Below are 57,671 nucleotides of genomic sequence, written 5' to 3' on the forward strand. Positions count from 1 at the left end.
CGCGGCGGCGGCCAGGTCCGGATCAGGGCCGGTGGCGTTGTGGGTGATCATGACGAGCGGGTCGGCGTGCGGCTTTTGCAGGCGGTCGAGTGCGGCCGCGACCAACTGCCGGGTGCGCTCCGGAGGCGTTCCGGTCGCCCCGATGGTGCGGGTGTCGAACACCTCGCCCGCAGGCACCGCAGGCGCACGTGGGACCGGGACCCAGTCGATCCGGTGCAGCGCGCGAGCGGCGACGGCTACGGCGTGGGCACGACCGTCGAGGCGTCTCGTCACCAGCGACTCGATCGTCGCGACCGGCCTGTCCGCCGGGTCGGTGAGCCGGACCCGGACGTCGTCCGGACCGTTGCGGGTGATCCGCACGCGCGCCGCCACCGCGTCGGTCCGGTGCAGCTCGACACCGGTGAACGCGAACGGAATCCGCACCGCGTCCTGTTCCTCCGGGGCCGCGGCCAGCAACGAGGCGTGCAGGGCGGCGTCCAGCAGGCACGGGTGCAGAGCATGCGCGGCAACGGCTTGAGCCTCACCGCGAGGCAGGTCCACGTCGGCGAACACCTCGTCGCCCCGCCTCCACAGCGCGGTGACGGCCCGGAACGCGGGACCGTAGCGGTGCCCGCGCACGGCCAGTTTGCCGTAGCTGATGGGCACCCGTTGTGCGCCAGGTGGCGGCCACGCTCCGGGCGATTCCTCAGGCGACATCGCGGGCCCGACGGTCGCGGTGGCGTGCCGCGTCCACTCACCGTCCGAAGCCGCCCAGATCGCAACCTCGAGCCCGGTTGCGACGACCTGGATTCGTGCCTCGCCCTCCAGCAGCAACGGCTGGTGGACGACCAGCTCGTCCAGCCGCGCCGAACCGGTCGCCTGGAACACCATGTCCACGAAGGCGGTCGCGGGCACGACCACGTCGTCGTTGACCCGGTGATCGGCGAGCCACGGCTGCCCGGCGGTCGACAAAACGCTGGTGTACCGGACTTCCGGACCGTCGGCGTCGGGTTGTGGCTCGCCCAGCAACGGCGCGCGGACCTGGGCCACCGGCGTGTGGTCGAGCCAGTAGCGCTCGCGCTGGAACGGATAAGTCGGGAGATCGCAGCGGCGGGCGCCGCTGCCCGCGTACACCGCGGGCCAGTCCACGGGTACTCCGTGGACGTGCAGGGTGGCCAGCGCGTCGAGCAGCGCAGCCGGCTCGTTCCCAGCAGACCGGGACGTCGGCACGGCACCGTCCACGAGCACGGTGAGCGCGGTGGCCGGGCCGACCTCGGTGAAGATCGCGGCGCCTGCCTCCGTCAGCCAGTCGACGGCGTCGGCGAAACGAACCGGTTCCCTGGTCTGCCGCACCCAGTACCCGGCCTCGGTGAGCGCCTCGGACTCCGGGCGACCGGTCAGCGTCGACACCACCGGCACCACCGGCAGGCGGTAGGTGACCGACTCGGCGACCGTGCGGAACTCGGCGAGGACCGGGTCCAGGAGCGGCGAGTGGAACGCGTAACCGCCCCGCAGCACCTTGTGCGGCCTCCCGATCCGCGCGACCGCCGCGTCCACTGCCGTCGCGGTTCCGGAGAGCACCACGGCACCGGGCCCGTTGACCGCGGCGATGGCGACAGCACCGTCGAGGTGTTGCGCCGCATGCGCCTCGGTCGTCTGCACCGAGACCATCACACCCGGCCGCATCGCGGCCATCGCCCGGCCTCGCGCCGCGACGAGCCGGACCGCGTCGGGCAGGGACATCACGCCGGCGACGTGCGCCGCGGCCAGTTCGCCGATCGAGTGACCGACGACGTGCCCCGGCCGGACACCCTGCGCGTCGAGCAACGCGCACATCGCCACTTCGAACGCGAACAGTGCGGGCTGCGTGTAGTCCGTGCGGTCCACCAGATCCGCGGGCAGGTCTGCCAGTGAGATGCCGAACGACGCGAACTCGGCGAAGACCGAGTGGTAAGCCTCCCCGAAGGCGGGGAACGCCGCGGCCAGTTCCCGTCCCATGCCCGGCCGTTGTGCGCCCTGACCGGTGAACAGGAACACCGGCCGCGGGTCGTGTTGTGCAATCGCCCTGCGCACCAAGGGGTTTTCGGCGCCACGGGCCAGATCGCGCACACCGGCCAGCATGTCCGCGCGCTCGCCGGTGAGCACGGCGGCCCGGTGGCGCAGCGGGGCTCTGGTCGTCGCGAGCGAACACCCGATGTCCACAACGGACTCGTCGGACAGCGCCGCGGCGATTCTGGCCGCGTTGGCCCGCAATCCGGCCTCGTCGGCGCCGCCGATCACCCACGGCGCCGTGACCACCGTCAGCGGGGGCCGGGTGTCCGGTGCGGGCGGTTCCTCGATGATGACGTGCGCGTTGGTGCCGCCGATGCCGAACGACGAGACCGCGCCACGCCGGGGCCGCTCCCCCTTCGGCCACGAGGTGTGCTCGGCCACCAGCCGCACCGCACCGGCCGACCAGTCGACGTGGGGCGAGGGGATGTCCGCGTACAACGACTTCGGCAGCTCGTCGTGGCGCAGCGCCCAGATGAGCTTGATCAGTCCGGCCACCCCGGCCGCGGCTTGCGTGTGCCCGAGGTTCGACTTGACCGACCCGAGCAGCAGTGGGCGGTCCTCAGCGCGGCTCCTGCCGTACGTCGCCAGGAGCGCGGCGACCTCGACGGGATCACCGAGTCTGGTCGCCGTGCCGTGCCCCTCGACGACGTCCACATCGGACTCGTCGAGGCGCGCGTCCCCGAGTGCGAGGCGGATGACTTCCTGCTGCGCCACCGTGCTGGGCGCGGTGAGCCCGTTGGAAGCACCGTCGGAGTTCACCGCGGACCCGCGCAGCACGGCGAGCACCGGATGGCCGTTGCGGTGCGCGTCCGCCAGCCGTTCCAGCACGACCACGCCCGCGCCCTCGGCCCACCCGGTGCCGTCCGCGCCTGCCGAGTACGAGCGGCACCGGCCGTCCGGGGACAGGGCCCGCTGCTGGCTGAACGCGATGAAGGACCGCGGGGTGGCCATCACCGTGGCGCCACCGGCCAGTGCCAGCGAGCACTCCCCCGCGCGCAGTGCCCTGGCTGCCAGGTGCAGGGCGACCAGAGAGGACGAGCAGGCCGTGTCGATCGTCATCGACGGACCGCGCAGGCCGAGCACGTAGGAGATCCGTCCGGAAGCAACGCTGCCCGCCGAGCCGAGCACCAGGTGGGACTCCATGTCGGGCAGGTCGAGCCGGGACTCGTAGCCACCGTGCATCAGTCCGACGAAGACGCCGGTGTCCGTGCCGCGCAACGACGACGGCGCGACACCGGAGCGTTCGAGGGCCTCCCAGGCGACCTCCAGGAGCAGCCGCTGCTGGGGGTCCATCGCCAGCGCTTCCCGCGGTGAGATCCCGAAGAACGACGGGTCGAAGTCCGCCACGTCGAGCAGGAACCCGCCCCGGCGGGTGTAGCTGGTCCCGGCCCGCTCGGAGTCCGGGTCGTACACCGAGTCCAGGTCCCAGCCCCGGTCGGCGGGGAAGTCGCCGGTCGCGTCGGCACCGTCGCGCACCAGCCGCCACAGGTCCTCGGGTGAGCCCACGCCACCGGGATACCGGCAACCGATCCCGACGATCGCCACCGGCTCTGCGGGGTCGAGGCGACGAGTCACCCGCTCGGTGACCTCGACGGAACCGCCACCCAGCAGTTTCGTGAGGTGCGCCGCCAGTGCTTCGGGAGTCGGGTACTCCCAGACCAGGGTGGCCGCCAGCCGCAGCCCGGTCCTGGCGGTGAGGCGCTGCCACAACGTCGTCGCCTGCAGCGACGTGACGCCGAAGTCGGCGAACGCGGTGCGCGGATCGGGCCGGGTGCCGTTGATGGCGGCGAGCTCGTCCAGCACCAGTTCGAGCACCCCGGCGAGGCGTTCGCCGGGTGGCCGCGCGGCAAGCGACTCGGCGACGTCCGTGCGCGCCTGCACCAGTGAGTCGCGGAGCACCCGGCGTCGCGGCTTGCCGGACCCCGTGCGCGGAACCGCCGGGAGGAACAGGACCTCCTCCGGGACCTTGTGTGCGGAGAGGACCTCGGCGCAGGCACCGAGCAGCGCGGCCGGGTCGACCGGATCACCCGCGGGCACGACGAACGCCACCGGCGCCTCGCCCGTGAGCGGGTGTGGTCGCGCGACCACGGCCACGTCGTGGACACCCGGCAGACCGAGCAGCACCCGTTCGACCTCGGCCGGGTCGATCTTGTGCCCACCCCGCACGATGCGATCGCTCACCCGCCCGGTGACGGCGAGGTGCCCGTGCGCGTCCAGACGCCCCTGGTCGCCGGTGCGGTACCACCCGTCCGGCATCGCCTCGGCGGTCAGTTCCGGTGCGTTGTGGTAACCGGAGATCAGACCGGGGCCACGCACCCAGATCTCGTCGTCGGGACCGGTCAGCCGGACCTCGACACCGGGGATCGGCGGGCCGCTCGTGCCGGGCACGCGTGGCGCGCCCGCCGGTTCGACGGCGATCATGCCGCACGTCTCGGTGCTGCCGTAGCAGTCGTGCAGCGGTGCGCCGAGCGCCGCTTCGACCTCCGTGCGCAGCACCGCCTCGCTGGGAGCGCCCGCCGTCAGGCAGATCCGCAGCGACGGCGCCTGCACCAGGCCGGTGGCGAGCAGCTGACGGTAGGTCGCGGGCACGCCGGCCAGCACTGTCGGTTCGAAGGTCGTGATCAGGCCCGCCACGACGGCCGGATCCCGGCGGGTGCACACTCGCGCGGTCGCGCCGGCCACCACGATCCCCAGCAGGCACAGGGAATGGGCGAAGCTGTGCGACATCGGCAGCGGCCACAGCAGCCGGTCCCGCGCGTTCAGCCCCAGCACCGGCCCGTAGCAGTGCGCAGGTGACCACAGGGCAGCGCGCTGCGTGGAGACCGCCGCTTTCGGCGTGCCGCCGGTGCCGGAGGTGTAGATCAACCATGCCGGCTCGTCGAGTCCGAGATCGTCGCGCGGTCGTTCCGCCGTCTCGGTGGCGACGTCGTCCCCCAGGACGAGGATCCGCTCGTGGCCGAACGCCCGCACTCGCGGCAACCGGTCCCGATCGGTCACGACCAGGGCCGGCGCGCAGTCGGCGAACAGGCCCGCCAGTTCCGCGTCCGTGCTGTGTGGACTGATCAGCACGCCGACCGCCGCCGCTCTGGTCACCGCGAGCAACGCCTCGACGATCGGCACACCGTCACCGAGCAGAACGGCGACTCGGTCGCCGCGACCGACCCCGAGTCCAGCCGCGAGCCGTGCGGTCCTGGCCTCCAGGTCGCGCCAGGTCACGGCCCGGGAATCGTCCTCGTACGCCACCTTGTCCCCGTGCACGCGAGCGTTGTCTTTCAACAGCTCAGGAAGAGGACGAACGAGCACACGAACCCCCGACGAGTTTCTTCGGCTGCTGACACCGCCAATCCCATGGTGCCCGAATCTCGCTAACGTGAGACGAAACCGATCAACTTCAGGGGGAACGTCGATGGCATACGACGTGATCGTCGTCGGTGGCGGCCCGGCGGGCTCGACCGCGGCGACAGTGGTCGCGATGCGGGGACACCGGGTGCTGCTGCTGGAGAAGGAGACCTTTCCCAGGTACCAGATCGGCGAGTCCCTGCTGCCGTCCACGGTGCACGGTCTGTGCGGCTTGCTCGGCGTGGCGGACGAGGTGGAACGCGCGGGCTTCACGCTCAAGCGCGGAGGCACCTTCCGCTGGGGGAGCAACCCCGAACCGTGGCAGTTCAGCTTCGCCATGTCGCCTCGTGTGCCCGAACCGCAGTCGACGGCGTTCCAGGTGGAACGGTCGCGGTTCGACGAGATCCTGATGCGCAACGCCGCCGCGAACGGCGTGGAGGTGCGGGAGAACTGCGCGGTGCGCGAGGTTCTCGAGGACGGTGACCGCTGCACCGGAGTCCGCTACGTCGACGCCGACGGCACGACGCACACCGCACGCGCGCGCCACGTCGTGGACGCGTCCGGGAACACCAGCCGCATCCACCGCACGCTCGGCGACCGGATCCACTCCGACTTCTTCCGCAACCTCGCCGTCTTCGGCTACTTCGCCGGTGGCGCGCGACTCCCGGAACCCCAGCGCGGCAACATCTTCTGCGCCGCGTTCGACGCGGGCTGGCTCTGGTACATCCCACTGCGCGACAACCTGACCAGCGTGGGCGCCGTCGTGTCACCGGAGCTGAGGTCGCTGGTGCAGGGAGATCCGCGCGAGGCCTGGACGAACCTGATCGCCGCCTGCCCCGAGGTCGCCGCGAAGCTGGAGGGCGTGCCCACCTCGACCGAACCTCCGTACGACCAGGTCCGGGTGCGCAAGGACTACTCGTACTGGAAGGAGAAGTTCTGGGCCCCCGGCATGGTGCTCGTCGGTGACGCGGCCTGCTTCGTGGACCCGGTGCTCTCCTCGGGCGTGCACCTCGCCACCTACGGTGCGCTGCTGGCCGCCCGTTCGATCAACAGCTGCCTCGACGGCGAGCTGGCGGAGGAGACCGCGTTCGCCGAGTTCGAGAGCCGCTACCGCCACGAGTACTCGTTGTTCTACAAGTTCCTCATCTCCTTCTACGACATGCACCGCGACGAGGGGTCCTACTTCTGGTCCGCGAAGAAGCTGACCGAGGTGGACGCCGCGGAGACCGCGGCGTTCGCCGAGCTCGTGGGCGGGCTGGCTTCCGGTGACATGCTCGCCGAGCTCAGGACCGCAGCCGCCGACCTCGGCCGGAGCGTTGAGGAACTGGCGGTCGCGACCGACGGGACCAACCCGCTGTACTCCTCGCGCGTCGTCGGCGAGACGTTCCAGGAGGGCAGGAACCTCCAGGACGAGGCCCTGCACGGACCTGCGGCCGACCACCGCGGGAGCGGTCTCGTGGTGAGCAAGGACGGATTGAGCTGGGAGAGAAGTTGACTTCTCCCTGCCCTGAAGGACAGGGATTCCCACCCGCCGTGTGGGGGGTAGCGCTTACGCGCTGTGCCTCGCGGCGCGGGTTTCCTGTTTCACTGCCGATCGCGGAAGGGAGGGCCCTTGCCGTCTGACATCAGCTCCGCAGGCATCACCCGAGACAGTGCTCCCGGCTACGGCTCGACCAGCCGCAAGGATGTTCTTCGCCGCGTTGAGGTCCCGGTCGTGCCGGGTGCGGCAGCCCGGACACGTCCAGTGCCGGGCGGACAAAGCAAGCTCGGCGAGCACGTGCCCGCAGGCCGAACACGTCTTGCTGGAGGGGAACCAGCGGTCGATCACGACCAGCGTGCGACCGGCGCGGTCGCATTTGTACTCCAGCTGCCGCCGCAACTCGCCCCAGCCCGCGTCGGAGATGGCACGGGCGAGGTGGCGGTTGCGCACCATGCCCTTGACGTTGAGGTCCTCGATCGCGATCACGTCGGCCGAGCGCACCAGAGCTGTGGTGGTGCGGTGCAGGAAGTCCTGCCGGGCGTTGCGGACCTTGCGATGCGCGCGGGCGACCTTGGCCTTGGCTTTGCGGCGGTTGCCGCTGCCTCGCTGGCAACGGGCCATCCGTCTTTGGTAGCGGGCCAGGTTCCGCGCCTTGCGGACCAGATGCCGCGGGTTCGCGATCCGCTCACCGTCACTGGTCACCAGCAAGTCCGTGAGACCGAGGTCGACCCCAATGGCGTGCCCGGCAGACTCAGCCGGAGCAGGTGGTTCGGTGTCGACAGCGAACGTCACGTACCAGCGGCCGTCCGGCTCACGCGACACCACCACCATCGTCGGGTCCAGCGCGGCCAGATCCACGTCGCCGAAGGACCAGACGAACCGCAGCGGCGTGCTGGTCTTGGCCAGCGTCAGCACACCCTCGCGCATACGGAACGCCGAGCGGGTGTAGTGCGCGCTCTGCCGCCCGGTACGGGACTTGAACCTCGGCGCGCGGGCGCGCCCGGCGAAGAAGTTGCCGAACGCGGTGTGCTGGTGGCGCAGCGTCTGCTGCAACGGCACACAGGACACCTCCGACAGAAACGCGAACTCCTCGGTGCGTTTCCACTCGGTCAGCGCGGCATCAGTCTCCCGATACGACGTGCGGACACCCTCGGCGCGGTAGCGGCAGTTCCGCTCGGCGAGCGTTTTGTTCCACACCAGACGCACACACCCGAACGTGCGGTTCACCACCGCAGCCTGCTCGAGGGTCGGGTAAGCCCGGCACCTGTACGCCGTCCGCACGAACCACAACCTACCGGGAGCACCACGACGACCACGACGCCGGCCTGCATGCCTGCCCACCGCGTGCTTGGACCGCCCCGGCTGCGCCGGGACGCTCCTGGCGGAGTCCGGATTCGTCCCCGGTCTGAAGGCCAGGGCTTCCACCGGAGGCCATGGTGACCTGGTCCTCCTTCCAGACGGGACCTTTCTCCAGCTCTGCCGTGCTCGGCGCGGTGGTCTACGGTCCCCGCTGCCGGAACCCACACCTGGACCGCGGTTTCCCCGAGCTGACCGTGCACGCGGTGGCGGACTCCGCAGACGCCTTCACCGAGGTCTGGCACACCGATCGGCCGATCGAGCGCGGCGCGCTCGACGGTGTGGTGCACGCACACGACGGTGAGAGCCTTTTCTGCGCGGCCAGGATCGACTCTTCGGACGACTGCACGGAGGCGGTCCGGGCCGCCTACCTGACCGCCCTCGGCCTGACCAGGACGCTGGACTACCAGCGGATCTTCCGGATGTGGAACTTCGTCGAGAACATCAACGGCACGAACAGCGAGGGCCTGGAGGTCTACCGCGACTTCTGCCGGGGTCGGGCGCGGGCGTTCCACGAGTTCGGGTTCGCGGAGGAACAACTGCCTGCGGCCACCGGTGTGGGGGCACTCGGCGGTGGCATCGGTTTCTGCCTGCTGGCCGGCCGTTCCGCGCACCGCGTCACCATCGAGAACAGCCGCCAGCTGCCCGCCTACCGCTACCCGGAACGCTACGGCCCCTCCTCCCCCAGCTTCGCCCGCGCCACCCACGTGGCAGCGGCGGGCGGCGGGGCGTTCATCTACGTGTCCGGCACCGCCAGCGTGGTCGGACACGAGACCCTGCACCGCGGACAGATCACCGAGCAGTGCGGCGAGACGCTCGCCAACCTCGAACACCTGCTGAGCGCGGACAACCTGGCCCGGCACGGGCTGCGGCCGGGCAGGCGGCTCGAAGATCTGCGCAACATCAAGGTGTACGTCCGCCACCAGCAGGATCTCCTGACCGTGCGGGAGATCTGCGCGAAGGCGTTCAGCCCGGCCGCCGACATCGCGTTCCTCAACGTGGACCTCTGCCGCTCCGATCTGCTGGTCGAGATCGAGGGGATCGTCTTTCCGGGTGTGGCCTGATGAGATCACGCGCGTTCGGAGCCGGGTCAGCGCGGCGAGGTGTCCTTCGTCCGGCCAGGGCCGCGGTAGCGACCGGCGCTTCGAACAGACGGTGGGCCCCGGTCAGATCCATCGTCAGTTCCTGGACGGGTGGGGACCTCCGCTTGGCTCCCCGCCCATGCCGAGGATCAGCGCGACCGCGTCCTGCGAGCACGCGCCCGGCGTCAGCACCTCCTGCAGCAGCAGGCCGCGGATTGCGGCGATGACGACGGTGGCCCTGGTCAGCGCTTCCCCGGCGCTGAGCCCTTCGCGCTCCGCCAGCGAGGCCAGCATCCTGGTGAGGTCGTCCAGCGACGAGATGAACTCGCCGAAGTCGTCCGGTCTGTACGCGGCCAGCCCCACGACGTGGAAGAACCCGCGGGTGCGCGACAGCTGCTCCGGGCGGGTGTAGGCCCGCCAGATCGCCAGGACGAGGTCGTCGAAGGTCCCCTGCTCAGCGGTCCTGAACAGCGCCTCGTTGTCGCGGGCCCGCTGTGCCCCGAGCATGGCCGCCAGGACGCCCGTGAGCGACCCGAAGTGGTACCGCAGGAGCGCGTGGCTGGTCTCGGTCCGGGCCGCGATCTCGCGGAGTGAGGTCTCCGGTGGCGGAAGGCCGTCCTCGAAGACGTCGAGGAGACGCGCCAGGAGGCGCTCGCGTGCATCGCCGTTGCGTGCAGTGCTTGACAGGGCCACTCCCGTAGTTTATCCATTGGAAAGCGGATTTATCCATTGGAAAACTTGTGGGACGTGTTGTGAAGGACCTCCGATGAGCACCATGTGGCACGGCTGCCTCGCCGACACCGACTACTTCGAGCTGCGTTCCAGCGGTGGGCACGACTACGGCGTATGGGTCACCTCGCCGCCGCGCTACGACCCCACCACAGCGCAGGTGCCCGTCGTGTACGTGCTCGACGGCAACTGGGCGGTGGGCCTGACGGCCCCGCTCATCGTCACCCAGCAGGACCCCATGCAGAAGATCAAGCCGTACGTCCAGGTCAGCGTCGGCTACGCGGGCGAGGAAGCGGAGCACTGGGCGAGACTGCGCAACAGGGACCTCGTGCCACCCGGCGAGCCCGTCGCCCAGGAGTTCCTCGACGCCGTGGAGATGGGAGTGCGGGCGGGCGCGATGACCCGCGAGCAAGCCGACGCCTATCTCGACGAACTGCGTGACACCCGGGGCGACGCGTTCCTGAGCTTCCTCACCGACGAACTGCACCCCCGGATCGAACGCGACTACGGCACTGCCACGAGTGGTCACGGCCTTTTCGGCTACTCCTACGGCGGACTCTTCAGCCTCTACGCCTGGCTCACCGGCACCACGCTCTTCGACAGCATCGGAGCAGGCAGCCCCGGTGTCACCAGCGAGGGCAGCCGGATCTTCGCTCAGATCCAGGAACTGGGCGACCAGCCCGCCAAGCTCCACCTGACCTTCAACGACCGGGAGATCCTCGGGACCGTGCCCGTCTACCAGAACCTCACGAAGAACGCGGCCACCGTCCTGCACCGCCTCACCTCCCGCGGCGCGGCCGTCACCAGCGAGGTGCTGCGCGAAACGCACGTGACCGGCCTGCAGGCCTCGTTCCTCAGCTACCTCAGGACCTGCCGCGCCCTGTGACCGCGCAGCTCGGCCTCCCGCACCGGGTGGACCGCCCACATCGCTTTCCGCGAAGGACTGCTGTCCGTCATGCCCGTCGGGTTCTCCCTGTTCGACCAAGAATCCCGACTCGACAGCACTGTCCACTTGAGCCACTGCACGCCTCCGGCGCGGTCGCGCAAATTGACGAAATGCCGAGTGAACCACCCGCAGCAGACAGTGCCACCAGTTGGTCGCAATTTCCCTTGCCCCGCAACTGTTCCTGTTTGTCCGTGCGAGCCGGCGGAAACCCGGCCGTCGCAGCGGATCACCTTCCGCCAGATCCGCGGCATTCCGTCCAGTAGCGAGCAGAGAGGTACATCTGTTGCGAGCCAACAAGTCCTTCAGGCATCTCGCCCTCGCAGGTGCCATGGCCGCGTTGACGGGGTCACTCGTCGCGCACCCACCGGCATCGGCGGCTGAGACCGCCGCCGCACCCTGTGTGCAGAAGGTGGCCGTGGTGAACAACGCGGGCTTCGTCTTGTCGTTCCGCGTCACGACCCGCTCCGGAGGGCTCTCGCCCGAGACCGACAACTACCCGATCAACCAATGGCGAGTCGTCGACCTCACCGCGACCGAACTGCCAGAAGGCTCCGACGTGCGTCCCCTCGTACAGGCCGTCGGCGGAACCAGCCAGACCGGCAACACATTCGTCTCGTACTGCCGCAACGGCCAGACGGCAACCTACACCGCTAGCGGTGCCACCCTGGACTACACCGTCGTTCTCATCAACTGACCACTGCAGCAACGAAGTGCGCCGACGAACTGAGGACTCGAGTGGTCCGCTGTAGCGGGGAGTCGGATCCGAAGTCGGCGATCCGCCGGCTGGGAGTTCGCCGCGACCCTGCGGCGGTCGTGAAGCTCGTGGTACAGCTTCACGACCGCTTCGGGGTCGATGCGCGGGGCGAAGGACCACTGGTGCAGGTAGCGGGTCGGGTCGTTGACCAACCGGAACGACGACCAGCTCGGGTTGGCCAACCCCCGCTTCCCTGGTGAAGGTGGCGTCGGCGGCGAACCCGGCGGGACAATCCCAGGCGCAGGCGCCACTGCGAGTCCTGCCTCGGAACAGCCGCGCGAAGTCGACGTCACGAAATGAGCCCGCTTATCCACGTGCTGAAACGACATTTGAGCGCATGTTTTCCAGCTTTGACTCCTCGTTCTATGGATTGCCCCGCTCGTCCGATGCGTCTGTACCCTCTTTGACAGATGCAAAGTCGTACTCATGACGAGGAGTCCCTCGGTGGACGCTGATGCCGCTTACGCACCGCCCACCTCCTACCGTCCGGGCTACGAGCTGGTGGCGGAGCGGATCCTGCAGCTCATCGCGGAGCTGGAGCTGCGTCCCGGCGATCGCATGCCGACCGAGAACGAGCTCGCGGGGCGGATGGGGACCAGCCGGACCGTGGTGCGGGAGGCGGTGAAGATCCTCTCCGCGCTCGGCAGGATGCGCGCGCACAAGGGGCGCGGGCTTTACGTGGCCGACGACGAGGGCATGCTGGGTTCCTCCCGGTGGGGTGGCTTCTTCATGCCCACCGACCTCGACCACGTCTACATGCTCTTCGAGTTCCGCCGGGTCCAGGAGACCGCGGCCGCCAGGATCGCGGCCACCCGCGCGACTCCGGCCGAGTTGCGCGCCATCGAGGTTGCCGCCGAGCTGTGCCGGGAAGGGCACGTCACCGGGCAGGCGGCGTTGTTCGACCGCGGCGACGACGACTTCCACCTGGGCATCGCGGCCGCCTCGCACAACCAGTTCCTCCTCGCGGCGGTACGCGAGGCGCGCCGCTTGCAGCGCCAGTCCAACGTCATCGGGCTGAACGGCGCGGTCGGCAGTCACACCGCGGAGGCGGTGGAGGAGCACGCCGCGATCTACCGGGCCATCCGGGACGGGGACGAGGACGCTGCTGCCGCAGCCGCCGCCGTGCACGTCGACAGGACCCTCGAGGACTACCGGCAGGAGATCCAGCGCCGCGTGTTCGGCTGACCGTCCATTCAGGACTGTCTGGGTGACGGCAGCCTGCAACGGGACGTCAGCCGCGCCTCGTTCACCCCGGACCGAGCCACTCCAGCTCGGCGGCGAGCACGCCGAGCTGGAACCGCGACTGAACGCCGAGCAGCAACTGCAGGCGGGCGACGCGCCGGTGCAGGGTGCGCAGGCTGACACCGAGCTCGCGGGCGATCGCGCGGTCGGTCGCGCCCGTTTGCATGAGCCTCAGCAGGCGCTGGGTTGCCGCCGTGGGTTCCTTGCCCACGACCGCGGAGTAATCGCAATTCGGGTGCACCATGGTGACCTCGGTCAAGGGACTGGTCATCGGCTGAGCTCCACCGCGGGAATCCCCTGCAGTTCGAGCAGGAGAGTGCGGACTTCGGTCGCGGTGATCCGGCCGGTGCGCTCGACCGACCGCGGTACCACCGGATCCGAGCACAAGAGCACCGGCCCGTCCGCCGCCCGGTCGGGCAGCCTGCCGTGCGTGCCGCGCACGCACGACGGGTCCAGCGGCACGACGTTCATCGTGTATCTCAGCCCGAGCTTCTTGCGGGCCAGGTTCAACCCGGCTCTGGCCTTGACGAGCGGGTCGGCCGGGTCGAAGAACAGCTCGGCGGGGTCGTAGCCGGGTTTGCGGTGGATGTCCACACCACGCGCGAAGTCCGGCGCGCGGTGGTCGTCGGTCCAGTAGTAGTAGGTGAACCATGCGTCCGGCTCGGCCACCGCCACCAGTTCACCCGACCGCTCGTGATCCAGCCCGACGGACGCCTGCGCGTCCCGGCCGTACAGCACGTCGACGCCCGGAAGGTCCGCGAGGACCGCTCTCGTCCTCGGGAGATCGGCCGGATCGGCGACGTACACGTGCGCGATCTGGTGGTCGGCCACCGCGAACGCCCGTGACGTCCACGGATCCAGGTACTCCATGCCCGCCTGTGCGTAGACCTCGAGCAGGCCTGCGGCTCGCAACGCCCGGTTGATGTCGACCGGGCGGCGTGCGTCGGTGATGCCGTACTCCGACAACGCCACGATGGTGGCGTCCGACGCGTCGGCCAGCAGAGGCGCCAGCGCCCGGTCCACGTCCGCCGCCGCCTTGACCGCCTGCGGTGAGGACGGTCCGAACCGCTGCAGGTCGTAGTCCAGATGTGGCACGTAGACCAGCAACAGGTCAGGCCGCCTTTCGGCGAGGACCTTCCGCGCGGCACCGATGATCCACTCGCTCGACGCCAGTGCCGCCGTGGGGCCCCAGTACTGGAAGAGCGGGAACTCGCCCAGAGCTCCGACGAGTTCGTCGTGCAGGCCGGGTGGGCGGACGTAGCAGTCCGGCGACTTGCGCCCGTCCGCGTGGTAGATCGGCCGAGGGGTCACGGTGATGTCGGTCGAGGCTCCCATCGCGTACCACCAGCAGATGTTGGCGGCGGTGTAGCCGGGATGGGCGCGACGCGCCGTCTCCCAGAGCTTCTCCCCACCGACGAGGCGGTTGTGCTGACGCCACAGGTGAATCTCGCCCAGGTCGCGGAAGTACCAGCCGTTGCCCACGATCCCGTGCTGTGCCGGGGTGAGGCCGGTGAGCAGCGTGGCCTGCGCGCTGCACGTCACGGCGGGCAGCACCGTGCCGAGCTCCGCCTGCCAGCCCAGCCGCGAGAGATTGGGCATGTGTTCGAGGAGCGCCGGGGTCATGCCCACGACGTTGAGGACCACCAACGGTTTCACGCCACCACCCCCGTCCGCAGGTGCTGCGTCGCCCAGCGCAGTTCCGCCGCGATGCCGTCGGCGAGATCGCCCGCACCCGGCAGCACGGTCCAGGTGTAGGTCTCCACTTCGACGTGGGTGCCGGGGTCCACCGCCGCCACCGCGGCCACGAGCACGTCGGTGGTCGACGTGAGCGGTGCGGGCGGAACAGCGTGCAGCGGCACGTGGAAGTGCACGCGCCACGGGTGCTCGGCGGGCAGGGTCTCGAACGCCTCCGGCAGGTCGTCCGCCGCCAGGACACCGCCTGGGGCGTTCTCCCGGACCTGGTGCAGGTAGCGGGGCTCGCTGTACTCCGCTACCGCTCGCCTGCCCTCAGGTGTACCGGGTTCTGCTACCTCCAGTGCCGCCGACGCCTGCACCTTGACCACGTCCAGGCCCGCCCGGCGGATTGACGCGACCGTCTCGGCCGGATCGGCGAACGACACCGCGAGGTGGCAGGTGTCCAGGCAGATCCCGATGTGGTCGGGATCGACCCGGCCGGCCAGCCACTCGACCGCGTCGGAGACGGTGTCCAGCACACAACCCGGCTCCGGCTCCACGGCCAGCCTGATCGGTCTGCCGTGCCGGCGGGTCTCGGCGCGCAGGGACAGGGTCAGCTCGGTGAGAGCCTCCGCGGCACGGTCGTCGTCGCGGCCGGTCCACGGCTCCCGCCAGGCCAGCGGCAGGGTCGAGATGCTGCCGTAGGACGCGGAATCGGGCAGCAGATCAGCCAGCACGGCCGCACAGTCCACTGTGTACTGGAGGCGGCGGGGATCGGTCCACGTCGGGAAGTACACCGCGTGCTTGACCACCTCGTCGTGGAAGTCGCCGTACGGGAACGCGTTGAGCGTCGAGACGGTGAGCCCTCTGCTCGCCAGCTCCGCGCGGAAGTGCTGCCGTGCGGTGCCGTCCTCCGCGAGTCCTCGTGCGACCAGCGCGGGCAGCCACAGTCCCAGTGCAAGCGTGTCCGCCTCCAGCGCCTCCCGCACCCGGACCGCGTACCGGTCGAGCTGGGCCAGGATGCCCGCGAGGTCGGGAGCGGGGTGGACGTTGGTGCAGTAGGCGATCACCGTTCACCCCGCAGCACCGAGCTGCCGGTGGCCGCGTCGACCGCGCCCGCCGCCACCGGTTCGAGCGCCAGCCTGCCGCTCTGGCCGTAGAACTCGACCGGGTTGCGCCACAACACGGTGTCCACTTCGGACTCACCGAACCCGGCGTCCAGCATCGCCAACCCGGTCTTGCGGGTCTTCAGCGGATCGGACCGGCCCCAGTCTGCGGCGGAGTTGACCAGCATCCGCTCGGTGCCGTACTCGGCGAGCAGCGCCACCATCCGCGCCTCGTCCATCTTGGTGTCCGGGTAGACGGAGAACCCCATCCAGCAGCCCGCGTCCGCCACCATCGCGACGGTGGTCTCGTTGAGGTGGTCGACCAGGACGCGGTGCGGCGCCAGGCCCGACTCGCGGACCACGTCCAGCGTTCGCTTCGTGCCCTCCTGCTTGTCCCGGTGCGGTGTGTGCACGAGGACCGGCAGGTCGTGCCGCAGCGCGAGTTCCAGCTGGCGCGCGAACGCGTCGTCCTCCTCCGGCGTCATCGAGTCGTACCCGACCTCGCCGACCGCGACCACACCGTCCTTGGCCAGGTAGCGCGGCAGGACGTCCAGCACCTCGGCGCACCGGGGGTCGTTGGCCTCCTTGGGGTTCAGGGCGAGCGCGCAGTGGTGGGCGATGCCGAACTGGGCGGCGCGGAACCGCTCCCATCCGAGCAGGCTGTCGAAGTAGTCGACGAACGACCCGACGTTCGTCCGGGGCTGGCCGAGCCAGAACGCGGGCTCGACCAGCGCTCGCACGCCGGCGTCGCGCATGGCCTCGTAGTCGTCGGTCGTGCGGGACGTCATGTGGATGTGCGGGTCGAAGATGCGCATCAAGAAGCCTTTCCGAGCAGGGCGAGAGCGTCGGCGGGAACCGGACGGCCGGCCGCGCGGCGTTCGTCGGCGAACGCGGCCACCATGCGCAGCAGCTCCGCGTCGGAGTGCCGGTCGAGACCGTCGACCACGGTCAGCGGGATGCCCATGAACAGGCACTTGAGCACACCGTGCCGCCACGCGTGCCTGCCGAGGTGCCGGGTGGCGAACGGGCCGAGCGCCGCCGCGACCAGGTCGGTCTCGTTGCTGCGCAAGGCGTCCTCGACCAACGCGACCCCGGCTGCCGGAGCACGGTCCCCCATCTCGGCCAGCCCGCGCAGGACACCTCGCCGTTCCGCGGAGGTGCCGTACCGGTAGAGCCTCGTGAAGCCGTCGACCGGATCGTCGGACACGTCGGCGAACGCGGTGAGCAGGCGGACCCGTGCGGCGTCCTGTCCTGCTCCCACCGCCCTTCCCGCCGCGGGGAAGAGGGTGTCGATCACGCCGGGGTCGGCGCGGACCGCCCGTTCCGCGTCGGCCAGCCACTGCGCCGCGCGCAGCGCTCGCAGTGCCCGCGCCGCCACGTCCGGTGCGGCGTGGCTGTGCCGGGGCAGCTCCACCGCGGCGACGCCGGTGTAGCCGATGCCGGTCAGTGCGGCGAGCGTGGCGGGCAGGTCCAGCTGTCCCTCACCGAACTCCAGGTGTTCGTGCACGCCCGGCAGCATGTCGTCGAGCTGCACGTTGACGAGCAGCTCGCCCGCCTGCCTGATGCACGCCGCCGCGTCCTGCGGTTCGACCGCGACGCAGTGCCCGACGTCGAGGGTGATCCTCAGCTCCTCCGGGTTCCCGAGCTCGGTCCGCAGCCGCAGTGCCTGGTCGAGCCACTGCACGACCATGCCCGGCTCCGGCTCCAGTCCCAGCGGGACTCCCGGCCCGCTCTCCAGCACCTCGGCGACACCCGACCTCAGGTGGTCCCAGTCGTCCGCCGATCCCACTCCGGACCAGAACGACACGCAGTCCGCGCCGAGGTCCAGCGCGATCTGCTTGGCGCGCACCAGGAAATCGACCCGCACCGCCTGGTCCTCACTCACCAGCGTGGGGTGGTGCTTGCGACGCGGATCGAGCAGGTACCGCGCGCCGGTCTCCACGACGACGCGCAGTCCCAGTTCGTGCAGGCGCGCGGCAACCCGCTCGGTCTGCTTGACGACGTCGTCGGCGAACGGGTCCAGGTGGTGGTGATCGAGGGTGAGCGCCACCGCCGTGTAGCCGAGATCGGCGATCAGGGCGAGCGCGTCGTCGAGCCGGTGGTTGGCGAACCCGTTGGTGCCGTAGCCGAGGTGGAACGTCATGTGGGACTCACCTTCCTGCTCAGCGCCTGGGCGAGCGGCAGCACCAGCGGCAGCGCGGCACCGTGCTCGGCCAGCGCGGATTGGAGCAGCACCATGCCGTGGACGCCCTCCTTCGTCGCGGCGCGGACGGACTCGGCCGACGGCTGCCGGACCACCTGCCACTGCGCACGTCCCACCGTGACCGCGTAGCCCAGCGCCGCCGCGATCCCGGTGAACCGCCGGCTGGAGGCGCCTGCCGCGACCGCGGTCAGCACCGTGCCCGCCAGCACTGCTTTCGCCGTGCCGGATGACGTGCCGTGCACCTCGCCTCGCGACAACACCGTCACACCGAGGGTGTGCGCGGCCATCAGTCCGGCGGGCAGGACGGCCCTGCCACCCAGCAGGACGTCGAACGCCCGGCAGGCGGCCATGGCGAACGGCCCGGCGGGCGTGGCCTTCAGCACGGTGTCGTAGGCCCACACCGCCGAAGCCAGCGGCAGTGCGTTGCGACCGGCCGCCGCGGCGAGGCCGACGCCGAGCGCGGTCAGTCCGGCTGCGGTGGCCAGCGCCGCGTCCGGGCTGATCCGGCCGGACGGGATCGGTCGTTCCGGCCGTTCGACCGCGTCCAGGTCGCGGTCGGCCCAGTCGTTGAGCGCCATTCCCGCCCAGTACAACGACACGGACGCCAGCGGAAGCAACAAGCCCTTTCCCCGCAACGGTTTCCCTGCACCGACCAGCGTGTCGCCCAGCACCGTGAGCGCCGCCGGTGCCCGCACCAGGTCCACGTACGCCTTCAGCATCGGAGGCTACTTCCAGGGCGCCGGGTAGCCGGGCATGCCCTCGCAGCCGCACATGGCGTAGTGCAGCGGCGGCATGTCCTGCTTGATGAAGTCCTTCAGGGTGTCCTGGGTGACCTTCGGCTGCGGCAGCACCCATTCCCGCGGCACCTGCTTGCCGCCGAGGACGCGCAGGGCGGCGATGACCGGGGTGCGCCACTGGTAGGTCGGATAGGTCGGGGCGACCGCCGTCATCTTCTCGTCGGCCCACATCCGCAGGAAGTCCTGCTGGTCCTCGCCCACGAACGGCGGGATCGCCGCGCCGGCGTCCTGGAACGCCTCCACGGCCGCGACCGCGGTCGCACCCGCGTCCATCCAGACGCCGTCGATCTTGCCTTCGCGCTGGATGTACTCGTTGACGATGCTCTTGGTCTTGGCCGCGTCGCCGTTGGTGAACTCCACTCCGACGACCTTCACCTGGCTGCCGGAGAAGATCTGGTCGGCCGCCGCCCAGCGCTGTTCCAGGACATCCACTCCCGGCAGGATGCGCAGTGCGAGGACCTTGCCGCCTGGCGCCACCTTCTCCTTGAGGAACTCGGCGCCGTCCGCGCCGAACGCGAACCCGCCGATCGGGTGGATGAACGTCACCGGGCAGCTGGTCTTGACACCGCGGTCGAAGACGATCACGGGCACGCCCGTCGCGCAGGCGGCCTCGACGGCCGGGGTGAGCGTCGCGGTCGTGTTCGGCGAGACGATCAACGCGCTGCATCCCTGCGACGCGAGCGACTGGATGTCGCTGATCTGCTTGTCGTCCTTGGCCTCCGCGTCGAGCACGGTGAACTTGGTGATCTCCGGGTGCAGCTTCACCTCCTCCTTCATGGTCTTGAACCCGACCTGCCGCCACGGGTTGTCCACCGAGGCGTTGGAGAAGCAGAGGTGGTAGCCGCCACCGGGCTTGGCGTACTTGGCCGTGTCGACCAGCTGCGGTTCGAGCATCTGTTCCCAGGGCTTCGCGGCACCGTCCTGCGAGTCCAGCCCGACCGCCTTCGCCGTGCGGAACCGAAGCTGGCGCTCGAACTCGGACTGGTCGAAGAACTCCGACTTCGCCTTGGCGGACTCGGAGTTGCCGCCGGGGGCCTGCGTGGTGGGAAGGTCGCTGGAACAGCCGGCCAGCGTGAGAGCGCCCGCCAAGGCCGCGGCGGACCATTTCCTGTTCATTGAGCTGCTCCTCGGCTTCGTCGACGGGGTACAGGCAGAGTTCAGGCGGTGTCGGGAACGGGCCGGCGCAGGATCTGCCGAAGACCGGCTCCGTGAGCGGCGTAGGCCACGGCCGCGATGATGATCACGCCCTGCACGGCGGACTCGAGCGCGCCCGAGACGCCCAGCAGGTTCAACAGGGAGAAGAGCGCTTCGAGCGACAGCGCGCCCGCGGCAGCGGCGACCACCGAACCGCGGCCACCGCCGAGCAGGACACCGCCGAGCACCACCGCGGTGATGGCACGGAACTCCAGGCCCTCACCGACCTGCGCCGACACTCCCGCGAACCCGGCGAGCAGGATCGCGGCGACCGACGCGAGCAGCGCCGACAGCACGAACGCGAGCAGGCGCAGCCGATCCACCCGGCCGCCCGCGAGCCGGACCACGTTCTCGTTGTCCCCCACCGCGAGCAGCATGCGTCCGGTTCCGCTGCGCATGAACCACACCGCCACGACGACCACGACCAGCAGCACGATCACCGACCACGGCACCTGGCCGAGGACCGGCACGTCGGCACTGCCCCGGCCGAGGACGCGGAACGACGGGGACAGGGCACCGCGCGGTGCTCCGCCCGACCACAGGAACACCGCGCCGTCGAGCACCAGCAGCATCCCCAGGGTCACGATGAACGACGGCACCAGCAGTTTCGTCGTGATCAGCCCGTTGACCAGGCCGACGAGGACTCCGCAGCCCAGCAGCAGCGCGATCACCCACCAGGTGTTCGCGTCATCACCGTCGACCAGTCGGGCGGCGACCACCACCTCGGCCGTGACCAGCGAGCCGACGGAGAGGTCGAACCCACCGGAGACGATCACGAAGTACTGACCGACGGCCAGCACCACGAGGGGCGCCGCGCGTTTGAGCAGCGCGAGGTAGCCACTGGGCTCGGCGTACGCGGGACCGGCGAACGCCAGTACCACCAACAGGATCAGCAGCACGACCAGCACGGGCCCGGTGCCGTCGGCCAGGCGTGGCCGCGCCCTCATGCCGACCGCCCCGCAGTCCTGCTGCGGGCGTACAGCGCCACCGCCACGATGAGCACGACGCCGCGCACGACGTCCTTGAAGAAGGAGTCCATCGCGAGGTCGTCGAAGATCGTGTCCAATGTGGACAGGATCAGCACACCGCCGATGGTGCCGGCCACACCACCGCGTCCACCCGCGAGGGCCGTGCCGCCGAGCACGACCGCGGCGATCGACTCCAGGTCGTACCCGGCGTCGGTACCGACGTACGGGGCACCCGAACCCAGCCGGCCGGCCAGGAACACCCCGGCGAGGCCGGCCATGACCGCGCACAGCACGTGCGCGGTGACGATCGTCCGCCCGGTGCGCACGCCGGACAGCCGGGCCACGTCGACATCCCCGCCGACCGCGTACATGTGATAGCCGGCGCGGGTGCGCCGCAGATACCACCACGCCGCCGCCGCGAGCAGCAACATCAGCAGCGCCGCCACCGGAACCGGCCCGATCCGGTCGTAGCCGATGTGCTGGAACGCGCGCGGCACGCTGCCCGCCGGGCCGGTGTAGTTGTGCTCCAGGTAGCCGCGCAGCACCAGCGCGACGCCCAGCGTGGCGATGAACGCGTTGGCCTTCAGCACGGTGATCACCAGTCCGTTGACCAGCCCGACCGCCGCCGCGACCACCAGCGCCGCCAGCACGCCGGGCACGATCATCGCCGGGCTTCCCGCCATCGTCTCGGCGGCCACCAGCGAGCACAGGCCGATCAGGTAGGCCACGGACAGGTCGAGGGAACCGGTGACGATCACCAGCGTCTGTCCGATCGCGACCAGTCCGAGCACTGTGCCGCGCGTCAGGATGTTGAGGATGCCGCCGTGATCGAGGAGCACGCCTCCCTGGACGCCCACCAGCACACTGCCGACCACCAGCAGCACGGCCAGCGCGAGGTACACGACCAAAACCGGGGTGATCACGAACATTCTCGCCCGCGCCGGCGCCTCGCTGCGCCGACGGACCTGCTCGCGCACGGCGCTCACGCCGCCGCTCCGTGCCCGGTGGCCAGTGCCATCACGGTTTCCTCGTCGGCACCGGCGGGCAGTTCACCCGCCAGAGCTCCTTCGCGCATGACGAGGATCCGGTCGCTCATGCCGATCAGCTCGGGCAACTCCGAGGAGATCATGATGATCGCCATTCCGTCGTCCGCCAGTTCGCGCAGCAACCGGTACAGGGCCTGCTTCGCGCCGACGTCGACGCCGCGGGTCGGCTCGTCCACGATCAGCACGCGCGGCCGCACGGCGAGCCACTTGCCCAGCACCACCTTCTGCTGGTTGCCGCCGGAGAGGTAGCGCACCTCCTGATGCGGCGAGCGCGCGACGACGGCGACCGACCCCAGCAGCCGCGCCAGGTCGGCGTCGTGCCGTGCCTCCGCGCCGCGGCAAGCCGCACGCCGGACGAGCAAGGTGTTGTCCCGCACCGACTGCCGCAGCGCCAGGCCTTCGCCCTTGCGGTCCTCGGTGACGTACCCGATGCCCTTGCGGACGGCTGTGCGCGGACCGGTGACGCGGGTCGGCACGCCGTCGAGTTCCACGGTTCCGGTCGTGAACGGCTCGACGCCCCAGATCGCCCGGGCGACCGCGGAACGACCGGAGCCCTGCAACCCGGCGAGGCCCACGACCTCCCCTGCCCGCACGTCGAACGTCAAGTTCCGCACCCGCTCGTTTCCCGCTCCCCGCAACGCGATCCGCACCGCACCGGGGTGGCTCGCGCGTTCGGGGTACAGCGCCTCCAGCGGACGGCCGACCATGTGCCGCACGACCTGTTCGGCGTCCAGGTCGGCGGTCGGCGCACAGGTGACGAACGCACCGTCCTTCAACACCGTTATCCGTGAGCTGAGGTCGAACACCTCACGCATCCGGTGCGACACGTAGAGAATCGCGATCCCACGATCCCGAAGTCTGCGCACCAGGCCGTACAGCAGCTCGATCTCGTTGTCCGCCAACGCCGCGGTGGGCTCGTCCATCGCGAGGACCCTGGCGTCCGCCGACAACGCCTTGACGATCTCCACCACCTGCTTGCGGGCCACGGACAACCGGGCCACCGAGGTGCCGGGCTCGATGCCGTCCTCTCCCAGCCAGTCGAGCAGCCGCCGGGTCTCCGTCTCCATCGCGCGCCGGTCCACCTGACCGCGCCGCACCGGTTCCCGGCCCAGGAAGACGTTCTCGGCCACCGTGCGGTGCTCGAGCAGGGTGAACTCCTGGTGGATGATCACGATGCCCGACGCCTGCGCATCGCGCGGCGCGGCGAACGAGACCTCCTCGTCCCGCACCACGATCCGTCCGGCGTCCGGCCGGTGCACTCCGGCCAGCACCTTCAGCAGCGTCGACTTGCCCGCGCCGTTCTCCCCCACCAACGCGTGCACCTCGCCCGCGTGCAACGAGAGATCGACGCCGCGCAGCACCGGTATGCCGAAGAAGCTCTTCTCGATGCCTTCCAGCCGCACGACGGCCACGGGGTGTTCCGCCCCCGGTGTTCCGTGGGTCACAGCCATGAGGCGAACGTAGGGCGGCTATTGGCGACTGTCAATCAAAAGTTGGCACTTATCTGCCAGAGAACACATGTCTTACGGATGAACGTCACCATTACTCGGTGTTCCCTGGTTCACTGGGCCCGTGCCGGACGTACCTTGGGCTCCTGCGGCTTCTCCTGGGCAGCTGCTGCGGCTGCTGCTCGACGGAGTGCCGCGCACACGTGCCGAACTGGCGAGCCAGACAGGCCTGACCCGCGCCGCGGTCCGAACCAGGCTGGACGCACTGCAGGACGCGGGTTTCCTCACCGACCGCGGCATCAGGGTGTCGACCGGCGGCAGACCCGCGGGCCGGCTGGCGTTCAACGCGGCCGCCCGTTCCGTCCTCGCCGCCGACGTCGGCGCCACGCACGCGACCGTCGCCGTGACCGACCTCGCCGGCGGCCCGCTGGCCGTGCGCCGGCTCGGCCTCGACATCGCCGACGGGCCGGAGCCGGTGCTGGCGCGCCTGGCCGAGACCTGGAGGGAACTGGTCAGGGAGGCCGGCGTGTCCTCCGTGTCGTCGGCCGGTGTCGGCATCGGCCTGCCCGGCCCGGTCGAACACTCGTCGGGCAAGCCCAACCACCCGCCGATCATGCCCGCCTGGGACGGTTTCGACGTGCCGGCGCACGTCCGCGCCGAGTTCGACGTGCCCGTGCTGGTGGACAACGAGGTCAACCTCATGGCGCTGGGCGAGCACGCGCACTCCTTCCCCTGCACCGACCACATGATCGTCGTGAAGGTGGCGACCGGGATCGGCTCGGGTTTCATCAGCAACGGCGTCCTGCACCGCGGCGCGGTCGGCGCGGCGGGCGACCTCGGCCACATCCAGGCACCTGGCAGCGACGACGCCCCCTGCAGCTGTGGCAACACCGGATGCCTGGAGGCCGTCGCCAGCGGCTCCGCGATCGCGGCCCGGTTGCGCGCCAAGGGGGTGGAGGCCCACACGAGCGCCGACGTCGTCGCCCTGGTCCGCGCGGGCAACGTCGAAGCCGGCCAGGCGATCCGGCAGGCCGGCCGCACCATCGGCGAGGTGCTCGCCGCCTGCGTCAGCATGGTCAACCCCTCGCTGATCGTCGTCGGCGGCGACCTCGCCGCTGCGGGTGAGATGCTGCTGGCCGGAGTGCGGGAGGCGGTCTACCGCCGTTCGCTGCCACTGGCCACGGAGAACCTGCGCATCGTGCCGTCCCGTGCGGGCGAGGTGGCAGGCGTGCTCGGGGCGGCGGCCATGGTGGTCCACCACGTCCTGTCACCCAGCGTCGTGGACCAGCAACTGGGCTGAAGGTCGGTGAAGCCGCGTTCGGCGCGAGCTGGTTCAGCGGTCCCTGCTCGTGACCAGCCGGGCCAGACCGCGCAGATCCAGGACGGCGTCCGGACGCGGATCCGCTCGATCCAGGCAGCCGAACGCCAGCCGCACGCGGCGGTCAGCCTCGGCCTCCGCCCACGCCCGGCCGCCCGCTTCCGCGACGAGCTCGGCGATGCGCGGCACGTTCTCGTCCTCACCGCGGTCCTCCAGGTAGATCCGTCCGAGCCGGCGCCCCACCGGGGAGTCCGCAGCGAGTGCCGCCACGACGGGCAGGGTTCTCCTGCGGGCCCTGATGTCGGAGTGGGCCGGTTTGCCGGTCCTCGCCGGGTCGCCCCAGATGCCGAGGACGTCGTCGACCAGCTGGAAGGCGACGCCGAGGTGCACCCCGAACCACCGGCAGTGGTCAGCGGCGGCAGGGTCGGCTCCGGCCGCGAGAGCACCGAGGCGGCAGGCCGCCCCCATCAGGGCACCGGTCTTCCTCGCCGCGGTGGCGAGGCACTGCTCGACGTCCACCGACGTCGCGGTCTCGGCCGCCACGTCGGCCGACTGCCCTTCGCACAGGTCGACGAGCACGTCGGCGAGTACACCCGTCAGGGACGGCGGCACCCGGCGCAGCGCGAGTCCCACCAGGACGTCCCCGGCGAGGATCGCCGCCGTGGTCCCGAACGCCACCCACGCCGAGGGACGGTGCCGCCGCGTTTCGTCGCCGTCCATCACGTCGTCGTGCAGGAGCGAGAAGTCGTGGATCAGCTCCACCGCCGTCGCGGCCGCGATCACGTCCGGCGGCACGGGTCCGTCGGCGAACGCGCGGGCACAGGCGAGGGTGAGAGCGGGCCGCAGCGCCTTGCCGCCCGACGGTGAGGGTCTGCCGTCCACGTCCCACCACCCGATGTGGTAGCCGGCGACGCGACGCAGCGCCGGACCGAGCTCGTCGATCGTGGCGCGGTGCACGGGCTCGATCAGTGTGCGCGCGTCGACCAGGAGGCGGACGGCATCGGTCGCCGGCCGGACGACATGACCAGCCATCACCGTCCCTCCGGCGCGCCGTCGGGTGCGATCACGCCGGCGTCGCCGCCGGTGGAGAGCTGGACGTGCACGTGTCCCCTCCCCGCCTCGATGTTGATCACGTCGAGCTGGACCGCGGCCACCGACCACGTGCGCAGTGCCAGCGTGCGCTGCTCACCCGCCAGCGCCAGGAGAGTGCTCCTGACCGGCTCGGCCACCCCGACTGCCGTGTCGAACGCCCTGACCGCCGCGGCGAGCTGTTGCACGGCCGTGCGCAGGCCAGCGCGCGCCACGTTGATCCCGTTGCCGGCCGAGGGCGTTTGCTCGTACGACTTCTCCGCCGCCGAGAGGACGTCCTTCCACCCGTTCACCACCTCCGGGGTGAGCCCGGACTTCGGTGCCGACCCGTCGACGGGAGCCGCCTGCGCCATGGCCGCGAGCACCGGAGCCAGGCTGTCTCTGGTGCCCTTGGCCTGGTCGGTCAGCGGGCCGAGCTGCGCGGCGTCCCGTGCGGCGTCCTCGCGTTCCAGTTCCGCGATCCGCCGCTGGGTCGCGTCCGGCCCGTTCCCCGAGGTGATCAGGAACGCGACCGCCAGCCCGAGCAGGAAAGCGGTGAGGAAACCGGCCCACACCCGTCCTTTCGCCCTGGGCGGCGGGGTGGCCCAGGCAGCGGCCTTGGTCGCGCGCGACCGAACGGTCCTGCTCATCGTTCCTCCTCGACGGGGAAACCGGTCAGCGGCAGGGATCGGCCGCTGACCGGCTCCTGGGCTACCGGAAGGTCCACCTCTGGTTGGTCCCGCCGTGGCAGGTCCAGATGATGAGCTGGGTGCCGTCCGCCGTGCCGGCTCCGTTGGCGTCCAGGCACTTCGTGCCGTTGCGGATCGAGCCGTCGGACTGGGCGGTCCAGTTCTGCCCGGACGCGCCGTTGCACGACCACAACCGAACGATCGCGCCGTCGGTCTGACTGTTGCCGGTGACGTCGAGGCACTTGTCGAGCGACCGCAGCGTGGTGCCGTTCTGCGTCCACTTCTGGTTGTTGCCACCGTTGCAGGTCCACAGCTGGACCTTGGCGCCGTCGGTGGAGCTGGCTCCGTTGACGTCGACGCACTTGCCGCCGGCGCCGACGATCTCCTTCGCGGAGCCACCGCCGGGCTGTCCCGCGCCCGGCCCGACGTAGGTGATCGAGTCGAGGTCGAAGCTGGTCGACGACGACGTCTTGAACACCGCGAACAGCTCGACGGTGCCGGTCGGCGCGGTCACGTTCACCGCGGGCGTGCTGACGTAGGTGTCCGCGCCACCGGTGCTGGTGACCGGCGATGACGCGATGAGCGTGCCGGTCGGTGAACCGGCGCGCAGTTCGATCGTCCCTCCTCCACCCGGCGGAGAGGACACCCGGAACGAGACCTGGTTGATGCCGGTGAAGTTGACCGGCTTGAACGAGATCCAGTCGTTGTTGCCGATGTCGCCGACCTTCGCGCCCGACTCGGCGCCCGCCTGCGACACGATGGTCACGCCGGACGAGCCGTTGAAGAACTCGGCCTGCTTCTGCTTGGGCTGCAGGACGACCTGGGCGCTGCCGGTCAGGGGCGGCACCCCGTTCGCGCCGTTGTCGGTGTACTCGGCCGAGCCGATGACGTGCACGTTGAGCCCCTGGTGCCCGGAGTCGACGGTGGTCGGCAGCGTTCCCGAACAGCCGGTCATCGGCGAGCCGATCGGGTGCTTGTGCGAGTCGTGGCCCATGTTCGACTGAACGCTCACCTTGGTGCAGTCGATCGTGCCGTCCTCCTGGTCGGTCACGGACAACGTGTACGGGATCGGGTCACCGAAGTTGATCATGCCGCCGTCGACCGGACCGGTGAACCGCACGATCGGCTCGGTGTTGCCCACGCTCACGGTCACGTTCGCGGTACCGATCTTGCCGGCCGAGTTGGTGACGGTGAGCTGGGCGGTGAACTTCCCGCTCGTGGTGTAGGTGTGCGTGGGGTTCGGCTCCGTGGACGTGCCGCCGTCGCCGAACGTCCACCGGTAGGTCAGCGGAAGACCACCGGGGTCGTTGGAACCGGCGCTGGAGAAGCGCACCGTCAACGGCGACGGGCCGGTCAGGGGACTGCCGGACGCCTGCGCCACCGGAAGTCGTTCGCCGGTGGTCCTGTAGTCGATGCGCCACAACCCGGCGCCGGGCAGCGGTTTGTTGTCCTCCCAGCCCGTGCCCCAGGTCAGCAGGTACATCGAGCCGTCGGGACCGAACTTGGCGTCCATCGGCGAGGCGAAGGACATGTTCGACAGGAAGTTGTTGACTTTCAGCAGGTTTCCGGACGAGTCCGTCCGGAACTCCCACATGCGGTTGCGGGACCACTCGCCGAAGAACGGCGTCTGGTCGAAGTAGGCGGGGAACTTCGTCGTCGACGGGTTGCTCGCGTTGTACTGGTAGGCGGGGAACGCCATCGGCGCCTCGCCGCCGCTGCTCGGACCCATCTCCGGGAAGGCGTTGCCGTTCGCGCCGTTGCCGTACCAGAGGTCCGCGCCCCGCGACGCGGGCAGAGTCGTCAGGCCGGTGTTGTTGGGCGAGTTGTTCGCCGGCGAGCCGCAGTTGAACTTCGGGCCGGACGTGTTGTTGGCGAAGTTCCAGTCGTTGTAGGCGATGTTGTTCGCCACGCAGTACGGCCAGCCGTAGTTGCCCGGCGACTTGATCACGTTCCACTCCACGAGTCCCGCCGGCCCGCGGTTCGGGTTGTCGCCGCCCGCGTCCGGGCCGTAGTCGGCCGCGTAGATCACGCCGGTGGTCGGGTGCACGCTGAACCGGAACACGTTGCGGAAGCCCATCGCGTAGATCTCCGGACGCGTTCTGGCCGTGCCAGGCGCGAACATGTTGCCCGCCGGGACGGTGTAGGTGCCGTCGGGTTCCGGGTGGATGCGCAGGATCTTGCCGCGCAGGTCGTTGGTGTTGGCGGCAGTGCCCTGCGCGTCGTACAGCGAGCGACCGGTGCGTTCGTCGATCGGCGCGTAGCCGCCGGAATCACCGTTGGGGTTGATGTCGTCGCCGACGCTGATGTAGAGGTTGCCGTTCGGCCCGAAGTTCAGCTGGCCGCCGGTGTGCCCCGGCTCCTCACGCCGGGAGGCGGGCAGGGTGAGCAGGACCTTCTCGCTCGCCATGTCCATCCTGTCGCCGTTCATGGTGAAGCGCGAGATCCTGGCGATCTCCTGGCTCCCCGCCGGGGAGTAGTTCAGGTAGACCCATCTGTTGGTGGCGAACGCCGGGTCGAGCGCCATGCCGACCAGGCCGTCCTCCGAGTTCTGTCCCTGGCCGTAGACGCTGAGCGTGCCCGCGACGACCGTCGTCCTGGTGTCCGGCTTGTAGATCTTCAGGTTGCCGTTGTACTCGTTGAAGAACACCCGGCCGTCGGGAGCGACGTCGAGCGTGCTCGGCGCGATGGTGGAGTTGTCGAGCTGCACCTTCTGGAAGCTGCTCCACACCGTGGGACCGCAGTCCGCACCCACGATGCCGCCCGCGGTCTCCACGCCACCGGTGATGTGCTGGCGGAACAGGGGTTCGGAGTAGCTCGAGGCGTTGTGTCCCATGCCGGTGGCCCACACCCGGCCGCCCTCGAAGTTGCGGCACCACGAGATCGGGTGGTCGAAGCCCATCTTCTGCGGGCCCGCGTCGTAGGTCGACTCGTCCGCCGTGACCAGCACGTGCACGTCGCCGCGTGCGGAGCGGTTGAAGTTGTACCACTCCTCCGTGCGCGTCCACCGGTCCGGCAGGCTCGCGCCCGACGGGTGCTTGCGGTCGGCGACCTTGGCGGTGCCGGACACGATCGACGAGTGCTGGGTCATGGTCATGCCGAGCATCTGGTCCCACCACGGGAACTGCTGCTCGATGTTCATGTCCGTGGCGTTGTGGATCGCCACCACGCCCCCGCCCCTGCGCACGTAGTTCTGCATCGCGGTGCGCTGCGCGGCGGTGTCCCACACCATGCCCGACGTCTGCAGCATCACGATCACGCTGTACGTGGCGAGCGTGGTGTCGTTGAAGACCGACGCGTCCTCGGTCTTGGTCATCTCCCAGCCGCGTTGGGCGGCCAGCTGCTCCATCATCGTGATGCCCGCCGGGATGGAGTCGTGCCGGTACGCCCCGGCGGCGGTCTTGGTGAACAGCAGGACGTGCAGGCCGTGGGCCTGTGCCGGGGTGATCGGCGTGACGAGCCCCATCACCACCAGAGCACCGGCCAACACCACCAGTAGTCGCTTGAGTCTGCGTTGCATTGCCACTCCTCCGGGGTGGTGACGCGGTCGGCTAACGGGTGAGAGCGGCGGCGGCAGCGTGCAGGAAGGCCAGGCCTTCGACGGCAAGGGCGTCCGGGGAGTCGGCCAGCGGCCGCCAGATCGAGGCGGCGGTCGCGATGGCGGCGTTGTCCGGCGTGAACGACTCGATGCACAACGGACCGCGGTAGCCGGCATCGCCCAGGGCGCCCAGCAGCGCGGGCCAGTCCTGGTGATCGCGCCCCGGCGTACCGCGGTCGTTGGCGCACACCTGAACGTGTGCGATACGTGCGCCGGCGGCGAGAACCGCCTTCACCGGCGCCGCTTCCTCGATGTTGAGGTGGTAGGTGTCGAGCGCCAGCCCGCATCCCTCGGCAGGTAGCCCGTCCAGCGCCTCCAGCGCTTGGTCCACGGTGTTCAGCAGGCTCGTCTCGTACCGGTTCAGCGGCTCCACGGCGATGCGGACACCGCGCTGCGCCGCGTACTCGACGACGGGGCGGAGGTTCGCGCGCAGCTCGCGGTACACCCGCGGCCGGTCGTCGATGCGCCAGGTGCGGCCGACCGAGCTGTACGCGGGGCCCGCCGCGACCGGGCTGCCGACGATCGCCGCGACGTCCACGACCCGCCGCAGGTAGTCCTGGGTCTCCGCGACCGTGTCTGCCGCGACCAGCTCACGGCCCGGCGGCATGACGAGACAGACGGTGGCTCTGAGGTTCAACTCGGCCAGCAGGTCGGCGGCGCGGCGCGGGTCCCAGTCGCCCGGCTGCTCCACCGGCAGTTCGATGACGTCGAACCCCCACTCGCGAACCTTCGGCGCGAGTGTGGCCAACCCGTCATCGGTGAGCGGTGACGTCCAAACCCATGTGTTGACGCCGATGTCCCACATGCAGGTGAACGTAAGCCCGACCATATGGCACGGTCAATGCAAAAGTTCGGCGCAACCGGGCTAAATTATGGCTACTCTATGCCAAAAGTAGTTCAGGCCTCTCCGGCGGAGATCGCGGAGACGACCCCACCAAGCCGTGCGTCCAGCACCTCCGGCGACAGCACGTGCTGCACGACCATTGCCGCGGCGCCCAGCACTCCGGCGGTCGCACCCGCCGTCGACGCGACGATCCTCAGGTTCTCCGTGGCCAGTGGCAGGGAGCGCCGGTAGATCGACTCGCGCACCCCCGCCAGCAGCATCTCCCCCGCCCCCGCCACCAGCCCGCCGATGACCACGAGCGACGGGTTGAACATGCTCACGCAGCCGGCGAGCACCTCCCCGATGTCCCTGCCCGCCTGCCGCACGACCCGGCCTGCCTCGAGGTTGCCGGCCCGGACCAGGTGCACCACGTCGGCCGTCGAGTGCGCGGGGAGTCCCAGTTCCCTCAGCTTCGCCGCGAGCGCCGGACCACCGGCGACCGCCTCCAGGCACCCGGTGTTGCCACAGCGGCACAGCGCGTCCTCACCATCGGGCACCCTGATGTGCCCGAGGTCTCCCGCCGCGCCCGCCGCGCCGCGGTGCAGCACGCCGTTGCTGATCAGCCCGGCGCCGATGCCGGTCGCCGCCTTGATCACGATCATGTGCAGCACGTCCGGGTGCGCGGCGGTGTGCTCGCCCAGTGCCTCCAGGTTGACCTCGTTGTCGACCAGCACCGGTGCGCCGAACTCCGCCGTGATCGCCGCCGGCACGTCGAACCCGTCCCAGCCCGGCATGATCGGCGGGTTGTTCGGACGGCCGGTGGAGTGCTCGACCGGGCCGGGCAGGCCGATGCCGACTCCGGCGATCTCCGCGGTGTCGACCCCACGCAGCAGCTCGCGCCAGGTCGTGACCAGGAGCTCGAGGATCGTCTCCGGTCCGTCCGCGATGTCGAGGCCGACCTGTTCGACCGCGATCAACCGGCACCCGAGGTCGGCCACGGCGACCGTGGCGTGGGTGGCGCCCACCTCGGCCGCCAGCACGTGCCGGGCGCCGGGGTGGAACACGAACCGGCTCGCGGGGCGCCCGCCGGTGGACTCCTCGGTGCCGCCTCCAGTCACCAGTCCGGCGGCCAGGAGCAGGTCGAGCCTCGCCCGCACGGTGGAGCGGGCGAGGCCGGTCGCGGCCACGATCTCCGCTCGGGTGCGCGGCCTGCCGTCCATCAGCAGGCGCAGCACAGCGCTCGGCGAACCGGAATCGATGCCATGAGTGCTCTCCATCGGGCAATTGTCACACCGGCAACGAAAAGGCCGGGCTCAACGTCACACTTGCGCGTGATCGTCGCCCGAACTCTCGATCCGAGTGGCCGGGTCAGGCCGGTGTGGCGGCCGTGTGCCTCGCGAACAGGGTGGCGTAGTCGCTCTCGAGGCCAGCCAGTGCCGTGCGGAGCGCGGGGAAGATCCCGCCGGTCGAGGACGACTCGTACCTGTCGAGTTTGGTGAGCAGGAGCAGCCTGACCGCCCCGATGACGACGAGGGTGGCCCCGCTCGCGAGGACGCTGCCACCGAACGCCACCACCCTGGTGATGCCCTCGTAGCCGAAGACACCGCGACCCGACCGGCCGACGCCTCGCAGGCTGAGGTAGCCCGAGCCGTTGCTGACGGTGGCTCTGGTCGTGAAGCGCGTACTGCCCAGCAGCCCGTCGAGGGCGGTGTCGACGCTCAGCGTGGTGTCGACCGTCCGGCCGGGCGCCGGCAGCAGCTCGTGGGCGATCACCTGGTCGGCTCTGGACGCGAAGGCCCGGCGGGCCCAGGTGCCGTGCCCGTCGGCCCAGGTCGAGGTGACCTCGCCGGTGCGGGAGTCGGTGATGCGGCCGTAGCCGCCGACCGCGGTCATGCCGGGACTGGAGATCCGGAACTCGTAGGCGGGGTGGCAGGACCGGCCGGCCTCGAAGACCACCTTCTCCATCGCCGGCTCGCCGTACAGCACCGCACCGCATTCACCGTTGGCGGTGCGGAAGCCGTCGGTCCGGCACGCGGCCGGACTGGTGACGTGGATCCTCGGCTCGGGCATGCGCATCACACGACTCCCTTGTCAGTGATGGGAATGGTCGTGCGTGCTTTCCGTCGCGAGAGCGGAGGAGAGCACGCACGACCGCTGATCAGGTCAAGCTCCACTGCTGGTTGGACTGGCCGTTGCACGTCCACAGCTGGACGAGCGCGCCGTTGGCCGTGGATGCGCCGGACACGTCCAGGCACAGACCGGACTGTGCGCCGGTGATCGTGCCGTTGGCGTTGACGTTCCACTGCTGGTTGGACTGGCCGTTGCACGTCCAGATCGCCACCCTGGTGCCCGCGGTGGTCCCTTGGCCGTACGCGTCGAGACACCGCTGGGCGGTGCCGTCGAACACGGTGAGCTGACCCGACGCCGACCGGGCCCACTTCTGGCCCGCGCTGCCCGAGCAGTCCCAGATCCGGGCCTGCGTGCCCGCGGTGCCGTTCGGTGTCTCCAGGCACTTGCCCGCGCCCACCGCACGCACAGCGCCGCCGGGCACGGGCTGATTGCCGCCGCTACCGCCGTACCCGGCAGCGATGATGTTGGCCTGCACGGCGTTCTCGGTCGCGTCGGACGGATAGCCCGCGACCATCGCACCCTCGTAGAAGGTGCCCGCGCTGAGGTTGGCGCCGCCGTCTGGCTTGCAGCAGTCACCACCGCTGCCCAGGATGATCGCGCCCTGCTTCTTCATCGGGCTGTAGCCGTTCGGCAGCGAGCCGTCGTACAACGTGGTCAGATCGCCCGCCTGGGCGTTGGCGCCCTTGAGCGCGAACCGCGTGGTCCCGTTGTTCTTCAGGATCGCCGTGACGAACTTGTCCGTGAAGGCCCGCTGATTCGGGTTCCACTGCTGGCTTCCGCCGGGGAACAGGCCCCATTCGAGATCCGCCTGGACCCACGGACCACGGCCGACACACCCGCCGAACCAGCACTGCGTGCTGAAGTTGATCGCGTCCATCGCTCCGGCCGCGTCGGCTTTGCGGGTCGTCTCGCTGTTGCCGTAGTCGAAGCAGCAGCCGCTGTTGACGTGCGTGCCGCTGGTGACCATGTACATGCCTTCCGGAGCGGCGCCGGTCGGGACGCCGGTCCGGCTGCCGTCCCGCCAGTAGCTGTTGCCGGGGTTGATGTAGAGCGAGTACGCCTTGCTCTTGTCAGCACCCATCACCAGCGACTCGGAGGTCGCGTTCGCCGGACGGCTCTGCGGCGAGCCGGGGACCACGCTCGATCCCTGGTACCACAGGTCGTTCCCGCGACCGGACTGGTCGTAGACCACCGTGATGACGCACGAGGTGCCGGCGCAGAACGTGTCCTGCGTCGCCGCGTTGGCGTTGCCGCCTGCGGCGAGCAAACCGATGTCCTTGCTGGTGTTGTCCGACGAACGCCTGACTTGGTAGAGATTTCCGTTGTACGAACCGTAAAGCGCCCGCGTCGTGCTGTGCGCCGCGATGCAGGGCGTGCCGCCGCTGGCGTAGATGTCACACGGTCCTGTGGTCGCCGCCGCCGCAGGTGCCGGTGTGGACCACGTCAACGTCGCCGCGGACAACACGGTCACCGCCAAAGCGATCCGGATTCGCATCGCCGGCGAGACTGCCGAGAGCCTCATTGCGCACCTCCTGGGAAGGTCTGCCGCTGGGACGAGCCGCTCATGGCAGGGTCCAGCGCTGGTTCGTGCCGCCGTGGCAGGTCCAGAGGATGAGCTGGGTGCCGTCCGCCGAACTGCCGCCGTTGGCGTCCAGGCACCTGTTCGCCTGCTGGTTGACCAGTGAGCCGTTCGCCCCGGTCGTCCAGTTCTGCGATCCGCTGCCGTTGCACGTCATCAGCTGCACCTGCGCGCCGTTGGCGGTGCTGCCGCCGGCGACGCCCATGCACTTGTTGAGGGCGCGCAACGTGTTGCCGCTGACCGTCCACTGCTGACTCGCGTTGGTGTTGCAGGTCCACAGCTGGATCTTCGTGCCGTCCGCGCTGCTGCCGCCGGCGACGTCGACGCACTTGCCGGAGCCGCCGGTGATCCGCCCGGTGCGCGGCTGGGGTCCGCCGAGCTCCTTGATCCGGACGTTGCGGAACGACACGTCGTCCCCGGATCCGTGGTTCTGCAGGGCGATGTGCCCCGAGGTGAGCGATCTCGCCGGGTCGGTGTTGGTGAAGTCGTTGATCTTCACCCCGTTCAGGAACACCTGGAGGCGTTCGCCCTCGACGAGCAGTTCGTAGGTGTTCCACTCGCCGGGCGGGTTCAGCGCGCCGTCCCTGGCGGCGGTGTCGGGAGCCTTGACCCCGTAGATCGCCCCCGTCGTCCTGTCCGCGGTGTCCGTCGCGTCGATCTGCACCTCGTACCCGTTGGCGAGCGCCGAGTCCGGGGTGCTGCCCGCCGGGAACCCGAGCACCACACCGGAGTTGTCGTCCCCCGGCATCCGCCAGTCGAGCTTGAGGGAGTAGGACCGGAACTCCTTGGCGCTGTACCACAGCATGCCCATGCCGCCGGACGAGGCGAGCGTGGCGTCGCTGTTGGTGAAACCGCCGGGGCCCGCCTGCGTCCACCCGGTCGTCGACCCGTTGTAGAGGGTCGTGTAACCGGTCTCCGCACGGCAGTCGGCCTTGGTCCTGTTCGCCGCGTACCGGATGCCGCCGAGGATCATCGTGCGGAAGGCCGGATCGGCGTAGCTCTCCTTCGTGTGGCCGAGGCCCGTGTAGAAGGAGCGTCCACCGGCCAAGGGCTTGCACCACGTGATCGGGTGGTCGGCGCCCATCGACCCGCCGGAGTAGGTCGATTCATCCAAAGTGGACAGGACACGGGCGCCGCTGCGCGGGTTGGCGCGGTAGTTGTACCACTCGTCGGTGCGCACCCAAGCCGGGGAGAGATGCGCGGTGGCGGCGTGCGCACGGTTCTCCGTCCGGACCGTCGCCTGCTGGATGGCCGGGTGCGACGCGAAGTACGCACCCACCAGCTCGCCGTAGAACGGCCAGTCGTATTCGGTGTCGGCCGCGGAGTGCACACCCACGTAACCGCCGCCGCCGCGGACGTAGGACTCGAAGGCGCTCTGCTGGGTGGCGTTCAGCACGTCGCCCGTGGTGTTGAGGAACACCACGGCCTCGTACTGCGCGAGGTTGGCGGTCGTGAACTGCCCCGCGTCCTCGGTGGTGGTCACCGTGAAGCTGTTGGCACCGCCCAGATCGCGGATCAGCTGGATGCCGTTGGGGATCGAGTCGTGCCGGAAACCCGCGGTCTTGGAGAACACCAGCACGTCGTACGGTGTGTCCGCGGCTGCCGCCGGTGGTGCGGGGGCGACCCCGCCCACGACGAGCGCCGCGGCGGCAACACCGAGCGCCCGTCGCCAAGCCTGGTAGGTCATCTGATCCTCCTTGGTGTCGAAGCACGCGGCGGAGTCGTCATGGCAGCGTCCAACGCTGGTTCGTGCCGCCGTGGCAGGTCCAGATGATCAGCACCGTGCCGTTGGCGGTGCCGGCGCCGTTGGCGTCGAGGCACTTGCCGGACTTCGTGTTGACCACGGATCCGTTGGCACCGGCGCTCCAGTTCTGGCTCGTGGCACCGTTGCAGGTCCCCAGCTGCACGGCGCCGCCGTCGGCGGTGCCACCGTTCGCGACGTCCATGCACTTGTCCAGCGCCCGCAACGTGGTCCCGTTGACCGTCCACTGCTGGCTCGCGCCGCCGTTGCAGGTGTACAGCTGGATCCGCGTGCCGTCCGCGCTGCTGCCGCCGGTGACGTCGGCGCACTTGCCGGACGCCGCCCCGGTGATCGGCCCGGTGCGTCCGCCGCCGGTCGACGTGTCGAACGTGAAGGCGTCCACGTCGAACAGGTAACCGGTGCCGCTGCCCGCGAACGTCAGGTACAGCCTGCCGGTGGTCGTGGGCACGTTCGTCAGCGCGGTGGAGACCTCCCGGAACGTGTCCCACCCGCCGGTCACCGGCACGGTCAGCGTGGCCACTGCCGGACCGGTCTGAGAGCCGGTGCGCACCGTGATCGTGCCGCCCGCTCCCGCGGAGGACACGCGCGCGGTGAACCGGTTGGCGCCGGTGAGGTTGTAGTTGTCGAACGCGATCCAGTCGCCGTTGTGGATGTCGCCGACGGTGCGGCCGCCCTCGGCCGGCGTCTTGTCGAACAGGCCTGTGCCCGACTGCGTCGTGTAGTGCTCTGCCTGGCGGTGCCGGGGCTGGAGCACGTGCTGGGTGTGGGTGGTCGCGGGCGGCACGCCGTTCGCGCCCTTGTCGGTGTACTCGGCGTCGAAGACCGCGTAGATGTTCGCCGCCGTGTCGTGCTCACCGTCCACCGGGATCTCGATGGTGCCCGAACAGCCAGTGCGCGAGGTGATCTTGTGGGAGTGGCTGTCGTGGCCGAGGAGGTAGGACAACGTCACCTTCGTGCAGTCGATCGCCCCGTCCTCCGCGTCGGAGACCGTGATCGTGTAGGGGATGCTGTCACCGAAGCTGAACAGGGTTCCGTTGACCGGGGTGTTCAACGTGACCACGGGTGCGGTGTTGCCGACCGTGATGATCACGTTGGTGCTGCCGGTGAGCCCGGCCGGGTCCTTCACCGTGAGAGTGACGGTGTACTGGCCGTTGGCGGTGAAGGTGTGGCTCGGGTTGGCCGCCGTGGACGTGCTGCCGTCGCCGAAGTTCCACGAGTAGGTCAGAGCGCCGTTCTCCGGGTCGGACGACCCTGCCGACGAGAAGTCCACGGTCAGCGGCGCGATGCCGGACAGGGGGTTGGCAATCGCGCGTGCCACCGGCGCGCGGTTGCCGGCCGGACCGATGTGCTCGATGCGGTAGAGCGCGGAGCTCGCGTCGCCGCTGCCCCAGCCGGTGCCGTAGTCCAGCACGTAGAGAGCGCCGTCCGGACCGAAGCTCGCGTCCATGACCTGGGTGCCGCGCCAGGGGAAGTCACCGACCTGCCCGGCGGAACCGTCGGGGTTGACGTCGATGGTCTTGATCCAGCGCCGGCCGAACTCGGTCGCGAACACGTGCCCGTCCAGCGAAGCGGGGAACTTGACCGTCGACGGGTTGTTCGCGTCGTAGCGGTACACGGGCGCGCTCATCGGGGACTCCGACCCGCAGCCGAACGCGGCGAAGGAGCAGTTGTCGTACTTGATCCACGCCGGGCGTGCGGCGGGCAGGTTCGTCAGGCCGGTGTTGTTCGGCGAGTTGTTGACCGGCGCGGCGCAGTTGAACCGGCTGCCCGACGGCCCGGACGGGAACGTGTAGTCCACGTAGTTCTCATCGGTGGTGTTCGTGCCCGTGCAGTACGGCCAGCCGTAGTTGCCCGCCGAGGTGATCCGGTTGAACTCCACCTGCCCGGCCGGTCCGCGGCTGGAGGTGGTCGAGCCGGCGTCCGGTCCGTAGTCACCGAGGTAGATCGTGCCGGTGGCCGGGTCCACGTTGAACCGGAACGGGTTGCGCAGGCCCATCGCGTAGATCTCCGGCCGCGTGCGGGCCGTTCCCGGCGCGAACAGGTTGCCGGCCGGGATCGAGTAGGACCCGTCGGCGTTCACCTTGATCCGCAGCACCTTGCCGCGCAGGTCGTTGGTGTTGCCCGCACTGCGTTGCGCGTCGTACGCGGGGTTGCGTCCCGAGCGCTCGTCGATCGGCGTGTAGCCGCCGGAGTCGAACGGGTTGGTGTCGTCGCCGGTGGACAGGTACAGGTTGCCCGCCGCGTCGAAGTCGATGTCACCGCCGACGTGGCAGCAGATCCCCCGGCTCGTCGGCACGTCCAGCACGGTCACCTGGCTCGCCGTGTTGAGCGTGAAGTCGGCGTTGAGGGTGAACCGGGACAGGCGGTTCACGCCGTTCCACTGGGAGAAGTTCGTCCCGCTGGACGGCGCGTCACCGGCAGGTGTCGACAACGGCGGCGAGTAGTAGAGATAGATGTGCCGGTTGGTCGCGAAGCCGGGATCCGCAGCGATACCCTGCAGACCCTCCTCGTCGTGGGTGTAGACGGGGATGTTGGCGATCACGCTCGTGGCGCCGGCCGCCGTGGTGCGGCGCAGCGTGCCGTTGCGGGACGTGTGCAGCACCGAGCGGTCCGGCAGCACCGCCATCGACATCGGCTCGCCCATCTCGGCGACGCCCTTGGCCAGTTCGACCTGTTGGAAGTCGGCGGGGTTGACCACGTGCGCGGCGGCGGGCGGTGCGGTGACGGCCGAGACGGCCACGGCGGTGGCCACGGTCAGGAGCGCGGCGGACAGGGCCGCGGTGAGTCGGTTTCTCATGGCAGGTCATACCTTCGGTCTCGTTGGCGCGCTGATGCGGGGTTCGCTGTGGACGGCCGGGGCGTCGAGCCGTCCTGGTGACCGGACCCGTCAGAGGCAGATCCGGTACGAGCGTCACGGCGTCGGCCGAGACGAGTCAGAAGACCGCGGAACGCGCGAAAACCCGGCGGCGGCGCCGGAGGGTGGAGGTACGAGGCCATGATCGTCCTTCTTCGTTGAAGGTGTCTGCCGTTCCACCCCTTTCCGGGAGCGCTCCCAGAAAGGGGCGGAAATTCGGCCCGGCTCCCGTTGCCGGGAACGCGGGCCGAGGTGGTGCTAGGTGCTCTGGCGGCCGGGCAGGCGCCAGGTCTGGTTGAGCGGGCTGCCCTGGTTCACGGGGTTGCAGGTCCGCTGGTCCAGCAGGGCACCCGACGCGGTGGAGGCGCCCACGACCGCGACGCACTTGCCGCTGTGCCGGGCGACGAGCTGGAAGTCGGTGGGAGCGCTGCCCGCGTAGGTGACCTTCCGCAGGGTGAACTGCTGGTTGGTTCCGCCGTTGCAGTTCCACTGGATGACTGCGGCACCGTCCGCTGTGGACACTCCGTTGACGTCCAGGCACTTGCCCGACTGCTGGTTGGTGACCGTGAAGGTGTCGGCCGTCCCGGTCACCGGGCTGAAGTTCCACCGCTGCTCGTCAGCGGTGCCGCAGGTGATCTGCTGCTGCCGGGTGCCGTCGGCGGTGCTGCGGCCCGGGTTGGTCAGGCAGTGCTGCGAGTGCTGGGCGACCGCGGTGGACTGGAAGGCCCCGCCAGGAGTGCCCGAGGGCGGCAGGACCGTGATGGTGAAGGACTCGTCGATGTTCGAGTGCGGCAGGTTCACCGTGGTGCCGTTGTTGTTCAGCGTCACGACCGTGTCGATGGCGGTCACCGGACCCGCGACGGCTCCGCCGTTGTTGTACGGGATGCGCTCGGCGAGCACGCGTACCTGGTTGTTCCTCACGATGCCTTCGGTGGCGTCCAGGCGCCGCAGGTTGACCGCGATGTTGCCCGTCGTGCGGCCGCCGCCGACCAGTATCTTGGCTTCACCCGGTGCTTTCGTCGCGAATCCGTCGTAGTTCTGGCTCGGCGTGACCGTGACGATCTGGCCGGTCTGCGAGCCGTAGAAGCGGTAGACCCACCACTCCCCCTTCGGCTGGTGCTGTCCCGCCGAGTTGTGCACGAGCAGGTTGCCGAGGTCGTTGTGCAGGTTGCCGCCGCTGGCCCAGTTGGCGCGCAGGCCGTCCGCGCCCGCCCGTTCCAGCCGCGAGATGTACCACGAGCCGTCGCCGGGGTTCTGCTCGTTCGACGCGCCGTACTCGTTGATCTGGTACGGCCTCGGGTGCGGGATACCGCGCGAGTCGAGCGTCTGGTTCGCCACCTGCACGTTCGACACGGGGTCGCCGGGCAACGAGTGCCAGCTGATGATGTCGGGCACGGTGTTGGTGGAGCGCACGAAGTCCAGGTACTGCGGCCACCAGCCGCCGGTGGACGGCGTGCACGCGCAACTCGGCCCGACGATCAGCTGGGTCGGGAACTCCGCCCGGATGCGCTGGTACGTGCGGCGCCACAGCTCGAAGTACTGGGACTGCGGGCGGTTCCAGAAGATCGTGATGTTGGGCTCGTTCCAGATGTCCCACTGGACGGGGACACCGGTGGCTCGCACGTCGCCGATCAGGCGGGTGAGGAAGTTGTCGTAGTCGGTCCAGTTGCCGTTGTCACCGGGGAAACGGGAGATCCCGAACCCGTCGGCGCCCCACAGGTCGTGCGGCAGCAACACGAACTCGCCGCCCAGCGCACGGGTGCGCAACAGCTGAGCGCGCGTCGAGTTCCACCGGCGGTCGTACTTCCCGGAGACCCAGCCGCCAGGACTGTCGAGCTGAGCGCCGCCTGCGCGCATGTACCGGAACTTCACGTCGCGGTAGAAGCTGTCCGCTGGCCCGGACGCGTTCTCGGTCATGCCGTAGATCCAGCCCGACGCCCGGTAGGTCGGAGCGCCGGCGCCCGTGGAGAAGTCGACGGCGATGGACTCGTCCGCCGCCCGCGCCGGCACGGCGAAGGCGATGACGGACAACAGGGCCGTGAGCAGCGGCAGGACCGCTCGGCGGCGGCCGCGCCGTTTCCTCGTGGTGGTGTTCACGCCTGCTCCTTTGCAGGGAAAGGGTTGCGCAGCGGAGTCCAACCTGGTCGATCGATGTGTCAGAGGTTTCGGGCCCACTCGTGGAGCTCGCGGGCCTGTTCCGCGAGCCGGTGCTCGTCGCTGCCCAACGGGTCCTTGAAGAAGAACGCGAGCGCGCCCTGGGCACCGGTCCGGCCCGCCGCGTGGGCGGCGGCCATCAGGCGGGCGAGGTCGAGCACCAGCGGGGCGGCCAGGGACGAGTCCAGGCCGCTCCAGGTCAGTTGCAGTGACATCCGTGCGCCGAGAAACCCTTCGAACGACACGTGATCCCACGCTGTCTTGCGTTCGCCGAGATCGGGTACGTGGTCGATGTGCAGGGGCGCGGTCACGCCCTCACCGAGCAACGCCGCCAGCCCTCTGGTCTTGGACGCCAGCTTGCTGTCCGCGTGCGCCGGGTCCTCCAGCGTGGCCCCGTCACCACCGCCGAGCAGGTTCGTGCCCGTCCAGGACAGCACGCGCAGCGCTCGCGAGGTGAACATCGGTGCGAGCGCCGCCCGCACCAGCGTCTCCCCCGTCTTGCCGTCCCTTCCCGCGTAGGGCAGTCCCTTCGACACCGCCAGCTCGGCCAGCGCCGGCACCGCGACCCCGGTCGACGGCGTGAAGTCCACGAAGGCGCACCCCGCTTGGAAAGCGGCGTAGGCAACGAGAGAGCTCGGCGGCAACACGACGTTTCCCGGCACGGCGAGCGCTGCCTCCAGCGTGGCGAGCGAGTCGTGCTCGACCCGCACGGGTGGCTCGGTCGACGCCACGTTCACCACCACGACGCGGGCCAGCTCGTGCCGGGCGCGGAAGTCGGCGATGTCCCCAGCCAGCCGCCGGGCGGCGTCGGCCTGACTTCCGGACGACGCCGCCGGGTCGTAACCGGGCCGGATCTCCGCGTCCACGGTGTCCAGCCCGCTCGCGATACATCCCGTCACGTCGTACGGCAGCACGCCGTCGCGCACCAGGGACTCGACCCGCTTCGCCAGCGGCGTGGTCACGATGTCGTGCCCGCCGACCACGAACGCGTCCCATGGCGCCAGGTACGCGTCCAGCAGCTCGGTGACGCAGCCGACAGGCGGCGCTAGACCCTCGCGCAACGCGAGCAACCCGCTCACGGCGGTGGTCGCCACCGATCCCCTGGCACCGTTCAACCACAAGCCGATTCGTTCGGCCACGACCGTCTCCTCTCGTCAGCCGACCCCTGCCGGCGCCTCTGCCGCCCGAGCCGAACATCGCGTCGTGCACCGACGAACCGGTCCACTCCCGCGTCCGGTGGAGACGAAGTCCCAGCCCCGCCGAGGATCGGCCCACGGCAGGTGCGAACCCATGCGGCCGTTGCCGACCTGGCGCCGACGCGCCTTCACCCGGCGGATGAAGGCCATTGTGGACAGTTCGGCCGGATCGCCGAAAGGAGTAGACGCGACCGTCATCCGGTCACTCCCGCCCACGGGAGAACCCAGGCGCGGTCATGCCTGGACGAGCTCACCATTGAGTCCTCCGAACCCCGAGAACTGCTGCGACAGCAGGGAATTCAGTCTTCCGAATCGTCAAACTAATGAGCCGCCCTTCGCACGGTCAAGGTCGTGCCGGTGTCACATATCAGCCAATTTGCGTCTTGACCCGGCGGTCGACGCAGACCCTTCCGACCGGCGTTGATGCGACAATCCATTGTGGACGATCAATCGGCAGGAACATGAGACTTCGCCAGCACCCGGAGGAACGCACGCGACCACTGAGGCAGGTCGGGCCAGCCGCGGCAGGACACCATCGCACCGTCCACGACGTCCGGCCCGTCGGCGAAGGTGGCGCCTGCCTGCTCCACGTCGACCTTCAACGGCGGGTACGCGGCGGTCGTGCGACCGCGCAGGAGTCCCAGTGCGGCCGGGACCTGCGGGCCGTGGCAGATCGTGCCGACCGGGAGTTCGTGAGCGAAGAAGTACGCGACGATGCGGGCGACGTCCGGGTCCGTGCGGATGTACTCCGGTGCCCGGCCGCCCGGAATCACCAGCGCCTGGTACTCCTCCGGGCGCACGTCCGCGAACGCCAGGTCCACGGGCAACCGACGACCTGGCTTCTCCGTGTAGGCGTCACATCCCGGTTCGAAGTCGTGCACCACCAGCTGCACCGGACGTGTCGTGGGCGCGGCCACGACGACCTCGTGGTCGTCCTCCCGCAGCCGGAACAACGGGTACATCGAATCGAGCTCCTCCGCGGCGTCCCCCGCCAGCATCAGTACTCGTGCCATGCGCCTTCCTCTTTCCCCGTGCGGTTTCTTTCAGTTCTGCGGCAGGAGTTGCCATTGCTGGTTGACACCGCCGTTGGCGGTCCATTGCACGACCTGGGCACCGTCGCTCGTGGACTGTCCGTACACGTCCGCCACGAGACCGTTGCCGACGTTGGCGATCGTGAAGAACCCGCCGGCCGCCGACCTCAGGAACCATTGCTGGTTGGTGCCGCCGTTCGCGGTCCACTGCTGCAGCTGCAGGCCCGCGGTGGACGAGGAACCGTTGACGTCGAGCACCTTGCCCGTCGCGTCGTAGCGCAGGGTGAAGGATCCGTTCTGCCCGGCGCTGACGGTCCAGGTCGCGTTCCCGCTCTGCTGCACGGCCTTGGCACCGTCGGCGGTGGAGTTGCCGGCGATGGCCAGCGGCTTGCCGCTGTTGCGGTTGACGATGCGGTACTTGCCGGGCGTGGGACCCTGGCCGGCGCCCAGGGTGAAGTACTCGGCGGTGTCGGTGAACGTGGTGACGCCGGACTTGCCGGTGGACAGGACGAGGTACACCCGTGAGCCGCCGGCAGGGGTCGCGAAGGACACCGGCTGCTGCACGCGCGAACCCAGCGGGATGATGAGGGTCGTGCTGCCCGAGGCGATCACCGCTCCGGTGGGGCTGTCCAGGCGGGCGCTCCAGGTGAAGTCCACGGCGGTACCGGTGAAGTCGTCGTTGAAGACGGTGATGGTGCGGTCGACCCTGGTGTTGCCGGCGAAGCCGGGAACCGCTGACGGCAGCGGGAAGCCACCGTTCGCGTCGGACACGCCGGAGGCCGACCAGTAGGGCAGGTCGATCGCGGCGATCGGGTTGAACCCGGCCTGGACCCGCTGGATCTGGGCGTTGCTCCACGGGTCCGGCAGGTTGTCCGCGCCGTAGACGGGGCGGCCACCCTCCTCCGGGGTGAAGTCCGTGGTCCGCACACCGGGGATGACGCTCGCCCAGGCAGACAGCAGGGTGTAGGGCCGCAGGTCGCTGGTGTCCTTGCCGCGCTTGGCCGCGGTCGCGGTGGCGAACCACGCGAAGCCCTGCTTGCTGCTGCACGCGGGCCAGATGTACTCGCCCTCACCGTCCGGCCGGCCTGCCACGGACCAGGTCTGCTCGCCGTAGCGGCCGGTGCCGTCGAGGTAGTGCGGGACGAGGTTGAAGTTGGCCTGTGTCATGGTGGGATATCGGTTGGGCGACGCGCCGGGGGCCACCTCGACGATGATCGGCCTGGTGCCGTCGGCGGCGTTCACCGCCGTGTACAGGTCTCTCTGGAACTGCTCGGAGTCGGAGTCGGCGAGGTTCGGCTCGTTGACCTGGCTCCAGCGGACGATCGACGGGTGGTTGCGGTCGCGCAGCGTCAGCGCACGGGCGTGGGCCACCATGTTGGCGCGACCGGCGTTGAAGTCCTGTGCGTTGCCGGCACCGCGGATGGCGGTCTCGTCGATGATCATCAGCCCGAGCTCGTCGGCCACGTCGAGCATGTACGGACTGGCCGGCTCCTGGTGGACGCGGACGACGTTGAAGTTGAGCCGCAGGTAGTTGTCGACCGCCTGCGGCCAGCCGCCGTTGCCGGCCGACGGCGGGAGAAAGCCCGGCAGCGTGTCGAAGGCGTCGCCCTTGCCACCGTTGTCGATCCGGTCGTAGTTGGCGCCCTGCAGGTTGTCGCCGCGCACGTTCACCCGCACGCCGTTGAGGCGGTAGTACTCGCCGTTCTGGGTGCTTTCCCGGAACCCGAAGCGGTACGTGGCGTCGCTGGTGCGGCCGTCGTCGGTGGTCGCGTGCACCGACAGCCGGTGCAACTGGGCACGATGTCCCTGCCGATACGGCACGTTCGGCCACCAGTACGAGGCCGCGCCGAGCATCCACGCCACCGGACCGACGGTCACGGTCGCGGTGGAACGGGCCGCGACCGTGACCGTGCGGCTGGGCAGGGCGGGGTAGCCGAAGGCCTGTCCGTTGTCCGAGGCGAGCGTGCCGCCGAGGGTCACGGTGCGGGCGCTGCCGGAGGTGTTGGCGACCGTCACGTCGTAGGTCAGGGTCTGGTCGGTCACCGAGGTGCGGACGAAGGCGTCGCTCACGTGCACGGCCGGGTACACGCGCAGGAACGCCGAACGGAAGATCCCCTGCGGCACCGCCTCCGACCAGTTGGCGGCGTCGGGAATCAGGTACTTGCCCGCCGGCGTCTTCAACGCGTTGCGGCCCTTCACGTTCACGCTGATCGTGTGCGTCGTGCCGGGCGTGGTGAAGGCGGTGATGTCGAAGTTCGACGCCGTGTACGCGGTCGTCTGGGTGGCGACGACCCGTCCGTCGACCGACAGGGTCGCCTGGTGGTTCACCGCACCGAACTCGATCCACGCCGACTGCGGCTGTCCCGAGTCGGGCACCGTGATGGTGCGCGAGTACGTCGCCTCGGACACGTCGGTGAAGCCTTGCTTGTACCAGCCACCACCGGGCACGGTGATCGTCGTGGCCGGCCGGCCCGCCGGCGTGAAGCTCCACCTGCCGGCCAGGTCGACCGACCGGATCGCGGCGTCGCCCGCGGCGACCCCGTTCACGTCCGCAATCGCGGCGGCGGAAGCGGTCACCGGGACCGGGACCGGGACCGTCATGCCGACCACAGCGAGCACCACCGCCGCCACGGCCGCGAACAGCCCTCGAGCCATGCTTGAGCTCCTTGTCCGCCAGCCAGGAGTCCTCGTGCTGGCACCATTTCCGAGTTGTGTCCACAACGGATGGAGGTTCCGGTGACGGCGGACGCGCCGGACATGGCCCTGGGCGGACCGAGGAAGATGGATGCCAGTGACCCCGGCGGCGAGCTCGGCCCGGCGGCCTGCTCAGCGAGCCACACGCGCCGGCCGGCCGACTGGTCGCGGACCTCGCGGCGAAGCGCGTCTGGTGGTGATCACAGGCAGCGCCACCGCGTCGAGCACAAAGGTATGGACAGAGTACGAGACAGCGTTGTCACAGGTACTCCTCGAATCGAGGGCAGGGCGCGCCGACACGTGCGATTCGTTTGTTGACCAGCGAACCAATTAGTCGGACCGTTTCCACGGTAGGGCTTGAGGCAGACTCGGTCAATAGGTCGTACATGTTGCCCGAATGAGTCAGGTTGCTCCACAGGGCGCAAGCCGACGCCAATCGGCCGAGTCACCCAGCCCCACCTGGGACCAGGTCGTTCTCGCCAGGCATTCAGTCGCTACCAGCCTGTGATCCGTACAGCGGGAGCCAGCCCACCTGCCCTTACCGCCCTCGCACAGGCGACGGTATTTGTATGACTCATCGCCCCAGTTTCGCGATCAATTGGTGAACTGTCGATCAATCTTGTGCGATCCCGTTCGCCGGGTGGAGGTAGCGCGAAACCCACCGGACCGGAAAGTCCACAAGGGATCGCGAGCGATCCTCGACAAAGGACGCTGTGCCGCAGGGAGACCTGCGGCACAGCCGACGCCGGCCGTCGTGTCCTCCGAGTGCTTCAGGTGCGCAGGCTCCACTGCTGGTTGCCGGCGCCGTTGCAGGTCCAGAGGATGATCCTGGTTCCGTTCGCGGTGCCGGCACCGTTGGCGTCCAAGCACAACCCCGACTGCACACCGGTGATCGTGCCGTTGGCGTTGACGTTCCACTGCTGGCTGGTCTGACTGTTGCAGTCCCAGATCACCACCGCGGTGCCGTTGCCGGTACCGCCGTTGCCGGCGGCCAGACACTTGTTGCCGTACACCTGCAGCTGCTTGCCCGAGGTGTGGGTGAAGCGCTGGTTGGTGCCGCCGTGGCAGTCCCACAACTGCGCCTGTGCGCCGTTGGCCGTGCTCGCGCCGCTGATGTCGATGCAGCGGCCGGACTGGCCGCCGACGATCGTGGCGCCCTGCTGACCGCTCCCACCCTGCCGCCGCACGAGCGACTTCGACTCAGCGGACCGATTCCCTTGCGCGTCGAGGACGTAGAGCCGGTAGTCACCGGCGGTGGCCGGGACGTCGATCGTCGTCGCCGTTCCGCTCGCCCTGGTCATCGTCGGGCCGACCGCGAAGGTCGTCGTACCCGGCGGAGCCAGCCAGACGGTCCTGGTCGCGTCGCCGATGCTCCGGATCGGGATCGACGTCCCGCCGGCGCCGACGAACGTGCTGCCGGGCAGGGCGTAATCCGGCCGGGACAGATTGCTCAGCGGGATGACATCCCGATAGGCGTCCTCCAGACCGGAGTTCACGGCGATGCCGTGGGCGGCCGCCGGCCAGACGTAGTCGGAGTGGACGAGGATGTCCTGCACGGTGCTGTTGGGCAGGTTCTTGTTGGAGACCTTGTTGATCGGACCGTACGTCTGCGTGATGCTCAGGTCGTGCTTGCGTCCGAAGTCGTCGGAATTGATGAGCCACGTGACGTTCTTGTCCACGCTCAGGACGTTGTCGCGGAAGGTGATGTACGCCGATCCTTCGTCCGGGTGAAGTCCGTACTTGTGCCCGGACGGGACACCCTGGAGGTAGTTGTTGTTGATCGTGGTTCCCGGCTGGCTGCCGAGCGTGTAGATGGGGGCCGTGTCGTTGAGGCGCTGAACCGTGTCGATGATGTGGTTGTAGCTGATGTTGTTGTTCCGCGCCGTGGTCGTCGGCCGGTTGGGTGCGATGGAGCCCGATGAGCCGTCGAAGTTCCACCAGCCCCAGCCGAGCGTGATGCCGTTCCAGGGGGCTTTTTCGATCCGGTTGTGCTGCACCGTCAGGGTGTCGACGAAGAACGCCGCGATGGGGCTGTGCCCGTTGAACAACACCGCGCTGTCGTAGAGGTAGTTGTTCTTGATCTCGATGTTCTTCGGAAGCCCTTCGACTTGCGCGGAGTACTTCTCGCGGTTCGTCGGCGTGTGGTCACCGATGTACACGTGCTGCGGGTGGCCCACGGTGATGGCGGACCCGGCTATGTCGTTCGTGTAGTTCCCGATCAACTGCGTGTTCTGCACGTCGTTGATCATGTTGATCCCGTCGACACCGGTGTGCTGCACCCGATTGCGGAGCAGGGCTATCCCGTCGGCGTTCTCCAGTTGGATGATGCCCGGCGTGGTGTCGACATTGCGGTAGTAGTAGACGTGGAAGTTGCCCTTGACGTACACGGTGTTGCCGAGGCCGCCCTGCTGGGCCTGCTTGAACGCGGAGCCGGCCACGCTGAAGAGGTTCCAGTCCGAGTGCTGCACCGTGATGCCGGAGAACGTGATGTTGCGTACGTGGTTGGTCGTGGACGTGCCGGCGACCCGAAGCAGGGTGGACACGTTGTTCGGCGCATAGACCGTCGCGGTCGCCATGTTCTCCGAGTCGGCCTTGTAGTAGTAGACCGTTTGACTCGACTTGTCGAAGTAGAACTCGCCCGGCGCGTCGAGGAACTCGTAGGCGTTCATGAACTTGTGGCTTCCGCCGGACTGGAAGTTGCCGTTGAACGCGCCTTGCGCGATGGCCGCACCCGGTTGCTGGAACAGCGCAACGCGGTTGGCGCCGTCACTGCTGGTGGTGACCTGGCGGACCCCGGCGATGGCCGTCTGCCAGGTGGTCGCCGTCTCGATCTCGATGTCGTCCTGGTTGCGGGATATCGCGGGCAGATCAGCCAAACTGTACTTGGCGCCGTCACACTGCGAGCCCGACTCCAACGCCCACGGAGCCTGACCGGCAGTGACGTTGTACGTGCCGTAGCACCCTTGCGAGTTGATCGTCTTGGTGGCCATGAAGGCACGCTTGTCGTTGACGTAGAGCGCCCGCAGCTTGTTGCCGCGAGTGAGCGGAGCCTTCCAGATGTTGCCGCCGTGCTGCGTCCAGCCGGTCACCTGCACGCCACCACTGAGCACCGGCGTCTCGTTCTGGTACGCGGAATAGATGACGCGGTACCCGTTCGTGCCCGAGTCTCTCGGCGTGAAATCCACGGCGCTGCCTATCGGGTAGTTCCCCCCGCGAAGCTGGACGTGGATGTCCCCGGTCATGTTCGCGTTCACCGCACGAACAGCGTCCCGTGCACGCGGTAACGTCTTGAACGGGGCCGTGATCGTCCCCGGATTGTCATCATTTCCCTCGGGAGCGACGTAATAGGTTTCCTGGACGGCGGCCGAGGCACGCGATTGGTCTGCCGTGACTGGCAGCAGTGCCGCGGACACCAGCACCGCAAGGGCCAACAACGACCTTCTGACAATGACGGCTGTTTTCACCCTGCTCTTCCCCTCGCTTGTTCGCGAACAGACAGGCCGTGGTGGAGCACCGGTCCGCAGCGGGGACGAGCGTTCAACGGCCAGCCTTGGACCACCCCACTCGCGAACCAACGTCACCTTCCAGCAAGCTGGGCGACACCGGGGAGCAGTGGCAGATATCTGCCACAGTTGTCAGCCCTGACACCGTGACGCGAAGACCCTCACTTCACGCACGACGAGCTGGAACAGCCGAAGCCATCGGCGTCGGCACCACGCGCGGCGCTCTCGATCCGGACGTCGTGGCCGCCTCGGCCTGGATCGCCACGCCGACCGCGACACCCCACCAGCCCACGCCCGCGGCCAGCGGCCACCACACGGACTCGGTGACAGCGAGCAGCACGGTGCCCACCGCGCAGGACAGCTGCACGAGCATCGCCAAACCGAGCACCGCCCGTGCGCCGCAGCTCGTCAGGCCCCGCTCAGCCATGACAACTCCTCGCATTCCGCCGCTGCGGGGTGTATCGCTTGCTGTCATGCCCTGTTGCGAAAGGAGGTGAGGATGCAACCTTGTTCAGTGCGGCGAAGAAGTTCTCCATCAGCGCGTTGTCGTGGGAGTCGCCGACCGAACCGGTCAACGGCAGGATTCCCTTGTCCGCCAAGCGTTGCATGACGCGGGCGAGAAACCGCGCCCGCCGTCCTCGCCCTGCTGCTCGCAGAACACCTCGAGGTCCGCATCGTCGACATCGCGCACCAGCACGTCGGTTCCGTCAGCGGCGGCTGGTGGCCAGGATGACGAGGAACTGACCTCCGCCCGCCTCGACGGTGGCGGTCACCGGCAGTCCTGGCGCCAGTCGGGAGAACCGGTCCAGCAGCCAGTCCGCCGCCTCCTGGGCGTCCTGCTTGGTCGGACAACGGGCCACCAGCTCGCGGCCCCCCTTGCGCTCCAGCCGACCGATGACGGTGATCAGCGGCGCGGGTTCGACCACGTGCAGGCGGTCCGGCCAGGCGATGACCACCTTGACCGCGCCCTTGCGGGTGTTGCACCCGCGGTGCGCCAGCCGTTCGGCCACCTTGGCCTTCCGGTCGGCGGTCCGGCTGTCCACGCTGGGCCCCCGCGGATCGTTCACCGACATGTCGGGGTCGACCGGTTCGTCGCACACCCAGCAACGCCAGCCGTCGCGCTCGGCCACATCATCAAGAAGACTCACCCGAGCAAACTAGCCTGTCTCTGAGCGCACAACGAACGCGCCGCTCGCCGCCGCCGCGGCGCCATCGCAGGAGAAGTCCACGCCGAACTGGGCCTGACTCCGGCGGCATCAGGCTGACACCCACCGGTGAGACTTCGCACAGGACGTGGTGCCAATGACGAGCGTGCGTGATCAACCTGGCGCGATGACGACGGGTTCCAGTGACGTCGAGGTACAGGTCCCTGACCCGGGACGGGCTTGCGCGCCAGCGGTGCGAACGAAACCAGCAACAGCACCGCTCCCAACGGGATGAGGTCCTGTGGTCCGGACTCCTCGGGTGATCGCCACCATCTCCGCGTGGTCCTCGGCGAGGAAAGCCAGGTGCTCGACCGTCCACGCCGGACCGTGGCCGCGTTCGCCGTCGAGGTCGTCGCCGATCCTGAGCACCCCGCAGGTGAGGACGAGCAGCGGTGCGGCGATGTGGGAGCTCATGCCTCAAGCCTGCTGACCGGCGACCCGAGCGGATCGCCGGTCAGCAGGATCTTCGGCATCCCTCTCAGGAGGGAGATGGCCTTCTCAGGCCGTTTCCAGGCGCACGCCCCACGTGTCGAGCACGACGCTGATCGGCGCGTAGACCATGTAGTTGTAGCAACGCGGGCTCACGTCGGGGTTGAGGCCGGTGCAGCCCACCACCGTCGAGCCCGCCAGGATCACGCCGCGGGCCTGCACACCGCCCGTCACGGTGGCGAACACGGGGCCGCCGCTGTCACCGCCGGCGATGTAGTGCGCGCTGCCTGAAGCCTTGGCCTCGATGTAGAAGTTGCCCTCGGTCCACGGCAGGCTCGTGGTGTCGTCGGTGATCGTGCCGCAGCGCTGCCCCGACGACGCACCGGACGCGCACACCGTCTGGCCGACGTAGTTGCGGGCCCAGCCCTTCACGGCCGCGGTCGTGTTGCTGCTGTAGCCGCCGGTGTAGACCCGCCCGGTCGTCGCCGGTGAGGACGACGGGTCGATCAGCTGGGAGTCGATGCCGGCGATACCCGCGACCGAGGCACCTCCTGGCGCGATGGTCTGGCCCGCGCCGTCGCGGACGGCGGCGTTGGCGCTCTCGTCGCAGTGGTTGGCGCTGAGCAGGCGACCTGCCGTGCCCACCAGCACGGAGAACGCCGTCGAACAGGCCGAACCGTTCTGCACCGTGCGGATTCCGCCCTTCCACGGCGGGGCGTCGTTGACCCTGGACGCCTTCTCGTACGGGTCGCGGACCTCGAACGCGACCGGCGTCCTGGCCACCGTCTCGGCCACTCGGCTGTCGGTGGCCGACATCATGGCGCCGGGAACCCGAGCCCGGATGCCGGAACCGTCCGGGTTGACCGCCACCGACTGGAGGTCGACCTGGCGCGCGAACGCGCTCTTGACCAGGCGTTGCGCGGCCTCCATGCCCTCCACGCGGGAGTACCTGGCGCCCTCGACCAGCTGGACGGACACGCCCAGCGGCTTCGAGTCCGCGTAGGTGCGGACGTCCGCCGGTGCGGTGCCCTTCCAGTGGACGGTGACCGCACGCCGGTCCTCGTCGACCCTGATACCCGCCAACCCGGTCCTGGCACCGAGGTCGTCGAGACGGCCCGCCACCTCGGCGACGGCCTCGTTCGACGTCGGTTTCGGCGCGGCGTGCGCGGGCACCACGACCCCGAGCACCACGGCAGCAATCACGCCAACACGAATGAACGCATGCGAAATAGACACGTTGACGGTGTCCCCTCTTAGGCGCCGCCCCCATGACAGCGCACAACCGCATTGTGCACCGATCGAAACGCCTAGCACCAGAGGCAGAGTTCAGTCCACTGTGGACTTGCTGCGAGGAGCTTGAGCAGCTGTCCGGGGCGCTCGTCGACGAGCGCGACCCACTCGACGCTGCGAGCCTTGCGACGCCCAGGACGAGCACGGCATCGCCTACGACGAGCGACTCATGGCGCACGGCGACCACAGCCGGGCCAGCGGCGAGGCGGGCAGGCAGCGGTTGCTCGCCCAGATCCACACCGAGGCCCCGGCCGCGGTCATCCTGCCACCACGCTCGTGGTCCGCGCGTCCGCTTGACCATTCTTGACAATTGGGCAACGTTCGATGAAATTCGATTGTGCACGTTCACACGATTCGACGTTCAGACTCTTGAAAAGATCTCCTTACTGCTGTTCTATCAATGCAGAAAAGCGCCACGAATACTGTGCACGTTCACAAGACCGAAGTAGGGATTCATGACCGCGTACGGCGCCGGACGTGCGCGAAGAGCAGCCGCGTACCTGTCGGTCCTGGCGCTCTCCGCGACACCGCCGACCCGTGCAGCCGCCCTCACGATGTGAGGCGTGTTCGACCGCACCGGGCGTCTGCCGCCCCCTCAGGTGGATGCCTTGACCACAACGTCCGGCTCAAACTCTTTCGCCGCCCCTGCCGAGGAAGAGGTACCTCACTGTGGCCAGAACCGACCTGCTGAGACGAGCGGTATCGCCTGCGCGGCCACCCTCGGCGTGCTCGCGTCCACCGTGAACGCGGGTCCGGCGTCCGCCGCCGACAATCCCTTCCAGCGCGGACCGATCCCCACGCAGGCCAGTGTCGCGGCAAGCCGCGGCACCTTCGCCACTGCGGAAACGAGCCTGGACGGCGGCGACCGTTTCGGCGGGGCGAAGATTTGCCACCCGACCGACACGAGCCGGGGGAAGTTCGCGGCGCTCGCTGTCTCGCCCGGCTACGCCGCCACCTGGGCGGAATGGTCACCCACAGTCTGCTGACGTCCTGGCCCGGCAGCCGGATCATCTCTGCCAACCCGCAGTCCTGTGTGGATGACCAACCCGTCCGGTTCCGTCAACGCCAAGGTCCTGTTCGTCCACGGCGACAAGTATTCGACCACCAGCTACTCGTCCGCCCGCCAGGCCTTCATCGGCGGCAGCCACACCAGCTTCTGGAGCGACAGACGCTTCCCCAGGGCCGTTGTCGACTGGGCCCGCTTGGTCGTCGAGCCAGGACCGCCTCCCCTCCGACGCTTCCGGATCGAAGACCGAGCGGGAACCACGACTGAACGGCCAGTGCGCGATCGGCATCAGGCACGAATCATCCTCCACATCGGACACAAAGGATCGAGCAACGTGACACGGAAACGCGGATTCAGCGGATTCGGCAGAGGCGTCGGCGCGCTCGCGTCGGCCCTGCTCCTCATCACGACGGGTGCGGCCGTCGGGGACGTCGGCGCGGCTGCCACGGCACGGATATCCACGACACCGGCCCAGACGATCCAGAACATCGGGGCGTCCGGCGCCTGGTGGGTCAACGACCTCGCCCGCTTCTCCCCCGCCGTCCAGCAGCGGGTGGCGGAGCTCCTGTTCAGTCCGAGCGGCATCCAGCTGTCGGCTTACCGGTACAACATCGGCGGCGGCGGTACCGGAGTGCGGGCCGGTGACCGGGCGCCACAGTCGCTGATGGTCTCGCCCGGCCGCTACGACTGGAGCCGCGATCCGGGCGGCACGACCTTTCTGCGCTATGCGGCCAAGCACGGGGTGCCGGACATAGTCGGGTTCGTCAACAGCGCCCCGGCGACGTGGATGTCCAACGGCAAGAGCTGCGGCGGCACCCTGAAGTCGGGATCACTCCAGGCATACGCCAACTACATCGCCGACATCGTCACGCACTTCGGCGCCGAGGGCGTGAAGATCAACTACATCAGTCCGATGAACGAACCCGCCGTGTCCTTCTCCCAATGCACCCAGGAAGGCATGCTGACCCCGGTCAGCCTGCGCGACGACATCGTGCGCACGGTGGGGCAGACCCTGGCGTCACGGGCGCCCTCCACCCGCGTGAGTGCCGACGAGTCCGACAAGGTCGCCAGGTTCCTCAACGAGGTGCCGCAGTGGATCAACCAGCCGGGCACCTCGCAGTACGTGGCGAACCTCGCCCACCACACCTACGACTTCCCCACCGACTCGTCGCTCGCGAAGATCCCGCCGATGGCCAAGCAGCACGGCAAACCCACCTGGGCCACCGAGATCTGCTGCTGGAGCAACAGCAGCTCGCCCGCCTACGGCGCCCAGTACGACCCGACCATCTCCGGCGGCCTCGCCATGGCGAGCATCATCCACCGGGACTTCACCATCGCCGGCGACTCCGCGTTCCACTGGTGGACCGCCCTGTCCAAGGTCATGGGGTGCAACCCCGGCAGCAACCCGTCCTGCGCGACCACCATCAACACCACGGGCTACAACGACGGGCTCATCTACTTCGACCCGAACTACGCGAGCAACGGCAACCAGAACCTCTACCTCACCAAGCGGTTCTACACCCTCGGCCAGTACAGCAAGTTCGTCCGTCCCGGCTCCGTCCGCTACCCCGTTACCGGCGCACCGAGCGGTGTGCAGATCCTGGCCACCTCTCTGGGCGGCACCTGGACGCTGGTGGTCAACAACGTCAACACCAGCGCCCAGACCGTCAGCGTGCAGCTGCCAGGCAGCGGCGTCTCAGCGAGCGGCGCGTATCGCACCAGCGCGTCGGAGAACCTTGCCGCAACCGGACTTCCGGCGGTGGCCAACGGCACCGCCACGCTGAACCTGCCGGCCAGGAGCGTCACGACGTACACCTTCCGCACGGCTGCCGCCATGACGGGCCCGTAGGCGCCTTTCGACACAACCCTGTCCCTGCAAGGAGTCATCGTATCGATGCGACAACGCACCTTCCTGAGGCTGAGCACGGCCGCGGCGGTGACCACGGGCAGCGCGACCTTGCTCTCTTCGATCGCCCAGGCCTTCACCGACCACGTCGGCCGACGCGTGTCCTGCGAACCTCTTGCTCGAGCGAACGTACAGGCCCACCTGGCCGACGAACTTCCACGGCCACAACCGCCCCGCAGGCTTCAGCGACGAAGCCAGCGACCGCGACGTCCTTGTCATGCCGCTGGCCGCACTGGGTCATGCTGCCGGCCGCACTGGCTGCGGCGTTTCCCGGCGGCCGGCACACCATCGAACGACTCACCCCGGTCGGCACTGACGACGCACTGCTGTGCCGGCGGTTCACCGGCACCCCCTTCCTCGGTGCCGTGACAGCCGGTGCCCGCGTGGACTTCGCCGGCACCGACCTGCTCACCCCCTCTCAGCCGACTGCGTCCGGACCACACCGGATCATGACCGTGTCACCGACGCCGGAAAGCAAGCGGCGGCCGCATCGAGAAAGTCGATACGGCCGCCGCTGCCGTGACGAGGTTCCGTCGCCCGACGGTGATGCCGGGATGACGAGAATCAGACGCCGTAGGGGTTTTCGATGATGTAGACCCAGCCCCCCTCGCTCGTCCTCCTCATCACCTCGACCGACTTCCCTTCCACGGTGCCGCTCTCGCTCGTGATCTGCCAGGACGGCTGGACCATCGCCAGGTCGCCGTTCTGATGGACCGACGCGGCCTTCACCTCCATGGTGCTGGGCGAGGCGAGGTAGGGCTTCAGCGCTTCCTTGATGCTTTCCCTGCCGTAGACCGGCTGCTGTCCCGGTCCCGGTACGAACATGGCGTCTTCGTCGAACAGGGAACCCAGTCCGTCGAGGTCCTGGTCCTTGAGGTACTGGGCGAAGCGCTCGTGCACGACTTCCGGTGTCATGTTCTTTCCTTTTTCGTTTCTTCGTTGCGAACTGGCGGGTCGGCTACAGGCCGATCTGCGTGAGCCGTTGACCGTGCGGTGACCGCAGCCCGCTCCCGCGTCTCGGCGGCTTGGAAAGGGCGGGCTGGTGCGCCGGCGGCGGCCCTGGGTGAGGTGTCAGCGGGTGTGCGGGTCCGGCAGGGTGACGGGCCGCCCCAAGGTGGGCCAGTGCAGCGGGGCGCCGGCGGCGTCGAAGGTCTGCTGGACGTGGTTGCGGTCTTCGGTGTAGTGGGCCCAGCCCTCGGCGTGCACGGCCACCACGAGGGGATCGCCGAGCAGGCGGCGGGCCTCGACGGCCTGTGCCGCGGTCAGTGACAGTCGTATGTCACCGAATGCCTCGAAGCCTGCCGCGCCCAGGTGCAACAGCGCCACGTCTACGCGGTGCCGGTCGGCCAGGGCGCTCATCGCGTCCAGGTCGACGGTGTCACCGGAGACGTACACCGTCGGTGCCGAGCCGTCGTCGGTGTGCAGGAGGAAACCAGTGACCGGACCGGTGATGGCCTCGGTGCCGACGGGACCGTGGCGGGCGGGGACCGCGGTGATGTTCAGCGGCGTGCGGCCCGGCTTCGACAGGGTCCGGGTCTGCCAGGGCTCCAGGCCGACAGCTGCGCCACCGAGATCCTCGGCGCCGGCGACGGTGGTGAACACCTCCGAGGCACCGGAGGCCACCGCACGCCCGGCGGTGTCGAGGTTGTCCTGGTGCTCGGTGTGGCTGACCAGGACGGCGTCGAGGGCGGGCAGTTGTGAGGGGTCCAGCGCCGAGCCAGCGGTCTTGCGCACCACGACCGGGCCGTTCTGGTACTCGGTGCCGGCGGCGTCGAAGGTCGGGTCGGTCAGCAGCGTCCATCCGGCCAGGTGGATCAGCGCGGTGGGGCCGCCGAGCACCGTCGCGGTGTTCGCGGCGCGGGTCACGGCAACGTCGGTTACCACAGGTACTCCTTGACGATCAGCGGTTGGCTCACTCACTCTGACCGAGTAACTTCCTCTTAGGAAGTACATACCTTCAGGTGAGGTGAGCACGTGCAGGAAAGCACGCGAGGCAACGTCCGCGATCCCGCCTGCCCCGGCAGGCAGCTGTTCGACCTGGTCA

At 69.4% G+C, this 57,671-nt stretch carries 43 protein-coding genes (2 of these 43 cut by a window edge); 9 read left to right on the forward strand and 34 right to left on the reverse strand.

From position 1 onward, the window contains the following. Nucleotides 1-5,307: the 5' portion of a type I polyketide synthase gene (locus tag G7043_RS25450; protein ID WP_242642663.1), read on the reverse strand. The gene continues 2,073 nt to the left of window position 1, outside the view; 5,307 of the gene's 7,380 nt are visible here — the first part of the coding sequence; it begins with the start codon at nucleotides 5,305-5,307; its stop codon lies off the left edge, out of view. Between the two features lie 130 nt (nucleotides 5,308-5,437). Between G7043_RS25450 and G7043_RS25455 the strand changes: the two genes are divergently transcribed. Further along, entirely contained in the window at nucleotides 5,438-6,865 is a 1,428-nt protein-coding gene (locus G7043_RS25455) for an FAD-dependent oxidoreductase (protein WP_166049601.1), read from the forward strand. Nucleotides 6,866-6,919: 54 nt separating this feature from the next. Here G7043_RS25455 and G7043_RS25460 read toward each other — a convergent pair whose 3' ends face one another. Continuing rightward, nucleotides 6,920-8,131: an RNA-guided endonuclease InsQ/TnpB family protein gene (locus tag G7043_RS25460; RefSeq protein WP_166049603.1), complete on the reverse strand. Its 1,212-nt coding sequence runs from the start codon at nucleotides 8,129-8,131 to the stop codon at nucleotides 6,920-6,922. Between the two features lie 155 nt (nucleotides 8,132-8,286). Between G7043_RS25460 and G7043_RS25465 the strand changes: the two genes are divergently transcribed. Beyond that, nucleotides 8,287-9,270 carry an FkbO/Hyg5 family chorismatase gene (locus tag G7043_RS25465; RefSeq protein WP_166049604.1) on the forward strand — a complete coding sequence of 328 codons (984 nt, stop codon included), beginning with the start codon at nucleotides 8,287-8,289 and terminating at the stop codon, nucleotides 9,268-9,270. Nucleotides 9,271-9,384: 114 nt separating this feature from the next. Here G7043_RS25465 and G7043_RS25470 read toward each other — a convergent pair whose 3' ends face one another. Then, nucleotides 9,385-9,981: a TetR/AcrR family transcriptional regulator gene (locus G7043_RS25470; protein ID WP_166049606.1), complete on the reverse strand. Its 597-nt coding sequence runs from the start codon at nucleotides 9,979-9,981 to the stop codon at nucleotides 9,385-9,387. Nucleotides 9,982-10,054: 73 nt separating this feature from the next. Here G7043_RS25470 and G7043_RS25475 point away from each other — a divergent pair, with 73 nt between their 5' ends. The 3 genes from G7043_RS25475 (at nucleotide 10,055) to G7043_RS25485 (ending at nucleotide 12,902) form a co-directional block, all read left to right on the forward strand. Further along, nucleotides 10,055-10,903, forward strand: coding sequence for an alpha/beta hydrolase (locus G7043_RS25475; protein ID WP_166049609.1), 849 nt, complete (start codon nucleotides 10,055-10,057; stop codon nucleotides 10,901-10,903). A 388-nt stretch (nucleotides 10,904-11,291) separates the two neighbouring features. Next, entirely contained in the window at nucleotides 11,292-11,657 is a 366-nt protein-coding gene (locus tag G7043_RS25480; protein ID WP_166049611.1) for a hypothetical protein, read from the forward strand. A gap of 486 nt (nucleotides 11,658-12,143) precedes the next feature. Further along, a complete protein-coding gene (locus G7043_RS25485) occupies nucleotides 12,144-12,902 on the forward strand; it encodes a FadR/GntR family transcriptional regulator (protein ID WP_166049613.1) in 759 nt (252 codons plus the stop codon). A gap of 61 nt (nucleotides 12,903-12,963) precedes the next feature. Here G7043_RS25485 and G7043_RS25490 read toward each other — a convergent pair whose 3' ends face one another. From G7043_RS25490 to G7043_RS25535, 10 genes are read right to left on the reverse strand one after another with little or no spacing between them, the layout of a single operon-like run. Beyond that, entirely contained in the window at nucleotides 12,964-13,230 is a 267-nt protein-coding gene (locus G7043_RS25490; protein WP_166049616.1) for a helix-turn-helix domain-containing protein, read from the reverse strand. Further along, on the reverse strand, nucleotides 13,227-14,615 hold the full coding sequence (locus G7043_RS25495) for an alkaline phosphatase family protein (RefSeq protein WP_166049618.1): 1,389 nt from the start codon (nucleotides 14,613-14,615) through the stop codon (nucleotides 13,227-13,229). The genes G7043_RS25490 and G7043_RS25495 overlap by 4 nt, the downstream gene beginning before the upstream one ends. Beyond that, the gene (gene eboE / locus G7043_RS25500) at nucleotides 14,612-15,703 is read right to left on the reverse strand and encodes a metabolite traffic protein EboE (RefSeq protein ID WP_166049620.1); all 1,092 of its coding nucleotides are present in this window, start codon (nucleotides 15,701-15,703) and stop codon (nucleotides 14,612-14,614) included. The genes G7043_RS25495 and eboE overlap by 4 nt, the downstream gene beginning before the upstream one ends. Beyond that, nucleotides 15,700-16,554, reverse strand: coding sequence for a TatD family hydrolase (locus G7043_RS25505; protein ID WP_166049621.1), 855 nt, complete (start codon nucleotides 16,552-16,554; stop codon nucleotides 15,700-15,702). Before G7043_RS25505 ends, eboE begins: the two co-directional genes overlap by 4 nt. Then, nucleotides 16,554-17,882 carry an EboA domain-containing protein gene (locus G7043_RS25510; RefSeq protein WP_166049622.1) on the reverse strand — a complete coding sequence of 443 codons (1,329 nt, stop codon included), beginning with the start codon at nucleotides 17,880-17,882 and terminating at the stop codon, nucleotides 16,554-16,556. Before G7043_RS25510 ends, G7043_RS25505 begins: the two co-directional genes overlap by 1 nt. Beyond that, nucleotides 17,879-18,658, reverse strand: a complete 780-nt coding sequence (locus tag G7043_RS25515; RefSeq protein WP_166050192.1) for an SCO3242 family prenyltransferase — start codon at nucleotides 18,656-18,658, stop codon at nucleotides 17,879-17,881. The genes G7043_RS25510 and G7043_RS25515 overlap by 4 nt, the downstream gene beginning before the upstream one ends. Nucleotides 18,659-18,667: 9 nt before the next feature. Continuing rightward, nucleotides 18,668-19,855 (reverse strand): substrate-binding domain-containing protein, encoded by a 1,188-nt coding sequence (locus tag G7043_RS25520; RefSeq protein ID WP_166049623.1) that lies wholly within the window; start codon nucleotides 19,853-19,855, stop codon nucleotides 18,668-18,670. A 41-nt stretch (nucleotides 19,856-19,896) separates the two neighbouring features. Further along, a complete protein-coding gene (locus G7043_RS25525) occupies nucleotides 19,897-20,880 on the reverse strand; it encodes an ABC transporter permease (protein ID WP_166049624.1) in 984 nt (327 codons plus the stop codon). Further along, nucleotides 20,877-21,830: an ABC transporter permease gene (locus G7043_RS25530; protein WP_166050194.1), complete on the reverse strand. Its 954-nt coding sequence runs from the start codon at nucleotides 21,828-21,830 to the stop codon at nucleotides 20,877-20,879. Before G7043_RS25530 ends, G7043_RS25525 begins: the two co-directional genes overlap by 4 nt. Before the next feature lie 53 nt (nucleotides 21,831-21,883). Beyond that, the gene (locus G7043_RS25535) at nucleotides 21,884-23,398 is read right to left on the reverse strand and encodes a sugar ABC transporter ATP-binding protein (RefSeq protein ID WP_166049625.1); all 1,515 of its coding nucleotides are present in this window, start codon (nucleotides 23,396-23,398) and stop codon (nucleotides 21,884-21,886) included. A 121-nt stretch (nucleotides 23,399-23,519) separates the two neighbouring features. Between G7043_RS25535 and G7043_RS25540 the strand changes: the two genes are divergently transcribed. Next, a complete protein-coding gene (locus G7043_RS25540) occupies nucleotides 23,520-24,695 on the forward strand; it encodes an ROK family transcriptional regulator (protein ID WP_166049626.1) in 1,176 nt (391 codons plus the stop codon). Nucleotides 24,696-24,728: 33 nt separating this feature from the next. Here G7043_RS25540 and G7043_RS25545 read toward each other — a convergent pair whose 3' ends face one another. The 19 genes from G7043_RS25545 to G7043_RS25635 all read right to left on the reverse strand — a co-directional run bounded on the left by G7043_RS25545 (nucleotide 24,729) and on the right by G7043_RS25635 (nucleotide 52,628). Next, nucleotides 24,729-25,745, reverse strand: a complete 1,017-nt coding sequence (locus G7043_RS25545; RefSeq protein ID WP_166049627.1) for a polyprenyl synthetase family protein — start codon at nucleotides 25,743-25,745, stop codon at nucleotides 24,729-24,731. Continuing rightward, a complete protein-coding gene (locus tag G7043_RS25550) occupies nucleotides 25,745-26,431 on the reverse strand; it encodes a hypothetical protein (RefSeq protein WP_166049628.1) in 687 nt (228 codons plus the stop codon). Before G7043_RS25550 ends, G7043_RS25545 begins: the two co-directional genes overlap by 1 nt. A gap of 61 nt (nucleotides 26,432-26,492) precedes the next feature. Beyond that, nucleotides 26,493-29,987 (reverse strand): ThuA domain-containing protein, encoded by a 3,495-nt coding sequence (locus tag G7043_RS25555; protein ID WP_166049629.1) that lies wholly within the window; start codon nucleotides 29,985-29,987, stop codon nucleotides 26,493-26,495. Between the two features lie 31 nt (nucleotides 29,988-30,018). Beyond that, complete coding sequence (locus tag G7043_RS25560; RefSeq protein ID WP_166049630.1) at nucleotides 30,019-30,870, reverse strand: sugar phosphate isomerase/epimerase family protein; 852 nt, start codon at nucleotides 30,868-30,870, stop codon at nucleotides 30,019-30,021. A 92-nt stretch (nucleotides 30,871-30,962) separates the two neighbouring features. Then, a complete protein-coding gene (locus G7043_RS25565) occupies nucleotides 30,963-32,165 on the reverse strand; it encodes an ROK family transcriptional regulator (protein ID WP_166049632.1) in 1,203 nt (400 codons plus the stop codon). 91 nt (nucleotides 32,166-32,256) lie between these two features. Continuing rightward, nucleotides 32,257-32,964 (reverse strand): glycoside hydrolase N-terminal domain-containing protein, encoded by a 708-nt coding sequence (locus G7043_RS25570; RefSeq protein ID WP_166049633.1) that lies wholly within the window; start codon nucleotides 32,962-32,964, stop codon nucleotides 32,257-32,259. An 82-nt stretch (nucleotides 32,965-33,046) separates the two neighbouring features. Beyond that, nucleotides 33,047-34,540 carry an arabinofuranosidase catalytic domain-containing protein gene (locus tag G7043_RS25575; protein WP_242642665.1) on the reverse strand — a complete coding sequence of 498 codons (1,494 nt, stop codon included), beginning with the start codon at nucleotides 34,538-34,540 and terminating at the stop codon, nucleotides 33,047-33,049. Between the two features lie 40 nt (nucleotides 34,541-34,580). Next, a complete protein-coding gene (locus G7043_RS49985; RefSeq protein WP_166049635.1) occupies nucleotides 34,581-36,284 on the reverse strand; it encodes a ThuA domain-containing protein in 1,704 nt (567 codons plus the stop codon). Nucleotides 36,285-36,321: 37 nt separating this feature from the next. Further along, a complete protein-coding gene (locus tag G7043_RS25585; protein WP_166049637.1) occupies nucleotides 36,322-39,156 on the reverse strand; it encodes a PQQ-dependent sugar dehydrogenase in 2,835 nt (944 codons plus the stop codon). Nucleotides 39,157-39,471: 315 nt separating this feature from the next. Then, nucleotides 39,472-41,310, reverse strand: coding sequence for an RICIN domain-containing protein (locus G7043_RS25590; protein WP_313888064.1), 1,839 nt, complete (start codon nucleotides 41,308-41,310; stop codon nucleotides 39,472-39,474). 59 nt (nucleotides 41,311-41,369) lie between these two features. After that, nucleotides 41,370-42,506: an inositol-3-phosphate synthase gene (locus G7043_RS25595; protein ID WP_313888065.1), complete on the reverse strand. Its 1,137-nt coding sequence runs from the start codon at nucleotides 42,504-42,506 to the stop codon at nucleotides 41,370-41,372. Between the two features lie 15 nt (nucleotides 42,507-42,521). Then, entirely contained in the window at nucleotides 42,522-42,761 is a 240-nt protein-coding gene (locus G7043_RS25600) for a hypothetical protein (protein ID WP_166049442.1), read from the reverse strand. A gap of 248 nt (nucleotides 42,762-43,009) precedes the next feature. Then, the gene (locus G7043_RS25605; protein WP_166049639.1) at nucleotides 43,010-43,576 is read right to left on the reverse strand and encodes a DJ-1/PfpI family protein; all 567 of its coding nucleotides are present in this window, start codon (nucleotides 43,574-43,576) and stop codon (nucleotides 43,010-43,012) included. Between the two features lie 30 nt (nucleotides 43,577-43,606). Beyond that, complete coding sequence (locus tag G7043_RS25610) at nucleotides 43,607-46,249, reverse strand: RICIN domain-containing protein (RefSeq protein ID WP_166049641.1); 2,643 nt, start codon at nucleotides 46,247-46,249, stop codon at nucleotides 43,607-43,609. A gap of 809 nt (nucleotides 46,250-47,058) precedes the next feature. Then, nucleotides 47,059-49,530, reverse strand: coding sequence for an RICIN domain-containing protein (locus tag G7043_RS25615; protein WP_242642666.1), 2,472 nt, complete (start codon nucleotides 49,528-49,530; stop codon nucleotides 47,059-47,061). Between the two features lie 427 nt (nucleotides 49,531-49,957). Next, nucleotides 49,958-50,218 carry a hypothetical protein gene (locus tag G7043_RS25620; RefSeq protein ID WP_166049644.1) on the reverse strand — a complete coding sequence of 87 codons (261 nt, stop codon included), beginning with the start codon at nucleotides 50,216-50,218 and terminating at the stop codon, nucleotides 49,958-49,960. 280 nt (nucleotides 50,219-50,498) lie between these two features. Further along, nucleotides 50,499-50,939: a hypothetical protein gene (locus G7043_RS25625; RefSeq protein ID WP_166049646.1), complete on the reverse strand. Its 441-nt coding sequence runs from the start codon at nucleotides 50,937-50,939 to the stop codon at nucleotides 50,499-50,501. A 171-nt stretch (nucleotides 50,940-51,110) separates the two neighbouring features. Then, complete coding sequence (locus G7043_RS25630) at nucleotides 51,111-51,410, reverse strand: hypothetical protein (RefSeq protein WP_166049648.1); 300 nt, start codon at nucleotides 51,408-51,410, stop codon at nucleotides 51,111-51,113. Between the two features lie 84 nt (nucleotides 51,411-51,494). After that, nucleotides 51,495-52,628: a hypothetical protein gene (locus G7043_RS25635; protein ID WP_166049650.1), complete on the reverse strand. Its 1,134-nt coding sequence runs from the start codon at nucleotides 52,626-52,628 to the stop codon at nucleotides 51,495-51,497. A 650-nt stretch (nucleotides 52,629-53,278) separates the two neighbouring features. On the opposite strand from G7043_RS25635, the gene G7043_RS25640 reads away from it, so the two are divergent. Together G7043_RS25640 and G7043_RS25645 are read left to right on the forward strand one after the other, a co-directional pair. Beyond that, nucleotides 53,279-53,701, forward strand: a complete 423-nt coding sequence (locus tag G7043_RS25640; RefSeq protein ID WP_166049652.1) for a poly(ethylene terephthalate) hydrolase family protein — start codon at nucleotides 53,279-53,281, stop codon at nucleotides 53,699-53,701. 354 nt (nucleotides 53,702-54,055) lie between these two features. Further along, nucleotides 54,056-55,570 (forward strand): glycoside hydrolase, encoded by a 1,515-nt coding sequence (locus tag G7043_RS25645; RefSeq protein ID WP_166049654.1) that lies wholly within the window; start codon nucleotides 54,056-54,058, stop codon nucleotides 55,568-55,570. 621 nt (nucleotides 55,571-56,191) lie between these two features. Here the strand turns inward: G7043_RS25645 and G7043_RS25650 are convergent. Together G7043_RS25650 and G7043_RS25655 are read right to left on the reverse strand one after the other, a co-directional pair. Next, on the reverse strand, nucleotides 56,192-56,542 hold the full coding sequence (locus G7043_RS25650) for a YybH family protein (RefSeq protein WP_166049656.1): 351 nt from the start codon (nucleotides 56,540-56,542) through the stop codon (nucleotides 56,192-56,194). Nucleotides 56,543-56,698: 156 nt separating this feature from the next. Continuing rightward, nucleotides 56,699-57,511 (reverse strand): MBL fold metallo-hydrolase, encoded by an 813-nt coding sequence (locus G7043_RS25655; protein WP_207311720.1) that lies wholly within the window; start codon nucleotides 57,509-57,511, stop codon nucleotides 56,699-56,701. Between the two features lie 90 nt (nucleotides 57,512-57,601). Between G7043_RS25655 and G7043_RS25660 the strand changes: the two genes are divergently transcribed. Beyond that, on the forward strand, nucleotides 57,602-57,671 hold the 5' portion of the coding sequence (locus G7043_RS25660) for a winged helix-turn-helix transcriptional regulator (RefSeq protein ID WP_166049660.1). 305 nt of this gene lie beyond the right edge of the window; 70 of the gene's 375 nt are visible here — the first part of the coding sequence; the start codon lies at nucleotides 57,602-57,604; its stop codon lies beyond the right edge, outside the window.

Origin of the sequence: Lentzea alba (assembly GCF_011067745.1) — a bacterium.
In the GTDB taxonomy this organism is placed as follows: Bacteria; Actinomycetota; Actinomycetes; order Mycobacteriales; family Pseudonocardiaceae; genus Lentzea; species Lentzea alba.

Coding starts and splice junctions, on each gene's coding strand:
- G7043_RS25485 (WP_166049613.1), top strand. CDS start 12,144: ATGACGAGGAGTCCCTCGGTGGACGCTGATGCCGCTTACGCACCGCCC.
- G7043_RS25530 (WP_166050194.1), bottom strand. CDS start 21,830: ATGTTCGTGATCACCCCGGTTTTGGTCGTGTACCTCGCGCTGGCCGTG.
- G7043_RS25535 (WP_166049625.1), bottom strand. CDS start 23,398: ATGGCTGTGACCCACGGAACACCGGGGGCGGAACACCCCGTGGCCGTC.
- G7043_RS25545 (WP_166049627.1), bottom strand. CDS start 25,745: ATGGCTGGTCATGTCGTCCGGCCGGCGACCGATGCCGTCCGCCTCCTG.
- G7043_RS25490 (WP_166049616.1), bottom strand. CDS start 13,230: ATGACCAGTCCCTTGACCGAGGTCACCATGGTGCACCCGAATTGCGAT.
- G7043_RS25555 (WP_166049629.1), bottom strand. CDS start 29,987: ATGCAACGCAGACTCAAGCGACTACTGGTGGTGTTGGCCGGTGCTCTG.
- G7043_RS25605 (WP_166049639.1), bottom strand. CDS start 43,576: ATGGCACGAGTACTGATGCTGGCGGGGGACGCCGCGGAGGAGCTCGAT.
- G7043_RS25510 (WP_166049622.1), bottom strand. CDS start 17,882: ATGACGTTCCACCTCGGCTACGGCACCAACGGGTTCGCCAACCACCGG.
- G7043_RS25620 (WP_166049644.1), bottom strand. CDS start 50,218: ATGGCTGAGCGGGGCCTGACGAGCTGCGGCGCACGGGCGGTGCTCGGT.
- G7043_RS25650 (WP_166049656.1), bottom strand. CDS start 56,542: ATGACACCGGAAGTCGTGCACGAGCGCTTCGCCCAGTACCTCAAGGAC.
- G7043_RS25565 (WP_166049632.1), bottom strand. CDS start 32,165: ATGGAGAGCACTCATGGCATCGATTCCGGTTCGCCGAGCGCTGTGCTG.
- G7043_RS25455 (WP_166049601.1), top strand. CDS start 5,438: ATGGCATACGACGTGATCGTCGTCGGTGGCGGCCCGGCGGGCTCGACC.
- G7043_RS25520 (WP_166049623.1), bottom strand. CDS start 19,855: ATGAACAGGAAATGGTCCGCCGCGGCCTTGGCGGGCGCTCTCACGCTG.
- G7043_RS25615 (WP_242642666.1), bottom strand. CDS start 49,530: ATGACCGGGGACATCCACGTCCAGCTTCGCGGGGGGAACTACCCGATA.
- G7043_RS25550 (WP_166049628.1), bottom strand. CDS start 26,431: ATGAGCAGGACCGTTCGGTCGCGCGCGACCAAGGCCGCTGCCTGGGCC.
- G7043_RS25600 (WP_166049442.1), bottom strand. CDS start 42,761: ATGACGGTCGCGTCTACTCCTTTCGGCGATCCGGCCGAACTGTCCACA.
- G7043_RS25570 (WP_166049633.1), bottom strand. CDS start 32,964: ATGCGCATGCCCGAGCCGAGGATCCACGTCACCAGTCCGGCCGCGTGC.
- G7043_RS25480 (WP_166049611.1), top strand. CDS start 11,292: ATGGCCGCGTTGACGGGGTCACTCGTCGCGCACCCACCGGCATCGGCG.
- G7043_RS25560 (WP_166049630.1), bottom strand. CDS start 30,870: ATGTGGGACATCGGCGTCAACACATGGGTTTGGACGTCACCGCTCACC.
- G7043_RS25505 (WP_166049621.1), bottom strand. CDS start 16,554: ATGCGCATCTTCGACCCGCACATCCACATGACGTCCCGCACGACCGAC.
- G7043_RS49985 (WP_166049635.1), bottom strand. CDS start 36,284: ATGACCTACCAGGCTTGGCGACGGGCGCTCGGTGTTGCCGCCGCGGCG.
- G7043_RS25585 (WP_166049637.1), bottom strand. CDS start 39,156: ATGAGAAACCGACTCACCGCGGCCCTGTCCGCCGCGCTCCTGACCGTG.
- G7043_RS25475 (WP_166049609.1), top strand. CDS start 10,055: ATGAGCACCATGTGGCACGGCTGCCTCGCCGACACCGACTACTTCGAG.
- G7043_RS25630 (WP_166049648.1), bottom strand. CDS start 51,410: ATGAGCTCCCACATCGCCGCACCGCTGCTCGTCCTCACCTGCGGGGTG.
- G7043_RS25610 (WP_166049641.1), bottom strand. CDS start 46,249: ATGGCTCGAGGGCTGTTCGCGGCCGTGGCGGCGGTGGTGCTCGCTGTG.
- G7043_RS25575 (WP_242642665.1), bottom strand. CDS start 34,540: ATGAGGCTCTCGGCAGTCTCGCCGGCGATGCGAATCCGGATCGCTTTG.
- G7043_RS25525 (WP_166049624.1), bottom strand. CDS start 20,880: ATGAGGGCGCGGCCACGCCTGGCCGACGGCACCGGGCCCGTGCTGGTC.